This is a genomic window from Heyndrickxia sp. FW510-T9, assembly GCF_058781025.1.
In genome coordinates this window covers 1-57671 of record NZ_JBYSWK010000012.1, presented here as the reverse complement: position 1 = coordinate 57671, position 57671 = coordinate 1, and the positions used below count along the sequence as shown (strand labels likewise).

Sequence of the window (57671 nt, the reverse complement as noted above, 5' to 3'; positions counted from 1 at the left end):
TGGAATAGACATTAGAGATCTTTCACTATTAGAGCTTAGGCGCAAAATAGGAATGGTTCTGCAGGAAACCTTTTTATATACTGGTTCGATCCGAGATAACATTGCATTTGGTAAATCAAATGCTTCCCAGGAAGAGATTGAGGCGGTTGCTAAAATTGCTCAAGCACATGACTTTATCGTAAAATTACCGAACGGTTACGAAACAAAAGTTGGGCAAAAGGGTGTTAATTTGTCTGGTGGACAAAAGCAAAGGATCGCAATTGCCCGTGCTTTATTAATTAAGCCGCCTATTTTAATTTTGGATGATAGTACAAGTGCATTAGATCTTGGTACAGAAAAGCGAATCCGAGATTCCTTAAAAGAAATAATGAAAGAGAGCATTACCTTCTTAATTGCACAGAGAATTTCGTCCGTTGTAACCGCAGAAAAGATTCTTGTAATAGATGATGGTGTGATTATCGGAAGTGGAACCCATCATGAATTAATGAAAACGTGTAGCGTTTATCAAGATATTTACCAGTCCCAGTTTGGTGAGAAGGAGGAATATTATGTCGGGCAATAATAATCATCCCAATGATAAGGTTTCTGCTAATCTCCTTCAATCAGGCTTTCGTCAAGCTCCTCGTCACGGGAGTATTCCTAAAATAAGGTCGAAGAATGCAAAAGCGACCTTGCTAACAATCTGGAGTTACATAAAGCGTCAACGACTTGGCCTAATATTGGTTATCATTAGTACTGCTTTAACGTCCTGTTTATTGCTATTAGGACCTTATATAATTGGAAAATCGATTGATAACTATGTAATTCCACATAAATTTCATGGTTTACTACTAATGTGTACTGTTTTATTAGTTATTTATCTTTTAGGATCTGTCTTCACTTGGTTACAGCAATATGTCGCTTCCAGTTTATCACAAAATACAGTTAGAGAAATGCGCCAAGATTTGTTTGAAAAATATCAAAGTTTGCCGATTCCATTTTTTGATCAAAGGACAACCGGTGATTTGATGAGTCGGACCACAAATGATTTGGAAAATGTATCTAATACCCTAAATCAAACGGTAGTTCAGCTAATTTCAAGTGTTTTTATGTTAGTTGGTAGCGTGATTATGATGCTGAGTCTAAGTCTATGGATGACATTGATTACATTATTAACCGTTCCACTAGTTACTTTTATCACGAAAAAAATTACAAAATACACACGCAAGTATTTTTCAGAACAGCAAAAGTACTTAGGAGAAGTGAACGGATTCGTACAAGAAAGTATTTCGGGATTAAAAGTTACGAAAGTGTTTGGTCGTGAATCAAAGTCTATCGAAGAATTTCGAGAGATTAATGAGAAATTGCGTATCGTTGGTGCGAAAGCCCAAAGCATCTCTGGATCTATGGGACCGATGATGAATGCAATGCGCAATTTAAGTTTTGTTATTATTGCGGTAATTGGCAGTATATTTGCTTACGATCACATGATTACGATTGGAGTCATTGTTAGTTTTCTTACCTATTCTAACCAATTTAGCCAACCTATCAATCAGCTGGCCAACCAATATAATATGCTGCAATCAGCGATTGCGGGAGCGGAACGTGTATTTGAAGTGTTAGATATGGACTCGGAGACATTAGAAAAAATCGATGGAATGCCTTCTAAAAAAATAAACGGTGAAGTCATTTTTGATCATGTTCATTTTAGTTATACACCGGATGTCGCAGTACTGAAAAATCTGTCTCTCCATGCGAAACCAGGTCAAATGATTGCTTTAGTTGGTCCAACTGGTGCTGGAAAAACGACTATTATTAATTTATTGACGAGATTCTATGACATTCAATCTGGAAGAATTTTAATCGACGGGAAAGATATTCGCGATCTTAACAAACATATGTTAAGATCGCAAATCGGATTGGTATTACAGGATGCATATGTTTTTTCTGGAACAATACGTGAAAACATTCGTTATGGACGGCTGAATGCAACAGATGCAGAAGTGGAAAATGCGGCTCGCCATGCCAATGCCGATTCCTTTATTAGAAAATTACCGAATGGATACGATACAGCAATAAATGCAGAAGGAAGTAATTTAAGCCAGGGCCAAAAGCAGTTATTGACCATCGCTAGAGCAGTTCTTGCCAATCCTTCGATACTTATTTTGGATGAAGCAACAAGCAGTGTGGATACACGAACAGAGTTTCATATTCAAGAGGCCATGAAAACCTTAATGAAGGGGAGAACAAGCTTCGTTATTGCACATAGATTAAACACGATTCGGGAAGCGGACACCATTCTTGTTATTAATGATGGAGAAATTATGGAGAGCGGATCACATGAAAAATTAGTAAAAGAGGATGGCTTTTATGCTAATCTATATAAAAATCAATTGGTGCAAGGGATTGTAAGCTAATGATAAAAATTATATGGCATAAAGATGAATATGGATTAATAGGGAAATTTGTTTCGGACATTGAATGAAGTAATATTGAAAAATACAAGGGGTATCTAATATCTTGTCCGAACCTAGGTATAATGGAGATAGCAGGAATATGTTCTGCTATCTCTTTTTAGTAAATAGTTATATAGAAATGAGAGAGTGAATGGAGTTATCCCCCATTTCGTCAGGAATATTTTTTGAAAGGGATTTTATATCGATGCAAAGATTGGATGTTCAATCAACATGCCTTTCTACAATTTTCATCTTTACTCTTATTTAATTTATTCGTATTGTGGACGAAGTTGATCCTGAACGATTTCCTCAGGAGTTTTTGGTTGCATAGTGACAAGTTGTTGGAGAATTTCTGATTGTAGCTGCTCTAACCTTTTTTCTAAATCCCCTACGGTTACGGTCTTTGCATGATCCATTAGCTCATATCCAAACTGCCCGGTAATTTCAATATTTGCCATTTTAACATCGGAGATATTGGATATTCCGTTTTCGTGTAACCTTGCTTCCAACTGATCGATAGAAATGCGAAGCTTTTTTAGATTCTTATAAATAATTTTGCCATCTTGGATAATAGGCGTGGCTTTCCCAATAAATAATTTTTTTGCAAAATTAAATTTAATAGATAAAAACTGAATGAGGATAAGAATTGCTACAAGCGAACACAAAGCAATGATGGTTTTCATTAAGCCTTGCTCGGAAATAGCATGACCAGTTGTGGATGCAATCGCTAAAATAGTGATGATTTCCAATCCTGACATTTGAGCAACTGTTTTTTTACCTGCGATCCGTATTAAGAAAAAACCAGTTAATAAAATTATTACCGATTCCCATATGTAATTCATAGCTACCCTCAATTTAGATGTAATAATAAACGACTTTTTTACTTTCCCCTTTATTCTATTAAATATACAGCTAAACCATTTAGCATAATGTTGGTGGTGCCGCATGCAAAATACTTGTGTGATATAATACGAAGCATCTACTTAAATATGTAAACATTAATAGCGGAGTGATATTTTTGAAAAACGAAAAAGCACTTTTAATAAAAGAAAAACAGCAATTTCCCCTAACTATTAAACGCTTAGGAATTAATGGCGAAGGTGTCGGCTATTTTAAAAAGCAAGTAGTTTTTGTCCCAGGTGCCCTTCCAGGAGAGGAAGTAGTAGTGGAGGTGACGAAAGCTCATCCCAAATATGCGGAAGCTATCGTCAAGAAAGTGCGCAAACGCTCCGAACACAGGGTCAAAGCACCTTGTATCGTTTATGAGCAATGTGGAGGGTGTCAGCTCCAGCATTTAGAATACGGTCAACAGCTAAAAGAAAAACGAGACATTCTTATCCAAGCTTTGGAGCGACATACACGTTTTAATATAGAAGAAATGGATATCAGACCCACAATCGGAATGGACAATCCATGGCATTATCGCAACAAAAGCCAATTTCAGCTAGGCGAGGATCATGGAAAAGTAATCGCTGGAATGTATAGTATGGATTCGCATCGGTTAATTAACATTCCGGAATGTATTGTGCAACAGCCAGTAACAAATAAAGTAACCAATGTCGTGAAACAAATCCTAGCAGATTTCAAAATACCGATTTACAATGAAAAAACAAGAAAAGGAATTGTACGGACAATTGTTACACGCGTTGGCATCGAAACTGGACAAGTTCAAGTCATGCTAGTTACAGCAAAAAAAGATCTTCCACGAAAAGAAGCGATTATCTCAGAAATAAAAAAACGACTACCAGAAGTTGTTTCGATCATGCAAAATATAAACCCTAAAAGGACATCTATTGTTTTAGGGGATGAAACGATTCATTTATCTGGCGAAAAAATTGTAGAGGAACGCTTAGAAGAATTCACTTATGAGCTTTCTGCACGAGCATTCTTTCAACTTAATCCGGTTCAAACAGTTAAGCTTTATAATGAAGTAAAGAAAGCAGCTGAATTAACCGGCAAAGAAAAAATTGTAGATGCTTATTGCGGAGTTGGAACTATTGGCCTTTGGTTAGCAGACGGAGCGGCAGAAATCCGTGGGATGGATGTGATTCCTGAGGGAATTGAAGACGCTAAGAAAAATGCAATGAAACACGGGCTAGAAAATGCGAGCTATTTTACAGGTAAAGCAGAAGAACTCATGCCAAAATGGGTGAAAGAAGGCTGGCGACCAGATGTAGTTGTAGTAGATCCGCCACGGACAGGATGCGATGAGAAGTTTTTAAAAACGATCCTGAATGTAAAGCCGGAGAAGTTTGTATATGCATCTTGTAATCCATCTACTTTGGCGAAGGACTTGCAAGTGTTGAGTTCGAAATATAAGGTGGAGTATTTGCAGCCGGTGGATATGTTTCCTCAGACTGCGCATGTGGAGTGTGTTGCGCAAATAGTATTAAAAGTGTAAAACCAAAATAGAAACTTCTCAGTAAAAATAAACTTTTCTGATTCAGACCCCGATTTCGTGAAAATAAACATTTCCGATTTCCGGGTCTTTTTCGGTACAAGCCCTTGTCCTGTCTCAGTTTTTGGTTTCCTACGGTTCTTTTTCGATCGGAAAACTTCATTTTAACTAGAACGGTGGAATGCGGGTTGGAGGGGGGGATTTTGATAAGAGTTTATTTTTGTTGTACAGAAAAAATATTAGTAAAATTCACAAAAAGAGTTCATTGGTGAACTCTTTTTGTGTTTGGAAATAGAATTAAATGAATACTCTCCTGAATTCATGTTTAACAATCGGACCAGATTGTGAGTACCTTACTATGATATTAAGTTGTAGACTCAAACTGTTCAACAAATAATTACCTGAGAGAGAAAGCCAGAAAGCCATTGAACTTCATCAAAAACATTTGGGGGAAAATAGAATTGATAAGCTGCCAAAAGGACCTGTTACTGAAGGAAGTCTCTTGACTATATCAACATTATAACTAAAAAAGCCTATTCACTGGGGAGGGACAGATCTAAAGCAAGAGGTAAAACTGGAAAATTCAACAAGTTGTACCTTTTTGCGTGGAAAACTTCCGATTATCCTCTACTAAGAACAGTCCCCGTGCTCCCACTTCGTTACTAAATGTCTTGAATGACTTTTTCTAGGAATTCACCCATTCGCTTAACGGCCGGCTCTGAGAAATCAAAGCTGACCCCAGTTTCTTTGTAAATAGCTGCGATGGATTGATTGTAGTCCGTACTTGCACCTTTTTTAAAGGATTCGACAGCTTGCTCTGGGTTGTTCCGATAATTCTCAAGTAATTGTAGAGCACCAAGCATCGAGATGGAGTATTCAATAATATAGAAAGGAACTTGGAAATAATGGAGGGTGCCTGCCCAACTCATCCCAATTGCATCCTCAAGACCGGAAGTATCGACAGGGTTTAAGCCATAACGTTTTGAGATTTCAAAGAATTTTTCATCACGCTCTTTGGCAGTGTGTTTAGGATTCGTATACATCCAATGCTGGAATAGGTCCCCTGCCAATGGGCCGAATAACATTGTAAATGCCCGTCTCAGCTCTTCCCGCTGTGCGCTTTTAAATTCTTCTTCTTCTGGATAAAATTGATCCAGCTTATCCAATAAGAGCAATTCCATCCCATGAGAGTACAGTTCAGCAACTTCACTTCGGTGTTGGTATTCTTCCAAAGGACCGTGCTCCGAAAACTCGAGGTATCCATTTACCGCATGTCCCATTTCATGAATTAATGCGATAAGAGAGAAAAAGGATGGACTAAAGTTCGCAAAAACAAAGGTATCCCCTGAAGCAGGTAAGGGGGTACAGAAACCACCTGGGCTTTTTCCTTTCCGATCTCCAAGATCTAGTAACCCATGCTCTCTCATGTAATCGAAACGGTCTGCAAAATATGGATCGGTCTTTCCTAACATCTCAGAAACGCCATCCATAAGAGTAGAAACCTCAGAGTATGGTGGGTTTTTCATGAATTTAGCGGTGTTATCCCAAGGGCGATAGCTATCGACACCAAGCTTGGACTTAAAAACATCTGCGAGTCGATTCCAAGCTGGGATAATATGTTTCTCTACATTTTCATGAAAGTCATAACAATCTTGGATGCTATACTCACGATTTTTGGCCACAAACATATAGTCACGATAATTTTCAAAGCCTGCATTTAAAGCAATTTGATGGCGTAGTTGAACGAGTTCGTCCATGATGGCATTCATATCGGGCTTAATTTGACGATGGGCTGACATCATTGCATGATAAGCTTTTTCTCGCACGGATCTGTCTAGATGATCGAGTTGGGATTCTATAAACGGAAAAGGTTTTTCCTCCCCCTCCCATTCAACAGTTAGTCCCCCCATAATTTCACTATACTTAGTACAGAGCTCTTGTTCTTTTACAATTAAGGGAATGTTTTCTTCTCTGAACAGTTTAACTTTGGACTCGCGAACGCGTCGCATTAAGCCGAAACGGTTTTCATCTAATTGATTTAAATAAGGGGAATCACAGCATTTCTCATTAAGTTTTGCTTCATATTTCATTAAAAGTGGCTGGATGACTTGCTGATCGTGAAGATAAGTTGACTTGATGTCCGTATCCTCTGTGTTTCGGTAGAAGTCGACTTGGTGACCTGTCATCGCCTCCGTGATTTTAATCATTAAATCCTTTTCATCTTTTAACCACCTTTCTAGGTCAGAAATGGATTCAATCGGAACCTCAAGTAAATTTCGAATTTGAGCTTCGACCCCTTCTACATCTTGTAAATCAATTAATTCTTTATAATAATTATGACCTATATCTTGTGCCATGGATAATTCTCCTTCCTCTTTAAATTATTTTAATTATCCCAATATTTATAATATAATTTTCCGGTTATTAAATCTAGCTTTTTCAAAAGAATCAACAACGGATGCTTTAAAGGAAGATGATAAATCTGCTGTTTTAACGGAATAATGCTTTATAAAACGAGTGTAGACTCACTCTCAACTTATCTTAAAAAAGGCAACTAACCCTTTCTGGACGTTGCCTTCTAACATCTCTTATTTTCTTATATATTAATTTTCATAACCATTCATTCTTTGAAAAGAAAGTGCCAGCTGTTCTTAATAAGTCATACTTTTAGGACAGCATTCCAGTCATCAATAAACAACAACCGGTTCATAAGTGCTGAGATTGTCATACACAATTTTCATAACACTTGGCGGTGTGTTGACACAGCCATGCGATCCAGCTGTCACATAGGTATTACTTCCCCAATTGCCTCGCCAACTGGCATCGTGGAACCCCTGTCCGTCATTTGTAAAAGGAGCCCAATATTTAACGTCTACTTGATAAGTGATTTTTCCGTTTTCTCTGCCCGTTAGCACGGAAGGAGATTGTTTATAGAGGATATACCACACTCCTGGTGATGTATCATGATTGGTACTATGTGTGCCAGTAACAACATTCGTTGAGACGACTAATTTTCCATTTTTGTATATCCAAATTCGTTGCTCGGCAATGGAGACTTCAGCATACGTATTACCTATACCATTATTGGTGATTGTGTCATATCCGTAGCCTTCACCATTCCAGCCGTTTCCGTAAATATTAGAGGCGGAAACCGATTTCTTCCCACTTTCAAAAGCTTTCATAATACGTGGTATTTCTTTTTCAACATCTATGGACCAGCCATAGCCTTTACCTTTAACGGAAATCACCGAACCTGAATGAGTCTTGAATGGGAAATCTTTATTTAATGTGGATTGGGCATTGTTAATGTTGGCTATTCTTTTCTTAAGATCAGCCATATCATCAATCTTAATCTGTAAATCTTTTGAAATAGATGCATTTTTAATTAATTCGCTTGCCTTTAACGTGAAAATTTTACCCTGCACCTTGTAATCAACGGTTTGACCAAGGAATTCTTCAAACATTTTCTGTTCGTTTTTTACAAACTCACTGTCTTCTGTAATTGGCTGTATATAAACTGGATTGAGCCGGATTTCACTATTATATTTGTGCTTTTCGAAGTCCTTCAAAAGACTGGCGACATCATACTGCTCTCCGCTAATACTTTTTGTGACATTAATTTTGCCTTTTTCCAAACGAACCACAGCATCTTTTGGCGCTTTTAAACCTTTATTCATGGCTAGCAGCTTTTCTTCCAACTGTTTTTTCATCGTCTGGTCTCGATATTGATCCTTATCGAGAGGCATTAATGAATAATCTTTTGCTTTTGAAGAAGGAAAAAAAGTCCACTGTTTCTTTAGTAATTTTTTGACATTGGGAAGATCCTTATCCGAAAATACCATCTTTGTTTCTTTTCCTTCTAAAATTTGCTGATTTCCAACATAGATTATATTTTTTAATACACTTGTTTTTATTTTAGTTAGTGCCTGATCAGCGGTTATTCCACCGACTTTGATGCCATTAATCTTAATTTGTGAATTAAAATGGTTTGCCTGATAGTAGCTGCCTGCTGCAATGAAGAGTGCAAAAATAAAGATGATGCTTGCTGTGATAAACTTCCAGTTTGCATACCACTTAGCTTGTTTTTTTCGTTGCATCTCTATTTTTTGTTTATTTACCCTGCTTTCCATAAAGTATCCCCCCATACCCCTAATCTTTAGCTGTTAACATCTTATGGCAATAATTTAATTGATAGTATGTTATTTGTTACATTTTTATAAAAAATAATTCATTTACATTACTATTCTATAAAATATCATATTCGAACATTGTCGGTTTCTGCGTAAGTTTAAAGTTTTATTTAGATCTTCTGCTGAATTCTTCAATTATCCGATTCCAGCCGTTGAAATGTACCATGCTTGACATTCTTTTGTGATATCCATTGAAAACAATATGAAAATTATCCAAATTAGAAAATTAGTTTCTCAGTCTTATAGATAAGAACCCTGGATTTTTCCTGGCAAAAGTATTTTCATAAATTTAGGTAGGGACGTAGGGGCAGGTAAGTGATGAGTTCCCATCTATTGAGAAGAGAGTTTAAACTTAGACAATGTACCTGTACCTCAGTCCCAAATAACCTCATCCTACTCGATTTTCTTTGTACTTTTTATTTGGTAATATTAAAGTGTATAATGATCAAAGTTCACTATAGATTGATAAAAAGTGCTTGAGCATGGTATAAGTGTTAAAGAAGCAAGGACATCTTTGCTTTTTATTTTGGGGACAAGGGTTTGACCAGGTGTCCCGTAGTGAGAGGGATTGAATATGATAGATAATTTTTGGCGTGATTTACCACGACCATTTTTTATACTGGCACCAATGGAAGATGTAACAGATGTTGTTTTTCGTCATGTAGTGAGTAAAGCAGCTAGACCTGATGTGTTTTTCACGGAGTTTACAAACACGGTAAGTTATTGTCATCCAGAAGGGATCCAGAGTGTTCGTGGGCGTTTGACTTTTACAGAAGATGAACAACCAATGGTGGCACATATATGGGGAGATCAGCCCGAATATTTTCGGCAAACGAGTATTGGTGTGGCGGAAATGGGGTTTCGGGGTGTGGATATCAATATGGGCTGTCCAGTGCATAATGTGGCAGCGAAGGGTAAGGGAAGCGGCCTTATCCTCCGTCCAGAAGTCGCTGCGGATATAATACAAGCAGCAAAAGCAGGGGGATTGCCTGTAAGTGTGAAGACAAGGCTTGGTTATACGAATGTAGATGAATGGCGGGACTGGCTAACACATATATTGAAACAAGACATCGCTAATCTTTCTATACATCTGCGTACAAGAAAGGAAATGAGCAAAGTCGATGCTCATTGGGAGCTGATTCCGGAGATTAAAAAACTTCGTGATCAGGTAGCACCAGATACCCTTTTGACGATCAATGGGGATATTCCTGACCGTCAAACTGGCCTGAAGCTCGTTCATGAATATGGTGTTGATGGGGTTATGATTGGGCGTGGTATTTTTACAAATCCATTTGCCTTTGAAAAAGAGCCGAAAGAACATAGTAGTGAGGAATTGCTGGATCTCTTAAGATTGCAGCTTGATCTTCATGATAAATATTCAACAGAATTTGAGCCGCGTCCATTCAAACACCTTCTTCGCTTTTTTAAGATATATGTCAAAGGGTTTCGAGGGGCGAGTGAATTAAGAAATCAATTGATGAGCACAAAGTCAACAGATGAAGTGCGTGCAATGCTTGATAATATTGCTATAGAAGAATATTGATGGGTCATTGTTGGCTCTATTTTTTCATGTTTCTTATAACGAAATAAACAAACGGTAAATATTCCAACTATACTAACCCATCAACCTTTTCTTTGAATTAAGTATTATATGAAAGAGGATGTTCCAAAAAATCGTTAAATTAAGATTTTTTGGAACATCCTCTTTTTGTGTATATTTTACCACTTAAAATTGGGATAATTCCTATTCCTCCTTCGGATTTTGTCGTAAAAAGCGGTTTAGATATATTTCGGGAGGTGGTAGTGTTCTCCTTTATCTATAAATGTAATTTTCTGTTCACGTTCCATTCACATAGCTAATTTAAACTAAGGGTATTGAAACGAGAGTGGAGGAATGAAGATGAAAATTGCATGGAAGGAAATGAAGAAAAATAAATCCAGGTTTTTAATTTTAGGAGCAATTGTTTTTCTCATTAGTTTATTAACGTTTATTATATCCGGCTTGGCAAATGGTTTATCACATGATAATGCAGGATTGATAAAAGATTTGCCGGACGGGCAATTTTATATGACGAAAGAAGCAACAAAAACCTACAACCTTTCGAGAATAGATAACAGTCTCCAGGACAAAATTTTAAACAAACAAAAAAACGCCACCGCATTTTCAATTCAAATGGGATTTTTGAATAATTATGATGGTAAGCAGCAAAGCGTTGCTTTTGTAACATCGACCGATTCAAAGTTGTTTATAAATGTTAAAAAAGGGGAAATCGTACTGGATCGTTCGATGAAAGATGATGGTATAAAAGTCGGAGATTCTTTAACCAACAATCAATACAATGGCAAGTTTATTGTTAAAGGGTTTGTAGATCATAGCAAATTCAGCCATGCACCAGTCGCATATATCAGTATGGAAGACTACAAAGAAATTTACCGGGTCAACAATATGCAATTGGTTTTCATCCCAGGAGGGAATTCAGCGCAAACATTCACGGGTCTGCAATCGTTTTCGAAAAATCAGTTTCTTAATACGATTTCGAGTTATAAAGCGGAGCAAATGTCTCTAAATATGATTATTTGGTTTTTAGTTGTCATCAGCGGAATGTTGTTTGCGATCTTTTTCTACATGATGAACGTTCAAAAAATGGGCTTATATGGAATTCTTAAAGCGATTGGGGTAAAATCCAGTACTTTGTTTAAAATGATGTGGACGCAAATGGTTTCGATTACGGTCGTTGCACTTAGCATTTCAATTGTAATTAGTCAGGTTTTTAATAGGATAGCACCTAAAGGAATGCCTTTTAGTTTGACCCCTGAAACAACCGTACAATTGTCTATAGTTTTCCTTATGATTGGATTTATTGGAGCTACGCTTTCGGGTATTCAAATTAAAAAAGTCGAACCATTACACGCTATTCAACAAGGAGAGGTTTAATATGACGATATTTACAATAGATGAAGTGAGAAAAACCTTTACAAACGGTGAAGTGAAGGAGGAAATCTTAAAAGGGGTTAATCTTTCGCTTAGAGAAGGCGAAATAACAGCATTAGTAGGTGCGTCAGGCTCTGGTAAAAGTACCCTCCTTACAATAGCTGCAGGACTCCAGCCTACTACAGATGGGCAAGTCCTATTCGAAGGGAAAAATATCACAGCGATGAAACCAGAACAAGTCCGAAAAATACGGGCTACTAAATTCGGCTTTATATTCCAATTTGCTCACCTCGTTCCTTTTCTGACAGTAGAAGAGCAGCTGATGCTGATGTTGGATGTATCTGAAACGAAAATAAAGAAAAATGAACAAAAAAAAGAAATTGCTAAAATCCTGAAATTGGTTGAAATGGTTCATCGAAAAAATGCCTATCCCGCTTCATTATCCGGTGGTGAAAAGCAACGGGTTGCCATCGCTCGTGCCATTATCCATAAACCAAAAGTTCTTTTTGCAGATGAACCAACTGCAAGTTTGGATTCAAGACGGTCGAAAGATGTGATGAAGTTAATCCAAAACTTAACAAAAACATTAAACATTGCTACATTAATGGTGACACATGACGAAGAAATGCTTCCATTTGCTGACCATATTATTAAAATGAGTGATGGGCAGATTTTACAAAAAGTGTAGGTGAAAGAAGAAAATATGACAAATATTTTAATTGTGGATGACGATATCAATATTTTAAAACTTGTAGATATTCACTTATCTGAACAAGGTTTCAATGTATTCCAGGCAAAAGACGGGATGGAAGCATTAGAAATACTCAAGAAGGCGGCCTTCGATTTAGCCATTGTGGATGTGATGATGCCATTTATGGATGGCTACACTTTAACGAAGGAGATTCGAACCCAGTATGATATTCCAGTAATCCTTCTAACAGCAAAAAGCGAAATTGAAGATAAGGAGCAAGGATTTCAAGCCGGAACGGATGATTATTTGGTAAAACCATTTGAACCAAAAGAACTAATCTTTCGGATTAAGGCATTGCTGCGGCGATATGACTACCAGCAGAATGAGTCCATACTACAAATTGGAAGTACCACGATAAACAAAAAAAACTATGAAGTTCAGGTAGGGAAGCATACCTTGCTTTTACCATTAAAAGAATTTGAACTTCTATATTATCTAATTTCTAACCCCAGACAGGTGTTTTCCAGGGAACACTTAATTGAACAAATTTGGGGATTGGATTATGAAGGGGATGCGAGGACAGTAGATGTTCATATTAAAAGATTAAGGGAACGTTTTTCGAAATTAACGGATGATTTTCAAATAAAAACAGTGCGCGGTGTTGGATATCACTTGGAGGTCCAACATAGATGAAAACACTTTATGTGAAATTTATTGTCATAACCATTGGAATGATGTTTATAAGCTTTTTCCTGGCTTTTATCATCTCGAATGCTTATTATCAACAAAAACTAAAACCATATAATGACAATAAAAACACAAAGGTCGCATTAGATATTGCTGCCTTTGTTGATAGTCATCCAAATATAAGCTTGAGAGAGTATTTAGAGAGCATTTCCAAAGTTGGCTATCAAATGTGTCTGGTAGAAACCAACGGGAATAGAACTTATTTTGGCGAACCTTTCCGGGACAAAAGTCTTTCTGTTACAACTCAAAAGGAAGTATTAAATGGACAAATTTTTCACGGTATGCTCCATCTTCAACAAGGAACCTTTGTAACAGGTTTTTTTGCTGATGAACTCAAAAATACGATTGGCGTACCATTGAACTACAACGGAAAAACGTTTGCTCTTTTTATCAGGCCGGACATTAATTTCCTTTTCAACGAGATGCATATATTATTTGCATGGATTCTAGGAATCGCCATTACGTTGACAATTGTTATGGTTGTTATTAATACAAAGTATTTAGTAAAACCGATTTCCAACCTGACAAAAGCGACAAAATCACTAGCAAATGGCGATTTTAATGTCAAACTGAATGTGAGCCGTCATGATGAGGTTGGGGAACTTTCCCGCAGCTTTTTGCTGATGGCGAGAAAATTGGAACAAATGGATGACATGAGAAAGGAATTTATTTCGAATATTTCCCATGATATACAGTCGCCACTTTCCAATATAAAAGGATATACAAACCTGTTAGAAAATCATTCTATAAGCATAGAAGAAAGACGACAATATGTATCGATCATTAACGGTGAAATTAGGAGGCTTTCGACCTTAACAAAACAATTGCTGATTCTTGCCTCATTAGACCGAAATGAGGATATTACGAAGAAAAAAACCTTTTGCCTCGGAAAACAATTGAAAGAATTGGTGCGCAATTATCAATGGGCAATAAGTGAAAAGGAGATTATGCTTAGCTACTCATTGCCGGATATAGAGATTGTCGGTGACCCATCCTTGCTTAATACGGTCTGGGATAACCTTTTATCCAATGCCATTAAATACAACAAACCGAATGGCAGCATCGAGATATCGATTGATGAAAAGGAAGAAACAGTCACAGTAACCTTTGAAGATACAGGAATTGGGATGAATGATACAGAACTAGTTAGGATATATGACCGCTTTTACCGGGCAGATAAAGCACGTACCCGAACAGTTGAGGGCACCGGGCTGGGCTTATCAATCGTCAAGACGATTATCGAATTGCATGGCGGTCGAATCCATGTAAGAAGTAAAGAAAATGAAGGGACCACTTTTATGGTGGAATTGCCGATTTGCTAAATTTTTTTATTGCAATATATTACATTTGGAAGATCCCTATCCGAAAATAACGTCTTTGTATCTTTTCCATCTGAAATTTGTGGATTAGAAGTAAAGGGAGGTTTTAAGAAATGCCGATAGCTAATGTAAATGGTATAAATCTATATTATGAAATTCATGGTGAAGGAAAACCTCTTTGTCTTATCCCAGGTCTTAATAATGATGTAACGGATTACAAAAAGATTATTTATTTACTCTCTAAAAATCATAAAGTGATAGCATTTGATAATCGAGGAGTAGGGCGAAGTGATAAACCTGATATACCGTATTCCATTTCAATGATGTCCGAAGATGTTGCAGCACTTCTTAAATATCTTAATATAGAACAGGTTCATGTTCTCGGTATTTCTTTAGGGGGGAGAATTGCCACTGAACTGACATTGCAGCATCCCGATAAAGTAAAGAGTTTAATTCTTGTTTCAACATATGTGCATCGGATTGATAAAAATCTATCAAGCAAAAGATTGGACTTCCTTCTTCGGATTTCGTTGTTAGGAAAAATAGGAAAGAAATTTTCGCAAACCAATCATGCCGTTCTTCGACAACGTGATGCGGCACGTGAATATGATGCAACTGAAAGGTTAGACCAAATCAATGCACCAACTCTCATTTTGCATGGTAAGAAAGACAAATTTGCACCTTACATTCTTGCAGAAGAAATGCACTCCAAAATTCGAAATTCAAAGATGGTTACATTTGGCGGGGGACACCTGTTTTTATTCTTTAAAGTAGAACAGTTTGTGGACACTGTAAATAAATTTTTGAATGGACTTACATTGTAGACGGAATCAATGTATGGAACTAATTTCAAGATTTATATAAAAAAACGGATTTATGGGAAGGAAATCTTAAATCAAATAAAGAATAAAATAATGTTTTACTCAATCTTTGAAAAAAGATTAAAAGGATAAAGCGCTCTATAAGGAATAGACGCGTGGACGGTTCTTTTAGAGGACAATCAGAAGTATTGGGTGCAAAAAGCACAACTAGCGGAAAATAACTAGTTGTGCTTTAAGTGTGTTCTATGCAAAAAAATGTCTTACTCATAATTCTCCTATAGTTGGATAACCATACATGCGGAAACATTCACGCTGAATTGCGTTTGACTTTCATAGTCTACCTTGAATTTGAATGCAGCATTTGTTGGCTGGAAAAATAAAAGGTGACGGGTTTACAGCGATCTCACATTGTTTCCAAGGCATGCAAATCTAGTAAATAGCCGTATCGTGGCACAGAAATGATATATTCTCCATATTTACCTAATTTCTTTCGTAGTCTATAAACAAGGTTATTAATTTCTTCTCGTCCTACATCAGGTATTTCAGTTTCATTAGATAAGCGCTCAGCCCAGACGTTTATTTTTATTTCATCATAACTAACTGCTGTTCCATTTTTTTGATATAACACTCGAAAAAGTTCCATGTCTTTACTTGTAAGATAAATTTGGACTCCATCAATTCGTATTTCTCTTCGTTCAATATTGATCATCAGTCCACTTTCCTCATTTAAATTCTCATTTTGTAATGCAGGTAATTCCATTGTATCACCCAGATTACTCTCAAGATTATTATGGAAGATGAGGATGGCGGCACCTTCAGCCAGGTTAATATTATCCCCATTACGAAGATAGAATGGCTTGTTTTTTTCTAAACGAACATGATTAATTTTTGTTCCATGTTTACTCATTAGATCAACAATAAAATAATTATTGTTATCGAATCCAATTAGGGCATGTTTTCTTGATATATATTGACTTGCAAAAGAAATGTCCGGAAAGATATCGCCCCATTTGCGACCTAATAAAATGTCACTTTCATGCATAGGGATTATATCATTCTGAAAGTCAGTTTCTCCAAGTTTGATAGATAGATACACATTTTGCATTTGCTTGATTGTACTCCTTGAAAATAAATTTCATACAAAAATAGTAAAAGATAAGAAGTGAATTTTATTATAACGATTTATCATCTATTAGACAATGAATCATTGTAGTTATTCCATAATTTAGAAGGTATCCTCTGAATTGTTATTATTTTATTATCGATATGAGATTGAAGTATTACCCCCGAAATTCTAAAATGACAAATAAGAAGGAGGACATGGAAACGAATCGTTAAAAACGATCTATTTACTTCCATTATGGGAAGGTTCATAATCCCATATAAATCTTTTCTTGAAAGGTAATAGTGAAAATGTCGGCAGAAGTAATAAAAACAAGTTATTTAATAGTAGTATTAATATTAATTCATTTACTAGATAGGTAAAAGAAATTGATTAAGAACTTAAATAATAATTAAAAAACACGAGAGAAAAAAATTTTTCCTCGTGTTTCAATTTCCAGCATAAACCGTACTAATCTTAATAGTGCCTATTTCTTTAGCTTCGGATTGATGAATACATCCAGGTAACTTTCGAATATGGCAATTCTCAGTAGATAGGAGGGGAGTCCCCCTCCTATTCGATTATGATTAAAATTTAAACTGCTGGATTAGATTGTTTAAATTAGTCGCTTGCTCTTCCAGAATCTTTGCGCTTTTTGCTACTACTTCCATTGAGCTGCTGGATTGCTCTGTAGTAGCAGTTATTTCCTCAACACCAGCTGCTGTCTCCTCTGAAACGGAAGCGATTGCATCGATTGCTTCATTGATTTCTTTTGTATTATCCAACACATTAAACATTGCGGCAGCCATGTTGTCTACTTGAGTTCCAGCGTTTTCAATCGAGTCTTTAAGGTTTTTTAAGGTTTTACCGGTTATATTAATTTGTTTTGTTCCGTCCGCTACCAACTGATAGCCATCCTCAAGAGTATCAACTACTTGCTTGGATTCATTTTGAATATCGGTAACAACGAAGGTAATATTTGTTAGCGATTGTGTTACTTGATCAGCTAATTTTCTTACCTCATCTGCAACTACAGAAAAACCTTTTCCATGCTCTCCCGCTCGTGCCGCTTCAATTGCAGCATTTAACGATAATAGATTTGTTTGCTCAGAAATATCTTTTATCACTTTTACTAGATTGGTAATTTGACCTGTCTTATGATCCAAACTTTTCACCATATGTAATGAATTCTTAATTCTTTCATCAATCACATGCATTTGCTGAACAGAATGCAACATATATTGTCCGCCTTCTTCCGTCATTTTTAGCATTTGATTCGAGCTTTCCTTGACACTTTCACCTTGAATGGCTGCTTGCATGATCGTTTGAGAGAAGTCATTCATTTTTTCTGCCAGTGTAGTTGCTGAATTAGCTTGTTCTTCCGCACCATTTGATAGTTCTTGCATCGTTGTTGCAATCTGTGTAATACCAATTCCCACTTCTTCGGCATATTGCGTCAGTTCTCCACTTTGGCTTGTAACATGATCAGAAACCTTTGTAATATCAAGAATCATGTTGCGAAGCTTTTCCTTCATATAGTTCATCGAGTTTATTAATTGACCGATTTCATCTTTTCTTTTTGAATTTGTGGCTTCCATTGTAAGGTTTCCACCAGCCATTTCTCCCATTCGTAGGGTAAGTTTCTTAATTGGGAAAGCCAGATGATTTGAAAATAGGAAAGTAATAATACTACCAATTATTAAAGCGATAGCTAGTGTAATAAGTAAAATATAAAGGATGGAATTTGCAGATTTGTTGAATTCCATTGAATAAGTGCCTGCCGAAATGACCCATCCCCAATTTGGATCCACTTCACTATAAGTGGTTTTTTGAGCAATTTGCTTTTCATTATTTGGCAGCGGCCAATAATAGGTAGTAAAACCTCCGCCAGCTTTTGCCTTCTTAACTAGGTCATGAATATAGTAATAACCATTTTGATCTTTTGAGTTCCAAACATTCTTTCCTTCCAAGGAAGGATGCGCAAGCTCAGTACCTTTTTCATCTAAAACAAAAAAATAACCGTTTTTTCCAAGATCTATTTTGTTTGCAATAGTTCTGGTTCCATCTGAACTTTTAGGACCGATGAGAGCGGTTTTTACTTTTTCCTGTGCTTCATCGATCGATAAATGGCCTTTTAAAACTTCGTCACTTAAACCATTTATCATTTGAATGGCCATTCTTACACCATTTTTCATATTTGTTTGGCTTAATTCAGTAAGTTGTAGTCTTGCTTGATAAAAGCCTACAAGTCCAATAATTAATGTAGGAATAGCTAACATAAGCAACGTATTGCTAATAATTTTTGATTTAATAGATTTCATCTAAGATCCCTTCCTAGTCATTTGAAAATAGTTGATGTTAAACGCAAACGCGGGGGCGGCTCCATTGTTTCTTTTTAAGAGCCGTTTCCGTTGTTTTCTTCCTTAATCCAAAGTTCGGACCAGTTCTCAATTGTTCTTAATATGGGTTCCATGGAACGTCCTTTTTCTGTTAATGTATACTCAATGATGACTGGCGTTTCAGGTATCACCTTACGTTTTACCAGCCCTTGGTACTCCAATTCTTTTAAACGATCGGATAATACTTTTCCACTTATACCAATAGATTGAATTTCATTAAACCTTTGTGATCCTAATAATAATTGATAGATAACTAATGCTGTCCATCTTTGACTTAATAGCGAAATGGCCTTTTCAAATTTTGGGCAGATGGTATGCTGTTTCATTTTTTAATGCACCTCACTTATTCTCTATAGTATCACAAATTAGATACTAAATTACAAATATAAATTTAGTTACTTGACATAATTTAATTAATTAAATATACTAACTTACATAAAGTTACTAAAGTAAAGTGTATTTTCATCATAAGAAATGTACTTTAGGAGGGTTATCAATGGGATTTCATACGAAACCAACAACATTTGTAGGGCATGTAAAAGTTAAAGTGGCAAATTTACAGCGTTCAAAAGAATTTTATAAAGATGTTCTGGGATTCGATATATTAGAACAAACAACTTCAACAGTAAAACTAACAACGGATGGGAAAACAAGTTTTTTATCACTGGAACAACCTGATGATGTTATACAAAAACAGGGAAGAACTACTGGCTTATATCATTTTGCGATTCTATTACCAGATCAATCGGCTTTAGCCAATATTGTCGTTCATTTAAGAGAAAAAGGAATTCGCTTTGGAGCTTCTGATCATCTTGTCAGTGAAGCATTATACCTACACGATCCAGATGGTAATGAGATTGAAATTTATCGAGATCGGGTTCCTTCTGAATGGAATTGGGATGGCGATGAAGTGGGAATGGCTGTTGATCCATTAAATTTTGATAACTTGTTAAAACATGCAACTCTGGGTAAGCCTTGGGAAAGAATGCCTGCTGAAACGGTAATGGGTCACATTCATTTACATGTGTCAGAACTAAATAAGACAGAAGAATTCTATGTAAAAGGACTGGGGATGGACGTAGTTAATCGATTTGGAGAACAAGCTTTGTTTCTTTCTTACGGAAAATATCACCATCATGTAGGGGTTAACACTTGGAATGGTGTAGGGGCTCCTGCTCCAGCCAAAAATAGTGTAGGTCTCGAATCGTTTACGCTCATTTTTGATAATGAAGGGGCTCGTAATCAAGTGGTTACGAATTTGAAGTGGATAGGTGCAGAGGTATTAGAAGAAAACAATCATTTTATCACTTTTGATCCTTCCGGAAACGCAATAGAGTTAGCTATATAAGATGGGAGGTATCCAATTGGCTACTAAAAAAAGTGCTGGTCTTGAAATTGGTATTTATACACTTGCAGATATTGGTCCGGACCCCTTAACCTCCAAGAAGATAACGGCAAAGGAAAGAATAAAAGAAATCATTCAAGCCGCAAAACTTGCGGATGAGGCAGGATTAGATGTATTTGGCGTAGGAGAACATCATCGACTGGATTATGCTTCTTCTTCTCCTGCGGTTCTATTGGCTGCTATTGCACAAATTACCAATCAAATTAGATTAACAAGTACTACAAGTGTTTTAAGTACACTTGATCCAGTTCGTCTATTTGAAGATTTTGCTACATTGGATGTACTATCGGATGGTCGAGCAGAAATACTGGCTGGGAGAGGAGCATTTATAGAATCATTTCCTCTTTTCGGTTATAGTACAAACGATTATGACGAATTGTTTGAAGAACATATGCAGCTCCTATTAAAACTAACCGAAAATGAGACTGTCACATGGTCGGGAAAGTTTCGTTCTTCTTTAAGAAATGCTGAAATTTCCCCAAGACCGGTACAAGAAAAATTACCAATTTGGATTGGAGTTGGAGGTACACCCGAGAGTGCCGTTCGTGCTGGAAGATTTGGGGTAGGAATGGCTTTAGCTATCTTGGGTGGTAATGCAAGACGTTTTAAGCCGCTTGTCGATATTTATCGTCAAGCCGGACTGGATGCGGGACACTCACTAGAATCATTGAAGGTTGGTGTAACCGGACATGCTTATATAGCTCAGACAACACAGCAAGCGAAGGACGAGTTTTATCCTTATTACGCTAATTATTGGGAATATGTAAACCGTCAGCGTGGAATGGGGACAAGAATGTCAAGAAATGACTTCGAACAAATGGCAGGTCCTGATACTGCATTGTTTGTAGGGAGTCCGCAACAAATCGTCGAGAAGATCCTTCAACAACATGAGCTCTTTGGTCACCATCGTTTCTTGGCACAGTTAGATATAGGTGGTCAATCGTTTAAGAATGTAGCTGAAGGCATTGAATTGTTAGCAACGAAAATTGCTCCAATCGTTCAAAGAGAAATAAGCAAATAAACTTTTTATAGTCGGTGTGAAATAATATAAATGCTATGCTTGATGAAGTTGTTGTTTGGAGCGGAGCATGAAAAATGTATTAAGTAAATTGGATTCTGACATTAGAATGGCATTTGAAACATTAATGGCCAGTTTAATAGAGGTATTAATTTAATTTTGAATATAAAGAAGCCAAAACTATGTAAGCAATGTATAAAAGGCTTTCATAGTTTTGGCTGTTTAGATTTATTAAAGTACTAGTTTTTTTATATAAAATATATAACTATGTTAAGATCCAATGTAACCTTCCTGTAAAACGTTTTGTAAAAAAGGGCTTGGATTGCCTACACTGTATAGCTGTAAATAATGCATAGCCCTAGTGCAAGCGGTGTAGAAAACTCTACGAAGGCTCTCATCATCGTATGCTTGTTCTGAAGCATCATAAATGATGACGGCGTCGAATTCAATGCCTTTGGACAAATAAGCTGGTGTGACAACTACTCCTTGTTCATATTCAATCGAGTTGTACTTCAAGAGCTTAATATCCTCAATGCTAGAAAGAGCTTCATATGCACTTTTACTTTCTTTAGCTGATTTACAAATAATCGCAATACTACTATATCCATCCTTTCGCAAATCAGCGACTTTGGTTGTAATGCATTGGTGCAGATCGGTGTGATTGGACAATTGTGTCAACACAGGTAGCTCACCTTCGCGTTCGAAAGGAATGATCCGTTTGCCGCCAGGCACGAGTCTGCGTGTGAATTCGATGATCGGTTTTGTGGATCGGTAGCTCCGTGCCATGTTGATCACTTCTGTATCCTCCGGTCCATATAAGCTCGTAAGTGTGTGAAAATCAACCATTTCACTGGCATGGGCGAATATTGCCTGATTAAAGTCGCCGAGAACAGTCATCCTTGCTGAAGGAAACAAGCGCTTTAAGAACTCGAATTGAAAAGGGGAATAGTCCTGTGCTTCGTCAACAACTATGTGTTTAATGGAACTGTTCGTCTGAAAGTCTAGAAGTAACTCTTTCATAAATAAAAACGGAGTAGCATCTTCATAAAATAGTTTGCCTTCGTCTAGCATTTTCAGTGTTGATTGACAAATATCAGTCCATTCCGCGGGTACATCCTCTTTCATCCACTGTTTGATTTTTTCAGGATCGGCAAAAAGCTGCTTGTACAACCCCTTAATGTCGATAAAACGATATGCGCGGATTCGTTTCCGCAAAGGTTTCAACTTCTGGCGGACAATTAATCTTGCAAGTGCCTTAGGCTCCATCTCATAATCAGCAATCGATTCTCCATTAAAACCGCGTTTTTTGGCTAAGTAGGTATAGGCTTTATGGTATTCCTCGTTACTAAGAAGCTCGATTTCCTCCTGTACCCATGGCTTAGTTCGTTCGGCTTTTTCGGCTTGGTCTATTTGTTTCAATAACCAATCCTTCAATTTTTCAAGTCTGTTATGGAAGCGGAGTGAGTTGTCGCTATTATAAAACCTTTTTGCAATTTCCTCCGCGGGAACAATTGGTTTCCCTCTGAAGATAATTCCTTTGAATAGCATTCCGGATAACTCCAACGACTGTCTGTATGATTTGATAGCGTCAAAAAAACGGGTAGATGCCTTGAATCGTATACTTGCAAGCCTTGAATTGTACAAAGTGGTTTCCATTTCAGTTAATACATATTCCAATTGCTCATAGGGATTTTCAACTTCAAATTCTTTACTCAGCCGATGGTCCAAGTATTCCTGAAACGTGACCTGCTGCATATTTTCTTCGCCAAGTTCCGGTAACACATTGGACACATAACTATTAAACAGCGAATTAGGCGAAAAAAGAATAATTTGATCAGCATTCAGACTATCTCGATATTTGTAAAGTAAATAAGCAATCCGTTGTAGAGCGGCCGATGTCTTCCCGCTGCCAGCTGCACCGTGTACAATGAGGAGCCTCTTGCGATCATGACGGATAATCCTATTTTGTTCTTGTTGAATGGTAGCTACGATATTGTGCATATGTTTATCAGTACTTTTGCCTAGTACCTGCTGCAAAATCTCGTCTCCAATGGTGAGACTTGTATCAAACATGGATTGGAGAATGCCGCCATGGATAAGATATTGCCACTTTTTCTCCAAAATACCGTTTATTACGCCTCCTGGTGTTACATACCTAGCAGGACCAGGTTGGTAATCGTAGTAGACACTCGAAACCGGTGCCCTCCAGTCATAGATTAAGAAATTATCGCCACTTGTATCCGTAAGTGTTGAGATTCCAATATATATTTGTTCCTGAGTTGCAGCCCCTTCTTCAGTGAAATCGATTCGTCCGAAGTAAGGAACTTCCTGCATACGACGAAGGGTGGCTAATCTTTTGGATGCATGTCTATGGGTGCTTTGGCTTACGGATAGAGCTTGTGCCTCTTGTCTCAAGCCGATAATGGTCTCTAGAAAATCATCGAAGGTATCGATATTCACCTTGATTTCGTCCCAAAAGTGTTTGCGTATATTAATCACTTCGTTTTTACGTTCAGTAGTTTCAGCCTCCAATCTGCTGATTTGCTCCTTAATAGTTTCCATTACATTGTCCACTCGTTTTTGTTCCTGCTGAAATTCTAAATTCAAGGCAAACACTCCTTTTAAAAATATAGGGGTTGACTATCGAAAAGTTATGTTATATAATTAAAATAGGGATAATATATTGTTTTATTAAATGAAAGATATATATCTATATAAATTTACCACGGATACTCATTTTTTTCAATAACAAATTAATGAACATACTGCCCTTACATACATAAATTAAATGCCAGAAATATGTGGCTTTTTCAAATAAGAACCCTTCAAACGCTTTGTTTTGAAGGGTTTCTTTTTTTTAGGGATTCAACTTCTACAATATCTTTGCTCAATAAGCATTTTGAAAAAAATGACACCAAAACAGTTTGGCTTTCGTAGAAATAGTGGAGCATTTTTTGCTTATCCTTAATAAATTGGATGTGTTTCATATGATAAAAAATAAAAAAATGTTTTTTCTTGCTATTATTCTTTTGATTGGATCTATGGTTTTAAATTTTCCTTTTCCAGACGATAATCCTTATGGTGAGACGATTGCAACGGTATTGAATATACCTGTAAAATCAGTAAATGGACTTCAATACGTTGGACTTACATCCTTAATTTTATTAATTGCAAGTTTAATTATCCTTTCCAAATCAGTAAAAAGATCTCATGGACGTATCGTCTTACTTGCTCTTGTAGTCGCTATGTTCGCACCACCATTAATCGTAAGTTCATTTCAAAAAACATTTGCAAGGGGCATTTATGCTGTTTCGTATGATCGTGATCATAGTAAGTGTCATTTTGACATGATTAATAAAACAACATTACATGGGGAATGTGAGTTACCTTTTGAAAATTATAGCAAACACGATGTTCAATTTACGGTTGAATTTTATGATAAATACGATGATGAAGATTATGTTCAAATGTTATCCTTAATGAACAACAATGCACCTTATAAGGTGAAGTTGGAAGGAAATAGGCGAAAAACTGTGAAATTAGAGACGAATATTGATGTGTCAAATATTAGGAATCACGTTGAAAATGGTGGTTCCCAAGGTATGGATATAATTATTAAATCAGGAGGGAAAATGAGGAAACTTTAAGGCAGGAATTAAGGGGACATGGACTTATTATGAAATTTTCATTTTTTGTTCAGGAGTCAGTCTTTTATTGTGTAGACTAAGTTCAAGATGGAATTATTCGAGATTCGTAAAATGAGAGCAAAGCAAGTTGCTGTTACAGATGGACTGATATTATCCGCCAACATAATCTTTATTCTATTTAAAGTATCATTAGCACAATTTTTTGGGATTCTAGGGATATTAGGGTTGAGAAAAAGTGACTCTGCGAGGTCAATTTTTAAAATAAGTTATCCCAGATGTGTATTACCGTAGATGTATCTCGCATTAAATACAATGAACGCCTGAACGATAGTAAATCTTCTTCCGTTTTTTTTTTGCGCTCTTTTTACAACTGCTTTACTTCCAATTTCTTCTTTATCTATTCCTTTTCTTTCTTACTAATCTTTACCCCCTATTAACTATAAATCTTTCATGGCATTATTACATTAAGTCCAAATAATTTGAAATAGGGTTTAACCATTGTTAATTTGCAAAGAGTTAGGTATTCTCTTCATTATACAAATTACCACACAAGAGCTAGTAAGAATTAATGAAGGACACTTTAAATGGAAAAAGAAGAAGAAATGTCCTTCACAAAGCAAATGAAGGACACCTTCCATGCAAAAAGAAGAAGAAATGTCCTTCACAAAGCAGATGAAGGACACTTTCGATGCAAAAAGAAGAAGAAATGTCCTTCATAAAGTAGTTGAAGGACATCTTCCATACAAAATGAAGATAAAATGTCTTTCGTCTAGCTGATGGATGCTACTTTTCGTGCATCATATAATATGTCCTTCATATAACCTAGTTACAACTGCAAATATGGATGATGAATACCGAACTGCTATTCCTTTTAAAAGACATAAACTTATTGATATCCATTCAATTTGGCAAAACACAACAAAACGGACCAGCATTGAAACAATCTTTTATAAAGTAAAGGACAATGAAAGCAAATGACAACAACCGTAACGTATATCAAAGAATGGCAGCATGCTCTGCAACAAGAAATAAATCACTTAAAAAAGTTTGGTGGAAGCCGCTATTCTGTAACAAATGGAAGGCTGTTATCAAACGACGGACCCTATAGCTATTATTTTGATACAGCCATCGCATTAAGGATACCAGTTGGATCCTCCATAAAATTGGAATGGGGAACAATGAAAAGTAATGGAAAGGTGCTTTCCTCTGAAGGTAGGGGAATTATTATTGCCTTAGAACAGAACTTTGGTGACCTTATCTCAGATGCTTTTCTGCTGCATGACCCATGGGAACTGCTTGAACAATTAATAGAGCGTTTGGATGAAATCAAAAAAAGCAAACAAAAGCGGATGCGAGTGAAGAGATTAATGAATCCTTCAATGGAAACTAAACATCCCAAGGAGAAGATCAAGAGCAATGTCCATGAATTGATTTTGAGGTCTAAATACAATCCTGTAACATTTGTCTGGGGTCCCCCGGGTACCGGAAAGACATATACCTTGGCCAGAACCGCAGCTAATAAATATTTTCAGAAGAAAAAAGTGTTAATTTTGTCGCATAGCAATCAAGCTGTCGATGTATTGATGGGGGAACTGACGGATTTTATTAAAAAGAAAAAAAGATTTCGAGAAGGGGATGTGCTCCGCTACGGTGGGAACAGCGGGGAAGCACTATCTGCGAATCACGAAATTACCACAAATTTGCTTATTGAAAAGCAAGATCCACTTCTTGCCCAAGATAGAGAGAGACTAGTGGAAGAAAGACGTCACTTAAAGCAAGACTTGGCCCAATCTTTCAGTAAACGAGATTCGGATCATCTGCTGGAACTAGAAACAAAGATTGCCAGACTACTGGAAAAGGTCCGGAAGCAAGAAGTGCAATTAGTAAAAGATGCGTTCATTGTCGGCACTACGCTGGCAAAGGCGGCAAGTGACAGCGCTGTTTATGAACCGGAATATGACATCGTCATCCTTGATGAAGCAAGTATGGCCTATGTACCACAGGCGGCTTTTGCTGCAAGTCTAGGAAAGAGAGTCATTATTTGCGGTGACTTCAAGCAATTGCCTCCGATCGCTTCAAGCCGAAACCAGCTTGTGGCCAAATGGTTAAAAGAAGATGTGTTTCATAAGGCTGGAGTGGTGGAATGGTTGAATAAAGAGAAACTTCATCCTCAGCTCTTTTTATTAAAAGAGCAGCGCAGAATGCACCCTGATATTTCAGCTTTTACCAATCGGTACATCTATCATTCACTGGTTGGAGATCACGAAAGTGTTTATAAAAGCAGAAATAGCATCACTTGCCTTGCTCCTTTTAAAGAGCAAGCTGCTGTGCTTCTGGATACGAGTTTCACAGGCATGCATTGTGTTAGTGATAGAACAACCAATTCCAGATTTAATCTATGGCAGCTACTTCTGTCTTTTCAATTGATTCATGAAGCATATTCAGCTGGAGTTAAATCAATCGGGTATGTGACACCATACCGTGCCCAGGCGAATCTTATGGAATTTCTTCTTGAAGAAATATATGAGAAAGAGCGCAACGGGGCCGATATTATTGCAGCCACTGTTCACCGCTTTCAGGGGAGTGAACGCGATGTAATGATTTTTGATACGGTTGATAGTGCCCCGCAAGCCCGTGCTGGTATGCTAGTAACTGGACAGGACAGTGAACGTTTAATTAACGTAGCTGTTACGAGAACAAAAGGAAAGTTTCTTCACGTCAGCGACAGAAATTTTATCGAAAGGCATATTTATAAAGGAAAAACGCTGCGACAACTTGTTGACCATCAGGTACGACATAATCAAACGGTCACAACAAAAGAAATTGGTTCCTGGATTCAAAACCAACACCAAAAATTAAGATGGATTCATGCAAGAAAAGTGGAAGCTGCATTTCGGGACTTGAGATCGGCAAAATCATCGATTATTATTTCCTTACCAGAAGGAACAAAGTTATCTGAGGAATGGAATAAGCAGTTAATAAATAGAGAAAAGCGATTAAAATTGACTGTTGTTTCCAAGCAAAAGTGGAGCAACTGCGATGTCTGGCTGGACGAAAGCTTTCCATATCCGTTTGTGATGATTGACGAAAAAGTTTTGTGGTTAGGAATTCCGCTCGAAGGCGCCAGAGGAGTCCAGCCTCCTTATGTAGCAGCCAGACTTAGTTCTAGGAAAGTATGTGAATATTTGTTAAAGCAGATTTAGTTTAGCTGTTTTTTGAGCACACTCATGTGGAGAGACCTAAAACTATCTTTCTAGTTGTAATCTCTAAAAAATATATCTCTTTGGTTGAAAAGTAATGATTCGATTTTAAAAATTTTTAAAATGGTTTAGAGACATGGAGTCTACCTAGCATCTAAGAATTTAACATTAAACAAAACTATGCTCCTTATTAACTTGCAAATATGATTGTATTCGTCATAAATAATAACTGCCCCCAATGCGGTAATGCTTTTACAGCAGAATGGGCAGTTATTTTATTTATTCAACATCTTTAAAGATATTCGATAAAACAATTGAGAATTTTTCAAAATGGTTACCAGCATGTTAAAAGGCTCAATTTTCGTACAAATAAACGTAAATAGTCTAATGGGAAGTGTCAACAATCCAAAAGTACAAATCTTTTACTCTGTTGTACCAGGACTAACAATCGCGGAAAATTTCTGTTTTGAGATCTTTAAGGTTGTATTGTTAAGGGTTATGTCGATTAATTGTAAAACGTATGTGAAGGAGTCATCACATTGATTACCAAGACATTCGCAATAAGTAAGCACCAGCGGTTCAATTGTAACGTTTTCCGTAACCGGGGTTGGAATGATTTCAGAAGCGCTTAAGTTCCATTCTTCTAATACTCTCAATTCACCTGTATGGTTATTTTTACGAATGAGTCTATAAACAACATTTAAGATGGGATTAGCGTTAAAAACCGAGGTTTCAAGGTTGGAGTAGTAATTTAGTAGAATACAGGGCATTTCTGTCATTCTTGTATTTATTTTTACTTTTGCAAGAATGATTGATTCATTTACTTCATTTGGCAAATTAACGTTAAAAACTTTACCGCATTTTAGAAAAGAAATGCTTTCAACACTCATTTTTTCATCTCCCTTCTTCAAACACTTGGGCAGTCATGATTTTTTGCGTAATATCATAGGAAGATTGATCCGATATATTTACTTTTACTAGTTCAAAAATATAAGTGCAATTCTCACCATGTTCTGTATCTAAACAATCAGCATAAACAACAGGTTCTTTCACATTTATGTCCATTGGGAAAACCCTTCTAAACGGCCATTCTCTAAGGACTTCCGCAGTGGAGTGGTCACATTTTCTTACCAGCCTAAATACAAGCTCCACAAATCTTTCCTTTCTTAAAATGGAAGTAATAAAGCCGGAAAAAGAAAGTAAAATATGTGATCTGCTTATTTTATTTGTATTTATAGTTAGCTCTGCCAATTTAACAGGGGGATTATTTCTATTTAATTGAAGCGGTAAAATAGGATGAAATATTTTTCCGCATACAACAAAAGGGGCATTATTTTGCTCAGGTTGCTTTGAATCTCTGCTTTTATAATAGTGTTTCAAGCTAATACCTCCCTTTTTTTACATAGGAATTATTCGGCTTTTTCATATGGCTGGATCCTTCCCTTAAAAGGGTGGCAGAGAAGGTTTTATTTGTAATACCAAAGTTCCTTACATTATTAGTTTGGATTTGAGCAATTTCTAGTTTATATGTTAATTTTTTATCTTCATCGTGATCTAAGCGGTCACAAAAATTAAGTACAGTGGGCTGATTTGTGCTTAAATTACCTACTTCTGTTACCCCTGGAGTTTCAAGCTCAAACTCCCATTCCTGTAAAATTTGCGCATAATTTTCTTTACAATTTTCCCTTACTAGACGGTAAACGATAAATATTTTTGGATGAAGTCCGAACAATGAAAACTGAATGAACTCCGAATATTGCAGAAGTACACAGGGCCTTTTGACCAAGCCAGTGTTGACACTGACCTCAGCTAAAACAATAGGTGGATCACTAACATTAAGATTTGGTGGCAAATTAATGTTGAAAGTCTTGCCACATTTTAGAATGGATGAATATCTATATTTGCTCATTTATACTCTCCTTAGCGATAAGTATCCCGAATCTATAAATTCAGTTGTATTTCCTACATCATATTCAAATAAAAAAATTAGGAAACATGGGGAAACATGGGGACGGTTCTCTTGTTTCGGTCGAGATTATATCCGATGGATGAGAAAAAGGTAATATCGAGCTGCTTGATTCTTGTCTGCTCTTCAATCAATTGAAACATGGGTGAAACACGGGGACGGTTCTCTTGTTTCGGTTGAGATTATATCCAATGGATGAAAAAAGGTAATATCGTGCTGCTTGATTCTTGTCTGTTCTTCAACCGTCTTAGAAATAGTTACGACCATCAATTTGGCACAACCTAGTTACCCAACTTTGAAACAATTTTATATCTAGTTATTTCTTGTATAAGCTACACTACTAATATTGTAAAAAACTTCCTCTCAATATATCATTAATGAAGAGAATGATATAAGGGGGAAACACATTTATGATTCCAACAAAAATAGAACCCATTTCAATCACTATGAAAAGTGACAAGGGCATGGAACCCATCGTTGATTGGTTCCTTCAACATATACATACCTTCTATTCTCTTGGATGGTCATATCTTAGGAATCAGGAGCAAATGGAAGAGCTTTTTTTTCGTTCCATTATTAAAGTCCATAAGGAATTGCCTCGATTCAAGAATGAAACATCATTCGAGATGAGAGTTACATCCATTTTTATAGATACATGCCGGGAGCTTACAAACGATAAAAGTTTACAAGTTTCCGAGGAAAGTAAATCTCGTCATGATTTATTTAAAGCACTCGATGAGTTGAAAGAGTTTGAGAAAGAGGCATTGGTTTTTACATATATAAAAGGAATTTCTAAGGAGGAAACAGCAGATCTTCTTCAAGTGTCAGTGGAAGAGTTGAAAGAGCATTTGTTTTTCGGAATCCAGTCACTTAAAAATGGCAAGGGTTATGGGGCAAGCTTTAATGGCTGTAAAGAGTATAATAAGCATTATATCGATTATTTAGAAGGAACCATGGATCGGTCGAAAAAGGTTGATTTCGAGACACATATTTTTCATTGTCAAGACTGTCAGGAGGAGTTGGCCTCTTTTCAGGATGACATGTTAACCCTTGTAAATTTTACGGAAAAGATGGAGGATTTCCATGTGCCATCTGATTTCATGGAGAACGTCAAGGCAAGGCTTGCTGAAATGGAAAAGCATAGACAACGAAAGATTAAGAAACGTAAAAGAATCGGGATTGTTTTAGCAAGTGTTATCGCTTTATTAATGGTTATAGAAGCTTTTACAGGGACTTTTACAAACCTCTACTATACGTGGACTGAAGAGGACCAGCAATTGAGAGCCTTTCTGCAACATGGCCTGGGTGAAAGACTGAACCTTGAAGCGGAAAATAATGGGGTGAAGATTAGAATCAAGAGCGCGATTGCTGATGATGTGCAGACGCTTGTTTGTTATGAAATAGAAGGTACTGCCAAGGATAATCAATATGTGATGGATTATGAAGGTGTCTCTGTGGAGAACGAGCATGAAATAATGAACGATGAAACATTTCAAAGATATTATCATTATCCTCTCGACCTTAAATCGAAAGTAAATAATAAAAAAAAGAACGTGTTTCACGGAAAGTTGAGTCTGCAGCCACTGATAAAGGATAACGGAACAATCAAGCTTAAAATTACAAAACTTCTGAAATTAAGTCGTGATTCCTCTAACACGAATTCTTACGAGAACATGGAATATGAAAATGGGGAGTGGAACTTCGAGATTCCTGTAACAAAACATCCCTCTATCGAATACGCATTGAATAAAGAAACAAAAGTCGAAGGGATCCCAGTTCGATTCGATAAACTAACGATTGCTCCTACGACAACAATCTTGGAATTTTCAATTAATAACGAAATATCAGGGAAGCGGATAGAATTTCTTAATGTTGACAATCTTGAAATGAACAATAAAAAAGTGAAAGCTGATATTTATGGCAGCTCTTTTACAGAAGATTACATGAATTGGAATACTTTTCAGGCACGCTTAGACCCACTTTTTGGAGAAAAGTCAAAAGAGGTTAATGTTCAATTCAAATCTGTTTTTATAGCAGTAAAAGATCCAAAAACCATCAAACTGGATGCTTCTAGAGGATATCCTCAAACCTTTGAATATGCTGGCAGCACCATTTCGATTGATAAGGTGGAAGTTGGAAAGCCTACCAATGTTGTGATAAGCAATCATGAAATCAAGAATCGAGCATATGGGTCTCTTGAATTCGATATTGTCGGTGCGCATGAAAAGGAAATTAATTCAATGGGGATGGAGTCTGAAGGAGTGATTGTTGATAAAAATGGGGTTGAATATGATATGAATGATATCCCTGCAGCATATGAAGAAATCAAGCAGCCACGGTATTTCACTACAGTTCAAAACATAACCTTACAAAATGAAGATTCTGAAGAAAGTGTGATTCCAAAAGAGCTGCGGATTCAAGGATATAATACGACAAAATACTTAGATGATGTTGTGAAGCTTTCGTTGAAATAACATGTATCGCTTATTCTGTTGTCCTACGAATTCTTAATATAGGTAAGACAACTCAGTAAGCGAAGGATTAATTTTATCCTTATTAATATAGTTATTGTGATATGTACAATTAGATCTAGATGGTCAACTATTTAAAATGTATGAGAAGGCATTGAATTGTTAGCAACTGAAAATGAAGATTTAACAAAAACGGGCAACCAAAACAATTTGGCTGCCCGTTATTAAAATAGTAAATAAGGTGCAAGTATAACTATCGAATATGTTAATTAGAAGCTATTAATAGCCAACTTCAGCAGATTCAACAACAATATATACATCTTATCATTTAAATCACCTTTTTCTTCAATGACGATTCCGCTTGTTGTCAGCATGCCACCATCCATTACTTCCACCGATACTTTTCCAAATGGAATAGCTTCTTTTACAGTATCAATATCCAGTTTTTCCTTATCACAAGGGACGGCCAGTTATTACATTTACGACCATATTGTCTAAGCTATTCCCTGGCAGTACAGATTTGATGCCTGGCATCAAATTAAAGTGAGTGGCATTTTTTATAGCACGGACAGATGCTTTCGTAATATCTTGCCTATGAACATCAATCCCCATCCCGGTTTCAATAAACATTAGTTTTTCCATCATTTATTCACTTCTTAGTTGATATTGATTCTATTTTATCAAAAATACCACTTCTTAACTCGATTATTAGTTATTACAGTTAGTAACTATAACATTTCTATTAAAGATTTATCCCGTTAGACCGAATAACCTCTTGGTACCAATAAAAACTATCCTTTTTGATTCTTCGTAAATCTTTTAGATCATCGTCTTTTCTGTTAACGTATACAAATCCATACCTTTTTCGAAATCCACTTGTTGTACTTAATAAATCCATGAAGGACCAGGGGCAATAACCAAATAATTGGACACCATCGCCAATTGCTAATTGACACTGTTCAAGATGCATTTTCAGATAATCAATCCGATACTGATCATGTACTTCTTCATCCTCTGTTAATATATCTACTCCACCTATACCATTTTCCGTTATGATTATTGGTATTTGATAACGGTCATTTAATTCATTCAACAAAGTACGAAGCCCGATTGAATCAATTTCCCAATCCCAATCCGTTTTTTCTAAATAAGGATTAGAGCTTCCTTGGTAAATACCTGGAACAACTTCAAACTCTGTTTCCCCTTTTTTACCGTGTACATTGATTGTCATATCCTTCGTTTCCATCGTTTCCGGAGCATATTTTACTACCCGGCTTTGGTAATAGTTTATTCCTAAAAAGTCAGGCTTTGCCGATTGAAGCAATTCCATGTCTCCTTCCTCAATAGTTGGAGTTACACCGTTTTCCTCCATGTAGCGCCAAATATTGTCCCGGTATCTTCCGAACATATATAAATCAGTAAATAAATAGGTTCGAAAATCATTTGCTTCACGGGCAGCCTGGATGTCTTCAGGCCGACAAGTCTCCGGATAATTTGGCGAAAGTCCGATGGCTGGTCCAATTTTGGCATCAGTAATCATTTCTCGGCAAATTTGAATGGCTTTTGCATGAGCAAGTGTCATGATATGATTCATCTCATATTTTTGTTTTTCCAAAGATATTTCTTTATTAAATTCCATCAAATAAGGGAGAAGAAACATATTACTTTGTTCGTTAATCGTGAACCAGTACTTAACCTGTCCGCCTAAATGCTCAAACAATACTTTACAAAAGTATGCAAAATCATCAATAATCTGGCGAGAAGACCATCCGCCGTATTCTTCTTGTAGACAAGCTGGTAAATCAAAGTGATAAATGGTTGCCAATGGCTCTATACCATTTGCTTTCAACTCATTGACGAGCTTTTTATAAAAATCAATACCCTTCTGGTTCACTTCTCCTCGGCCATTTGGCAGAACACGCGGCCAAGAAATGGAAAAACGATAGGCTTTCATTCCAAGCTCTTTCATGAGTGCGATATCCTCTTTGAATCGATGGTAGTGATCGGATGCCACACTTGTATCCGCATAATTAGGATTGATATTTTTATCTACAATAGATAAAGTTTTACCATCTTCCAAATGGGCCCCTTCGAATTGATAGGCAGCGGTAGCTGCAGCCCAGAAAAAATCTTTTGGAAATGCTATCGAACTTTTATAATTCACGTTTGACCCCTCCTGAAAAGATAAATGCCAGATGATGTTCTATCTGGCATTTACTGAATTATTTTTCTTCAAGCTTTTTTAAGCGCTGATCAAACGCTTCGAATAAGTGAATTAATTGGCTTGCAGTGTTCCACTCGCTCATAATAGTCATTAAAGTATCTTGAGCATGGGCAAATAATAGGGAGAATGGAATCTTTTCACCGCGAGCTTCACCTTGAATAGTCTCCGTCTGAGCAGCATGAGCGGCAGTGATTTTCTTTTTTGCCTCGGCAAGCTTGGTCTCTGCTTCTTGAAAATTACAAGCAGCAATACAATTCAATGCTTCTTTAATAATCATTCTTGCATCACCAGCGTTAAGAATGATTTTCATGGATACTTCTATAAGTTCGTTTTCCTTCAAATTGTTGTCATCCATTGAGTATACCTCCAAACTCTTTTTCTACTATTCTTGTTCTTGTTTATACTGTTGCATATCATATACTTTAAAAAATGGGAACCAAATTAACCATGAGATAATCACTATTACAATTAATAAAATCAATCCTCTTAAATCGGAGTTAACTAGATAAGTGGAAATTCCCACGGGCATATACCATAGCTGGAATAGCTTGGCCGGGATTGTAACCCATCCAAGATTCAAAACAATGTATGTTATAGCCGGTATGATCAGACCATTTAACCACATTGGAACCATTAATATCGGGTTAAATGCCACTGGGGCACCAAAAATGACAGGTTCGTTAATATTGAATATGCCAGGGATGATGGTAACTTTCCCGATTGCTTTTAATTGATTGGACTTTGAAAAAAATAACATCATGAGTACCAATGGTAATGTGGTCCCCATACCTCCAACCCATACCCATCCCATAAGGGTTTCAAATGTATGGATATTATGAGGCTGTAGGCCATGAGCTAAAGCTTTCGTATTTGCCTGAATACCTGCCAGCCAAACTGGATACAGAATCGGATACAATACCCAAGCACTGATTCCAAAGGAATAAAGGAAAATACCAATAAACGTGATTAATACAAACCCGACAAAAGTTTGAGAAATTAATGAAAGCGGTTGAAAAACTTTTAAAATTAAATCATACAAATCAAGATGCATTGGGAAAGTAAATAACCAGCCGCAAAGCAATAAGAGCGTTATTGGGATGATGGTGTCAAACCATACAATAATAAAATCCGGTAAAGAACTTGAATTTTTAAATAATGAGATTTTTGAAAACAGGAACATAACTACGCCTACAACAAGACCAACAATGAGAGCAACAAACATACCATTGCCGCCAAAGCGTTCCAATTTGAAAGTAATGCCGCCATCGTCTGTAAGTTTTGGCATAAGAAGCATAAAAAACAGAGAGACTCCTGTTAATCCAGAGATGATTTTTCGATCGTTCTTTTTCTTTTTTTCCATAATGAAATAAGGAGTTAATAACGCAACAAATACACTGATAAGTCCAAATGAATAAGTGCTGATTGGTGAAAAATCGGGCATTTTTGAAAAATAGTTATTCAAAATTGAAATCAATGTAATCAGCGATCCAACAAGAATCAATGGCAAAATTGCCATGATGGCATCCTGAATCGATGAAACCCAAACATTTCTAGTGATTTTATTCATTTTAGGGGTAAAGTTTTGGTTCATCCAATTAATGAATGTGTTCATGAAGTAACCTCCATTCTATTTTATTTTTCGCCAAGAAGTTCTAAAATGAGATCCAAACCTTTGTTTCCATCCATGAGACCGTATATGTTTTGCGGAATCACTGCAGATGGAATGTTATAAGGTTGTACCTTTGTTTTTAAATCTTCTTCCATATATTGGAGATGCGGACCGATAAGCAGCACATGAATTTCATTTATATATTCGTCTACTTCAGACTCACTGCGAGCGATTACATTTAATTCTATATTTCTTTTTTTGGCTGCCTTCCGAATGTTTTGAGCCATGAATCCGCTGGAAGCACCACCGCCGCAAACCAAAAGAATTGTTTTTTCTGTCATATTAAATTCCTCCTAAGAAGTAAATTTGAATTATACTTTCTGAGGTCATTGTCCTACTTATTGATAATTTCCCTCAAGTAGAAAAAGTTCCGGGGGGGAGGAACTTTTTCTACTTTAAATTTATTATGTGTTTTTTTACACTATATAAGTGGGAAACTAACGATAATTACAGGTTTGGGGGTTTTATAGCATGAAAAAGGAGAGAGAAGAAGCAATTATTCAATTTTTGTTAAACAAAAGTGATTGGGTAAAAGCAGATATTTTGGCTAAACAATTTTCTGTGTCTAGCAGAAGTATCCGAAAATATGTAAATGAAATAAATGAAATCTCTCCATCCGCATTAATCATGTCCTCTAACCTTGGTTATAAACTAAATGAAAACGTTTACTATGAAATGCAACGAGAGGAACAGAAAGAAACTTCCGAAACACAGACACCTCTTGAGCGTCTTTATTACCTATTAAAGCAATCAATTACCCACTCAGAAGGTATGGATATATTTGATCTAAGTGAAAAGATTTATGTAAGTACATCCACAATCGAAGGTGATTTAAAAAAAGCAAAAAGTCTTTTGGAAAAATTCAATTTATCCTTCAAACGAGATGGCGATTTAATCATATTAAATGGACAAGAACGAGATAAGCGAAAACTGATGAGCCATATTTTCTATGAAGAAACAAAAGACCAGTTTTTGCATTTGGAAAACATACAAGCAGCTTTTGGTTATGATTTAAAAGATTTTAAAGGTGAGCTTGTCAAAGTGTTGGCATCCTATAATCTTTATGTAAATGAATATACCATCGGGAACATCCTGCTTCACATTGTGATTGCAACCGAGCGGATAAGCCTACATCGAACCATTTCGGAAGAAAACATAAAGACTTTGACGAAAACGAAGGAATATAAGGCAGCATCGGATATAGCAAAGTTAATAAAAATGGAGTTCGGGGTAACCTTTGAAGGGGCAGAGCTTTATTACTTAACGATTCTTTTAATTAGTAAAACAACTATTTTGAGTTATGACAGACTTAACAAAGAAAATCTAAGCGAATATATTGAAAAACAATATATTCAACTAGTGAACGAAATCATCCAAAAGGTAAAAGAGTATTATCTGGTGGATATTTACGATGAGGAATTTCTAATAAAATTCACTCTGCACATTCGGAATTTAATTAACCGGGCAAGGCATAATTATCTATCGAAAAATCCTTTAACTAAGCAGATTAAATCTTCATATCCACTAATTTATGATTTGGCTGTTTTTATTTCGAATGAGATACAGAAAAAGGAAAATATTCAAATCAATGAAGATGAGATCGCTTATATAGCCTTTCACATCGGTGCCTTTCTCGAACGTCAAAAAGTGCTTGAAAATAAAATAACATGCACCGTGATCTGTCCTGAATACTACAATATGCATCTTTCATTATTAAAAAGATTAGAAGAATCTTTTGGGGAGCAAATGGAAATTAGCCGAGTTATTACGACAGCAGATTTTGATTTGGAACATATAGACTCCGACATCATCATCACAACAATTCAGATTTCCCCAATAATGGGTCGTGAAGTGATTTATTTAAATCCATTTATATTGGAAGAGGACATTCTTAAAATCCAAAATAGTATCACCAAAATTAAAAAGGAAAGAAGACATAACAAACTAAAAAATCATTTAATCAGTCTATTTGACCCACATCTATTTCAACAAAATATATACTTACAAGATGAATTTGAAATGATAAGATTCATTGGTGAGAAAATGGTTCAGCTTGGATTTTTCGATACGGGAGGTATTAACGATATAATTGAAAGGGAGAAAATGTCATCCACTTCATTTATTAATAATGTTGCCGTACCTCATTCGATGCATATGGATGCGTTAAAGTCTGCTATTTCGATTGTCTTAAATGACAAACCCGTTAAATGGGGAAACAATTCTGTACAAATTATTGCGCTCATTGCCCTTAATAGAGAAGAACGAAGAATTTTTCGGGATATTTATGATAGTTTTATTAAAATATTATCAGAACCAGAAAATGTTTATTTGTTATTAAAGTCTAAAAATTATGATGGTTTTATCAATAATCTTTTATCATTAATGGAAGAGTGAGTGAAAAAATTCTTTCACTATTTGGAGACATAGGGGATTGAATAAAAAGAGAATGGGTAACCAAAAGATGTTTGGCTACCCATTTATTAAATAGTAATTATGTTGTTAGTACTACCTACACCTATTAATAAAGTTTTGCTAGAAGCTATTAATACCCAACCTCAACAGATGCGACAACGATATACATCTTATCATTTATATCGCCTTTTTCCTCGATGACAATTCCACTAGTTGTCAGCATGCCTCCATCCATTACTTCCACTGATACTTTTCCAAATGGAATCGCTTCTTTTACAGTATCAATATCTAGTTTTTCCTTATCACAAGGGACGGCCAATTTAACATTTACGACCATATTGTCTAAACTATTACCCGGCAGTACAGATTTGATGCCCGGCATCGAATTATAGTGAATGGCATTCTTTATAGCACGAACGGCTGCTTTCGTAATATTTTGTCCGTGAACATCAATTCCCATCCCTGTTTCAATAAACATTAGTTTTTCCATTATATATACACCTCACAATTGATTTTAATTCTATTCTATCAAAAAAAGGCTGACTATAAAAAGTCAGCACTAACTCTCAAACTTTAACACTTATCCTGCCATTTAAGCAATACTACCTATTTAAAGAAGATAATTGAAAACGTTGGGACGGTTCTCTTGTTTCATTTAGTAAACAAGAGAATCGGCCACAGTGTTTAAATAAGAAAAACGTGGGGACGATTCCCTTATTTAAGTTGAGATTATATCCAATTGGAATGAAAAAAGTTTACTATCGTTTGGATAGTGTGATAGGCAGTGACTGAAATACAAGACATTTAATGTGTAAATGCTTCTTTCTGCTTCTAAGAGAGGATTTTGATGTCCTATGAAATTGTGTATTCTATAATCATTTACCCTATACTTATATAACGGGATATTTTTCGAGAAAAAGTATGGATTATTAGGTAGAAAAAAGGTGAGAAAATGGATAAGGAATTTATAATAGCTAGCGAGCTTTTAACATTGCTCGATACTGAACAAAGATGGTTTACTTTAGCCGAGGTTGAAAAAAAATTAGGTGTTTCTGATAAAACAATAAGTAAGATATCTGAAGGGATAAGTATGCAACTACCATCTGGATTAAAAATTGAAGTTTCCAGAGGAAAGGGAATCCTTCTCGGGCGTGATAGGCGAAGTAAAACAGTTAGTGAAGTGATTTCTAATATGTTTAGACAAACCACTTTTTATCGACTGATGAATGTATTGTTTACTGATGGTGGTCAATTCACAATAGAGGAACTAGCTGAAGAAATGTTCATGAGTTCTTCGTCTTTGAAAAAACTTATTGTGCAATTAAATAACAATGAACTTAAACCTTATAACATACGCATAACTTATTCTTCACCTACCATGAAAGGAAATGAAATTAACATTCGATATTTTTATTGGAAGTTATATTGCGATGCGTATGAGTTTACAGGATGGCCTTTTGCTAAAATCAATTTTGATGATATCAATCAATTAATTACAAATATAGAGGATGAAAAAAATATTGTTTATTTTATCAACTCTAAAAGAAGGTTGTCTTTTTTAATTGCTATTGTATTAGAAAGAGTTAATAAAGGAGAATGTGTAACAATTACTGAAAGAAATTACCCTTGGGAACAAGGAATGTTTTATTTACCAATGACAAATTTGGCGAAAAAGCTTCAACGAATGTTTTCAATTGAATTACCAAATAGTGAAATATTCTTTATACAGTCACTATTTAGTACTAGCCAATATAATTATTATGATGATGAAGAAATGGCATTTGTTAAGGAAGTTGAACTTCGCAAAAATAAAGAAGAATATGAAATGGCTAATTCCTTTTTAACGTTATTGTTAAAGGTTTATCCCAATATTAATATGAATGAACGTTTTATTTGGGAAATATATGATTTTTTTAGCAAGCTATTAATTGATAATGCAATTCCTGAATTGATGTTGATTTCAAAAAAGAATTTAAATACATATGTTCAAAAAGAGTGTCAGCAAAATTATCAAAAACTGCAAGTTTGCATGCAAAAGTGGAATACTCTATACCCTGCTGTATCGTATAATGACTTTCATTTAACAAAACTAACGCTACTAGTTAGTTCAAGCTTACGTTATAAAAGTAAAAAAGCTTTCCTAGTTATCGGAGAAGAATTTTCAATTCGTCATTACGTAGCGCAACTGATTAAAAAAGAAATTGGAGACGAGTTGATCATTAATACTTCCATAATGAAAGGTCTGACTGACGAAATTGTTCAGCAAAATAATATTGATTTCATCATTAGTAATTTCCCCGTTACATTAAAGACAGTGCCTGTTGTCATTATTTCTACCATTCCAACTAAAAGGGATTTAGATAATATTCGTAAAGAATTGCTTTTATAATTTGGTCAATTATTTTCCGTACCATCCGTAAAATTTTGGTCTAGTTTGTTATTTTAAAAAAACTTATGCTTTGAGTAGCTTCTTGATTTATTTTAAAGGAAATCTTGAGCATTTATTTTCTTTGTAAGAAATGTAAACGATTTCCTTAGTATTCAGGTGTAAAAATAAAGCTTAAGGAGGAAAAAAGCATGAGTATACATTTGGCAGCAAAAGAAGGAGAAATAGCTGAACGCGTTTTACTTCCGGGTGATCCTATGCGCGCAAAATTTGTAGCAGAACAATTTTTAGATAATGCTTTTTGTTATAACGAAGTGAGAGGTATGTATGGTTACACTGGATTTTACAAAGGTGTACCGATTTCGGTTCAGGGGACTGGGATGGGAAATCCATCAATGAGTATATATGCAACTGAATTGATAAATGATTATGGAGTTAAAAAATTGATTCGAATCGGTACATGTGGTGCGATGCAAAAAGAGCTTAACATCCGTGATATTGTATTAGCCCAAGCAGTTTCTTCAGATAGTAATATGACAGAGAAAATTTTTTACGGTTGTAATTATGCACCAACGGCAGATTATTCATTGTTAATGAAAGCATATCAACAGGCACAAAGTAAAAACGTAAATGTCTTTGTTGGTAACATTTATAATTCAGATGAATTCTACCGTGAAACATTAGATCGACTTCACAAGTTTATGGATTTCGGTGTATTAGCGGTAGAAATGGAAAGCACATCCCTTTATACTTTAGCTGCTAAATATGGTGTAAAAGCATTATCTATTTTGACAGTAGGTAGTCAATTATTAACAAATGAACGCTCATCCCATAAAGATAGTGAACAATCTTTTAACGAAATGGTAGAAATAGCTCTTAATACAATAATTGATAACTAATCTATGATTTTAATATAAAGATATCGAAAAATGGAACAATCTTTTTAATCGATATTTGGGGGAATAAAAAAATGCATTATATAATTTCTGTTATTGGTCTAATTATTGTTCTCTTACTGGCATGGCTTGCAAGTAATAATAAGAAAAAGATTAAATATCGTCCAATCATCGTAATGATTGTTATTCAAATTATTTTAGGGTTACTTCTACTAAAAACGGGTGTTGGTGAATTTTTAGTTAAAGGTTTTGCTGATAGTTTCGCAAAATTACTTGAATACGCCAATGAAGGTACCGATTTTGTTTTTGGTGGAATTGCAAATAAAGGTGCATATACATTTTTCCTTTATGTTCTGATGCCGATTGTTTTTATGTCAGCAATAATAGGAATCTTGCAGCATTTTAAAATATTGCCGTTTATTATTCGGTATATTGGTGTAGTGCTTAGTAAAGTAAACGGAATGGGAAAATTAGAATCTTATAACGCAGTTGCTGCGGCAATTGTAGGACAAAATGAAGTATTTATTTCAGTTAAAAATCAACTTGGATTATTGTCTAAAAATCGCTTGTACACATTATGCGCGTCTGCGATGTCAACTGTATCCATGTCCATTGTTGGTTCCTATATGACCATGCTAGAACCTAGGTATGTAGTGGCTGCATTAATATTAAACCTATTTGGTGGTTTTATCATTGCATCCATCATTAATCCGTATGAAGTTAAACCAGAAGAAGATATAGTTTATGTTAAGGAAGAAGAAAAGCAAACATTTTTTGAAATGCTTGGCGAATATATTATGGATGGCTTTAAAGTCGCTATCGTAGTTGGGGTAATGTTAGTTGGTTTTGTTGGGTTAATTGCTTTAATTAACGGAATCTTCAATGGTATATTTGGCATCTCGTTCCAAGGAGTTTTAGGATATGTCTTTGCACCAGTTGCTTTCCTTATGGGTGTACCATGGCATGAAGCTGTTAAAGCAGGTAGTATCATGGCAACAAAACTTGTTTCGAATGAATTTGTTGCAATGCTTGACTTTGTTAAGATACAAAAAGGTATGAGTGAGCGTACAACAGCCATTGTTTCCGTATTTCTAATTTCATTTGCAAACTTTGGATCTATTGGTACCATCGTAGGTGCGGTAAAAGGCTTGAATGAAAAACAAGGTAACATTGTTGCGCGTTTCGGGCTAAAATTGTTATATGGTGCTACTCTTGTAAGCGTTTTATCTTCCATAATCGTCAGCATCATATTTTGATTATATCAAAGAAGGTGAAAGAGGTCATTAATTCAGAGCAACGTGCCTGTTTTGGATTATAAAAACAAAAAATCAATAACATAAAAATAAGTTGGTAGAAATGCTACTATTTTCAAGGTGGATTTCTTCGATATATAGCATATCTTTATAAAATTAGTGCAGGACTCTACATTTTTTTCTTTGTAAAGTTCTGCACTTTAATTTTCCCATACACTATGCACTTTTTCTGTAGTATCTACTCCGGAAAGTAATTATCCCTCACCATTAATTCGATTAAACGATCAATAAATTCATCTCTGGAATTTGTTCCAACAAGATAATTAATGTTGTACGGTTCAGCAGCCAATTCAATAATTCGTGGGAAAATCTTGTTAAACATATGTGAATCGTCCTTGTTGACGGTAAGCCCAATAATAAGTTTAACCTTAATATTATCCCAATCAACTTGGTTGACAGGTTTTAAAATCATTAACCCTGTTTTTTTTCCTTCAAACTTCATTGTGTGTGGAATTGCTACACCACTTGGATAAGCAGTAGAAGAAATCTTTTCTCGTTCATTCAATTTCTTCATGTAGTCATCTTCTACATAACCATTTTGTTGAAAACCTTCAGCAATAGTCTTCATTATTTGCTCTGTTGATGACTCATCATTAATGTTGATGAAAAACTTCTCTTTAATTAATTCAGGAATCTTTTCTTTGAGAAAGTCTAAGTAATTATGATGTTTGATGTTTTCAACAGTACGGCTGATCAAAGCAATATCGTGTTTGGTTATAAATTCATGAATACATACTATTTCCGTATTAATGGTTGCAAAATGATTTCTTAAATGTTCAGGGTTTTGTGTTGTTATAACTAATTCATTGGAAGTTAGCGAATTCAAGTCACTAACGTCTTCATAAATCCCTCTAATAATCAAATCATCAGCAAAATGTTTTTGAATACATTTTTCAATTTCAGTTTGTTGACCTAGATATGCGGGAGTAATAATAACCGTATTAATTTTATTATTTTCATCATGTTGACTATTTAAGAATGAACCAATGTGTAAAGCAATAAAGGCAATTTCATCATCATTAATTTCAACGTTCAAATCATTTGACAGCACCGAGGCCAAATATACGGCAATATCAAAAATGATTGGGTATTTAATTCGAATGTTTAATACACTCATATTTCTTGTATATTTATTTTGGATGAGGCGATTGTACAAGTTTTGTACATGGACTAATAGACGAGTGTTAAAGCTATGATCATCAAAATTAAGCATGTAGACTTCCGCTATTTCTTGAATGGCATGTTCTAATGCTTTCGAAACTTTGCTGTTTGCATAATCATCCATTGAAATCTCTTCATCTTTTAGTTGGCCAATAAATAAGATTGACAACTCGTCTTTATCTGCCTGAGAAAACTGAATATGGTACATTTTATAAAGATTATCTGTTATTTCATTAACGATTTTAAAACTAGTTGTATTACGATTTTGGATTGGAGAAGAGCTTTGTTCAAGTTGTTCATTATCCGTTGCACGTTCAATAGCAATTGCTAAATGTAAGACGAAATTTTTGAAGAAGTAAGTGTTTGGATGAACATGGTACTTTTCAAAGATTGTCCTACTTAATTTCATCAACTCATACAGGGATATATTTCCTAAGAATCTTTGAACTTCTTCTTCAAGGGATGTTTTGCTTGGTTTCGAAAAGTCAATTAAATCAATCATCAATTTTCTACGGCTCTTCTCATTCCCAGTAAGAACGTAACGATTATGTTGTTGAATGATTTGTAAGCCCTGTTTGGTCACGAATCGATTAAGGTATATCATATCAGAACGGATTGTAGCGTCTGAGACATATAAAGTATCTGCTAAATCGAACACATCCAAGCCTCGGTCAGAACTCTTGATCAGTCGTCTGAGAATATAAAAACGGCGATTGTCAATATGATCATTATTTTCTGGATATTTAACAACTTTGGAAGTATTGTTACTTAACTTGTAACCTACTCTGCTCGACTCAATAAGATTAGGTTGACTTTCATTAATCGACTTAACGTAATGGCGAATAGTTCGGTCGGTTACGCCTAATGAATCAGCTAATGTTTTAGCAGATATAAAGGCTTTTCCTGAATGCTTTTTAAGATAATCGAGTAACATATCGGTTTTGTTCATTAAATCAGTCCTTGTATAGTAAAAAGAGGAAGGTCATTTACAATCTTCCCCTAAATAGTGTATTAAATTTCTGAACCATTAGTTGTGATGACTTGTTTATACCAATAGAAACTATCTTTCTTCAATCGTTCTCCAGATCCTTGACCTTCGTCATCTAAATCAACATATATAAAACCGTAACGTTTTGTCATTTGTTGGGAAGAACAACTAACAATATCAATTGGTCCCCATGCACAGTACGCAATAACATTAGCGCCATCATGAATTGCACGACCAACCTGTTCAATATGATCACTTAAGTAGGATATACGATAATCATCATGAACCTTTCCATCTTCAACTGTATCGTACATACCGAACCCATTTTCGGCAATAATGATTGGTTTCTGATAACGATCCCAATATTGGGAAAGCGTATTATATAATCCTTGTGGATCCACAGCCCAGCCCCAAGGATTAGCCTCTAAATTTGGATTTACCGTAGTTGAATCAGCTTTATTCACATTTATTGTTGAATCAACCATTTGTGAGAAATAATAGGAAATACCAAGATAATCCATCGTATTTTCGCTTAACAGCTTTATTTCTTCCTCTGTAATATCAAGATGAATATTGTTTTCCTTGAAGTAATTTACAGCATACTTTGGATACTCACCACGAAATTGAACATCTGTAAAGAAATATTGCATGCGATTATGTTGCATTGCCAACACAACGTCATCCGGCTTACATGAAAATGGATATACGGTCATGTCAGCAACCATTGTCCCAATTTCTAAGTCATGATTTAATGTTTTAGCATATTTTTGGATTTTAGCGGAGGCTACCATTTGATTGTGAACGGCCTGATATTCAGCCTCTTCAATATTGTCATATTGATCACTGCATATACCTAAAGACAAGAAAGGCTCGATCTGAACCATGTTAATTTGGTTAACAACAATCCAATACTTCACACGATTTCCGAAGCGGTCCAATAGCACTTTACCGTAGCGTTCAAACATATCAATGACCGCTTTATTTTTCCAGCCACCATACTGCAATGTGATATTAATCGGTGTTTCATAATGCAACATGGTGATGATTGGTTCGATTCCGAGTGACTTCATTTTATCAATCATCTTGTCGTAGTGCTTTAATGCTGCTTCGTTAGGTTCGGTTTCATCCCCGTTAGGAAAGACTCTTGACCAGTCAATGGAAGTTCTAAAAGTTTTAAAGCCCATTTCTGCAAGTAATTCTAAATCACTTTCATAGGTATGATAGAAATCAATACCATGACGTTTAGGAAAATAATGAGTTGTATCAATAAGATTCTTTTTCACTTCATCCAATGTCATCCCTTGCTTTTCCAATTCTTGAATTTCTTCATTGGACATTCCTTTAAGGTATGGTTGAACATCAGATGAATTAGGTTGTTTACCATCTTCATTGTAGGCGCCGTCTGCTTGACTTGCGGCAATTGCACCGCCCCACAAGAAGTCTGTTGGAAAACTTGCATATTTATTTTGTCTCATCAATATCATTCCCCTTCTTCTGCTAATTCAGCATCTTGTTTAGTTGCTTGTTTGTCGTAAATCTTAAAGAACGGATAGTATACAATCCAAGTAATGGCAAATAATATACAGAAGAAAATTAACCCACGAATTGATTCAGTAATAATCCAGCTTTGGATCGGTAAAGGTAAGTACCAAAGTTGAAATGGCTTGTGTGGAATTGGCAATAATCCAATTTTCATTACAATCCAAGTTAAAATAGGTCCTAATAAACCATTAATCCACATTGGTACCATCAAAATTGGGTTGAAGGCGATTGGCGCACCAAACACGATTGGTTCATTAATATTAAATATAGAAGGAATAAGAGATGCTTTTCCTATCATTCTTAATCTTTGTGATTTGGCCATAAAGGATAACATGATACATAGTGCTAATGTTGCACCACCGCCGCCGATAAGAAACAATGACGCTGACTCGACTGTAAAAATATTCGTAACAGCTCTACCCGCCTCAAAGTTTGCTTGGTTTTGTGCAATAGCTGGTAAAGCAATAGCACTTGAAACTGGGTATAAAACCCAACTTGAAAGACCAAAAGTATACAAAAAGGCAAAACCAAGAAAGTTAATCAACACAAATCCCCAAAAACCTTGTCCGAGATTAATTAATGGAGAAAAAATGGAATTTACAACATTATATAAGTTGATATGAAGTTCAAAAGTAAAAATCCAACCTATTAATAAGATTATGATAATTGGGATTAACGTGTTAAACCAAGTAGCAACAAAGTCAGGAATAGGTGAATCTTCCCCAATAAATTTCCATTTTGAGAAAAGGTTCATTACAAACCCAACAAACAACCCGGCAAGTAAAGCAGCAATCATACCACCAGTACCGAATGTATTAAGGTCAAATTTTATATGACCATCTGCAGTAATTTGTGGATATACCAATATTAAGAAAAACGCTAAGCCAGCAAGACCTGCTTGTTTTGAAACATCCTTATGGCCTTTACGGTTCATTATTGATTCTGGTATTAAATAAGCTAAAAATAACGAGAACAAACCGAATGAAAAAGTGCTGAGTAAAGAAAAATCAGGAAAGCCCTTCCAATAATCCATAACGATTGATAAAATGGTTGCAAATGAACCGATAAAAATCATTGGCATAGCAGTTAAGATTGCGTCTTGAATGGATGCAACCCATGAGTTTTTCGCTATCTTATTAACCTTCGGAGCAAAGCTATCCGTCATCCATGACATAAATTTCTCCATCTTTTTTACCCCCTTTAGATCCTTTTGTAAAGTTTTATAATCTCCTTCATAATGTTCATTTCTGATTTAACGGTCATTAATGTATCTTGTGCATGTCCAAATAATGGTGAATAAGGTATCTCAATACCTTCCGCTTCTTTTTGCAGAGTACTAGTTTGAGCTTTATGAGCGGTAACGATTTCTTCATTTGCATTATTCATTAGTTCGTCTGCTTGATCGAAATCTCCATTTGAAGCTTTGTCTACCGCTTGAAAAACATATTCACGTGCGTTACCAGCATGTAAGATTACATTCATTGAAATTAATGCGAGTTCTTCTTTATTTATTTGTTCCATTATTGATCTCCACCTTGTAGAAGTTCTTCTGCCACCTTAACTAAACCTTGACCGTCCAGTGATCCATACACTTTTTGAGGAATAATACCGTATTTAACTCCTACAGTATCACATGCGTTTTTCACATCCTCAATCATGTATTTCAAATGTGGTGCCACTAATAATAAATCAATATCATTTAAATGCTCACCAATTTCTGATTCACTTTTCGCTTTAAATTCTATATCTACACCTAATTTTTTAGTAGCTTTACGAGCGGCTGCCGCCATAAAACCAGATGATGCTCCTGCTCCACAAACTAATAAAACTTTTTTAGCCATTGTGATTACCTCCTTTTGTTTGATTAAATCGTAACAACAATTTAAAACGCTTACATTTATTTTTCTTTCCTACTACTAGGAAATTAGTCTGTTCTAAAAGAAGCATAGTCAACATTAGGTCTATACAAACATCTTGCCAAAAATGGGTGAAAGAGATATTGCAGCCGGATGGTGTTGTGGTAGATTTGACTTGTATAGGGTGTGATGCAAAATTTTTAGAAACGATATTGATGGTGAAGCAAAAAAAACTGTCTAAAAAAAGACAGCTTGGGAAGTGGTATTTTTCAAAGGGAATTTTTAATATAATGCTTTCATCTAGCCCTGTATTGATTGTGTTTTTTTCTTTTTAAATTCTTGAGAAAATGGAATGACGAGAAATGCACCTGACAGTAACACTATTAATCCAGAGACGATAAATATCAACTCTACCGAATAAACATTAATAATATATGAACCTACTAATACACCAATTGGTACGATGAATGTTGAGATGGAAGAAAGGATACTACCAACTCTACCCATCATATTCTCAGGAACTAACAGTTGAAACATTGTCGAAATACCGATACTTGCCATGCTAACACCTAGACCAAGTAGGATTGCAAATATAATTAAGGAAGCAAATGAAAGGAACACACCACCTATCAACAAGGCTATTCCTTCCAAAACTAATCCTATTATGCCCAACACTATTTGATTTTTGATGATATTAAAAAATGAAATAATACTTCCAACAAGTGCACCTATTGAAATACATGCCTCAACAATTCCAAAGCCTTTAGAGCCTACTTCTAATATTTGATTGCAAATAATAGTAATAAACACAGACAATGGAGCTAAGAAAAAATTAATGATTACCCCTCCTACAAAAATGAGGGCAAGTAATTTCTTTGCTCTTAGTACATATTTCATTCCTTCTGTAAACTGCGCTTTAATATTTTTCTTATTTCTATTAGTCTCAACAGTAGGTATTTGAATCCAGCAATTTACGATAGCTGAAATAATAAATGAAATGCCATTTAAAAGTAATAAAAGCCAAATGTCAGTTACTGCAATTAATACTCCCGCTAAAGTAGGTCCTAGGATATTAGCCATTCTACTTGTAAACTGATTAAGTGATTTTGCCTTAGAAAGCTCCTCTTTACCAGTAATAATTGGTATTGCCGCAGAAATAGCAGGAGTAAAAAATGCTGATGAAGCTGTGATTATTATAATCATTGAATAAAGCATAAGCATTGATAATGAATGTAAGTAAAGCATTATTGCCATGATAATAACGACAATTCCATTCACTAAATCAGAAGTAATAAGAATACTTTTTTTATAGTTATGGTCAGCCATAATACCTGCAATTGGCATGATCAGAACAGCAGGGAGTGTGAAGCAGAGTACAGTGAGTCCTAAATTCATAGATGAACCAGTCTTTTCAATCACGTACCACATAATTGCTATTGAATAAAATCTGTTACCGAGTTCAGACACACTTTGCCCAAGCCATAATAGAAGGAAATTCTTATCTTTCAGTAGTTTAAAATTATTCTTCATTCTACATCTTCCTTTCATTTGTATTGAAATTGATATTTCATATAAATCGAATGTTGTTTTATAAAAAGGTGGAAAAGTTATACTTTTCCACTTAATCAACTAATGCTGAAGTCATCGCAAGCATCATTTCTTTAAGACGTTCTTTATTCACCTCGTAATAAACCCTGTTTTCTTTCCTCGTTGATTTGACGATTCCTAATGATGCCAAAGTAGATAGATGGTGTGAAACGGTTGAATTAGAGAGTCCAAGCTTTTGTGCTAATTCGTATCCATAGGCTGGTGAAACGCTTAAAATTTGTATCATTTTAATTCTCTTCTCATCTGCAAGTGCCTTAAAGGAATCCATTAATTTCTCATCGCTTAAAGACGATCTGTGAATATAATTTGGTAGGTGAATACCACTAAGGTGCAGATAAATGTTATCTGATTCTGAATAAGAACTTAAAGAGCTAATGTTGTAAAAGACAGATGGAGCGGAAATAATTACTACATCTTCTGGAATTGCATAGTCACGCTCTAAATAAGGGAAAATGTCAAAGTAACTAGCTCTATCTTTTAAACCGTACTCTTCATTTAACTGCTGGATGCACTCTTCCTGTAAAATCATTATCTCGTCGACTTCATCCGCATAATAAAGATTCCAACACTTTTTAACTAAACTGATAAAACGGGTCTTCGTGTTCTCGGAATCAAAGAAAAGATAAGTAAGTTTCCACTTTTCGGTTTCTGGAAAATTACTACTTTTTATATAATCTAGAACCTCTTTTTCATTTTTGATATTAGCGATGCTTTTTGGAGTAAATCCAGTTTGTAAAAAGCATTGGATTAAATCATATGGAGGTAATGCTTCTAATAAGTCTATAAAATCTTTATAACTTTTATATGCCTTTTCCATATATGTTTTACGTATAAGGCTCATTCCGATGAAACTTTCATGATTAAAAAAGACTTCTAGTTCTTCCTTTACAGATGGCGGAAGAATATTACGTGTTTTATTTACCCAGGTATCCATCTTTACTTTAGTTGGATCTGAATATTCGAACCGTTCGACAAGCCTCTCATGTACATTCAACCGAAACATTGAAGCCAATAAATCAAAAACAGGGGAAGTAATAAGTTCAACATTACCTGGAATCAACATCTTGACACCTCATTTTATCTGAATCGAATTCGACTTTCTATTTTAATAATATTATGTATGTTCATTAAAGTCAAATGTCAATTTTGATTTTCATCAAATCAGATTGGATAATCATATTAATGAGTGATAAACCTATTAAAAGAAAATAGGCTAAATAATTTATTGACTTAGCAATCTTATTAAAGATATTATAGATTCATCAAGTCTTTAATTAAGGTGGTGAGAAAGTGAAATATTCCAAAGCAACTAATTATGCCCTTCATACCATTGTTTATTTGGCTCTTTTACCAGCAGGAAAAACAATTGGTGTAAAGCCATTGGCTGAAGTTCAGAAAGTGTCGCCTACGTATCTTTCTAAAGTATTAACAACTTTAGTAAAAGCTGGTTTTATCGAATCCGTTACGGGAGTTAATGGAGGATATAAATTAATTAAAGATGTAAAAGAAATTACATTCCTAGATATAATACATGCAATAGAAGGGACCACTTCATTGTTTAATTGCGGTTTAGAAAACAATATCCACGATAGACAAAATTGTTTCATTGAACAAGTAATGAATGAAGCTGAGCTTAAAATGGAAGATTATCTAAGGTCTCAAACGATTGACCATGTAGTTCAAAAAGTTAATGAAAATATGGTAAATCATATAAATTCAATTGCTAATTAATTTTTTTAAAATAATTACAGACTATAAATATCTTTAATATCTATAATGAGGTGGAAATATGATTTTAGATTGCGTAATTATAGGTGGGGGTCCAGCTGGACTGAATGCTGCTCTTGTATTAGGCAGGGCTAAGAGAAATGTTATCCTTTTTGACGATGCACGACCTAGAAATGCTGTTACTCATGAGTCGCACGGATTTATTACGAGAGATGGTGTTGCACCAAGTGAGTTCAGAAACTTGGCACATCAAGATATAATTAAATATCCGTCTGTAAAAATAATTCAATCCAAGATTCAAGAGGTAAAAAGGGAAAGCTCTCTATTTAAACTAATAACTCATGAAGGTAACTCATACTTAAGTAGGAATATTATTATTGCAACTGGACTTAAAGAAAGTTTACCAAATGTAAATAGTATTAAGGAATATTATGGGAAAAGTATTTTCAGCTGTCCTTATTGCGACGGTTGGGAATTAAGAGAACAACCTTTGGTCTTAATCTCTGAAAACCAACATGCTTCACATTTGGCAAAAATGGTCTATCAATGGAGTAAGGACTTACTTGTTTGTACGAATGGGAATAAGATACTTTCTGAAACAGAGGAGATGTTATTTAAGAAAAAAGGTATTAGGATTAAGGAAGAAAGAATCGTAGATTTAATTGGTTCAGATGGGAAATTAGAAAAAGTAGTGTTTGAGGACGGAACTGAAATGAACCGAACTGGTGGATTTGTTACGACTGATCTTGTGCAACCAAATGAGTTTGCTATTTCACTGGGGTGTGGATTGAATAAAAGTGGTGGGATTATTGTTGATGTTTTAGGCAAAACGAATGTTGAAGGTGTATATGCTGCAGGAGATACAACTTCAAATGGTCCTTCACAATTAATAATTTCTGCTGCTGAGGGTTCACGTGCTGCAATGGGGGTAAATTATGAATTAACAATGGAAGAATTTATATAATTTCGGAGCATTTATATAGTTAGCCTTAGTGCGCACAGTTTCAATGTTATCCTGGCCGTTATTAAATGTATGAGAATGTTAAAAATTGTACTATGATAAAGTTAATTCCTCAATGTGAGTTGAGCAAGCGTATAGGATAGTGATTTTTATACAATTGAGTAGAACTTTTTAACGAAGGAGTCTTTATTATGGCACGTGTTTTATTTATTAACGCTGGATCAGAAGGACATGTCAATCCAACCATTGGGGTTGTGCAAGAGCTTATTTCGCGTGGAGAAGAGGTAGTGTACTTTACTATTGAAGAATTTCGAGAGCGTATTGAACAGACAGGTGCAACAGTAAAAACTTTTGATGGACGAAAATTTTTAAAAGCGTTTATTTCTGGGGGGAGAAATAATTCACTTGAGAGAATAAACGGTCTGCTACGTACGGCTGATATCATGATTCCTAGTGTTCTGGAACAGATCGAAGGAGAGCATTTTGATTACATTATTCACGATTCGATGTTTGGCTGCGGTAGTTTACTTGCCAAAATTCTTAAGCTTCCGGCAATCAATTCCTGTACTTCATTTGCGCAGAAAAAAGAATCATTTGATAAAATGTTTGATCGACTTTCTAAAAAGATCCCGCTGGAAACATTTGATGAATTTCAAAGATTGACAGAAATGGTGAAGGAAAAGTTTGGTGTGGAGATTCGTTCCCCTTACGAAGTTTTTTGTAACCTTGCCCCACTTACAATTGTCTATACAACGAAAGAGTTCCAGCCTAATGGAGGAGAGTTCGACCAAACAAACAAATTTGTAGGTCCATCCATTTCTTCACGATTAACAAAAGAAAACTTCGACTTTACTGCAATTGAGGGAAAAAGTCCAATTTACATTTCACTTGGTACTGTCATGAATCAAGCAATTGATTTCTATAAGCTTTGTTTTCATGCATTTGGCAACACGGATCATACCATTGTTATGTCGATTGGGGAAAAAACGCAAATATCTGATTTGGGGGAAATACCTAAAAACTTCATTGTGAAAAATTATGTTCCACAAACCGAAGTGCTAAAATACACTAAATTATTTATTACACATGGTGGAATGAACAGTACTCATGAAGGTCTCTATAACGGAGTTCCGTTAATTGTAATCCCACTAAGTGCGGATCAGCCAGTTATTGCAGAACAAGTTGTCAATATCGGAGCTGGTATTTCATTACAAATGCAAGGCTTGACTGCGAATGATCTAAGTGAAGCCGCAGATCATGTATTAAACAAGCAATCTTTCCATAAAGCTGTTTCGAATATTAGGGAATCTTTTCATAAATCCGGTGGGTATCACCAGGCAGTTGAAGAGATTTTTAAATTTAAAAATAAATATTCATAAAATGCCTTTATTGTTGACTTTTTTAGTGGTTATGGTAATTTTTCTAAAGTAATGAACTGGAATAACTATAAAAGCTAGAATGTGAAGTAGTAATAATTAAAGCAAAATGGTGTTTTAATATAAAAAGTATCAATCCTAAAAGAGAAGAGTATTTACAACAATTTATTTATTAATAATCCACCAACATTTTTTTAGATGCACTTTGGACAAGTTGGGGGCGTTGTAAGGATTGAACTTTGAGAGATGTCGTTTTGGGTGCCGCAAACTCGTTTTAAAAATAGGAGGTAAATAAATGGAGAATAACGATATATTAATTCGTTTGAGATATGCATTGGAAATAAAAAATAAAGAAATGGCAGAAATATTTAAACTTGGAGGAGTGGAAGTAACAGTCCCTGAGGTGATAAAGATTCTTACAAAATTTGACGAAGAAGCTGAATATGACGAGCAATTAAAATGTAATAACAATACGTTAGATTCATTTTTAAATGGACTTATAATTTTTAAAAGAGGAAATCAAGAGCACAAACCAGGTCAGTCGGATACAGCGGAACCGTTATTAAAGAAAAGTGCAAATGTTAATAATCTCTTATTGAAAAAGGTAAAAATTGCGCTGTCATTAACTTCTGAAGATATGCTTGATATTTTCGAAAAAGCAGGGTTAACGGTAACTAAAGGCGAACTAGGTGCATTATTAAGAAAAGAAGGCCATAAGAATTATAAAGAATGCGGAGATAAATTCGCCAGAAACTTCTTAAAAGGACTAGCAGTCAAATACAGGGGATAAGGATCCTACTGGTAATAACAATGATACATACATGATTCTTATGTGTAGAAATAAAAGCATAATGGATAAACATTGAAGCGTTTAGACAAATGAATTGTTAAAAAGCAGATAGTACAACTTACAAAAAATGCGAAAAATTGGTTAAGACTAGTTGAAAAAAAGACTGACTATAAAAAGTCAGCCCAATCTTACGTTTAAACATTTCAAGTATGATGAAAAGCAATATTATATCTCATGTCATATGATATTGGCCTATTCAAAGATTCCAGATAGGTGACCGCTTCAATAATGTGCATCAAGAACATATTGGCCAAATCCATGGAAAATCCATTTCGAACCACAACACGCATAATTATTACATTTTCCATGTTTGGGGGTAAAGGATACGCTGGCACTTGCCATCCAAATGTGCGCAACATACGGGATAGGTCGTAAAGATTCCAGGTGGTGGTGTAACCTTCTTTCAACCGCCACGCAAATACCGGAAGATCCGAGCCGTCTGTTAATAGTTCAAATGTGCCTAATTCACGAATCGAGCTGCTAAGGAATTGCGCCACTGATTGTGAAGTCTTTTGTACCTCATAATATCCATCTTTGCCTAATCGAAGAAAGTTGTAGTATTGCAAGAGTACTTGTGCACTAGGGCGGGAGAAGCTTAAGGCAAACGTCGGCATATTCCCGCCTAAATAGGATACATGAAAGATGAGCTCCTCGGGAAGATCTTCCGCCTCACGCCAAATAATCCATCCGATCCCAGGGTATACTAATCCATATTTATGCCCTGAAACATTGATGGATTTTACTCTAGGTAACTGAAAATCCCAGACCAAGTCTGGCTGAATGAATGGTGCAATAAATCCTCCTGAAGCAGCGTCTACATGTATCGGAATATCAAGACCAGTTCTTGATTCAAGCTCGTCCAAGGCTTTCGCAATGGCTGCGACCGGTTCGTAAAGGCCTGTATAGGTTACCCCAAGAGTTGTCATTACTCCAATTGTGTTTTCGTCTACAGCAGCGATTACACCTTCAGGATCTAAAATGGGCCGATCCTCGCTAATGTTTACATAACGTGGTTCAACCTCCCAATAGTTTGCGAATTTTTTCCAAACGACCTGTACAGCGGAACTAAATACAATGTTTGGCCGATCAATTGGTTTTCCTTGCTTCTTGCGTTCGTTTTGCCAGCGACGCTTTAACGCAAGTCCTCCAAGCATGCACCCTTCTGAAGATCCGGTTGTTGAAACACCAATAGTTTTATGAGGGTGTGGTGAGTGCCAAAGATCAGCTATAATTCGTATACACCGCTCCTCTATCGCCGCTGTTCGTGGATATTCGTCCTTATCAATTAAATTCTTGTTAAATGAATCAGCATATAAGCGATCTGCCGTAGGTTCCATCCATGTTGTAACAAATGATGCAAGATTAAGAAATACATTTCCATCTAGAGCTATTTCATCATTAATAATGTTATAAGCGGATTTAGCTAACATGCCTTGATCAGGTATACGAAAAAGTGGAATGGATTCTTCTACGTTTCGAGGATTGACTGAAAAATTTTGTGACAACATTGTTGGTGCATTGTTGTGGGGAGTCCATTGGTTGCCTGACCTTGCTTGTTCTGGAAAACTATAATAAGGATTGTATAATGGATTCCATAAAGTTCCTGCCATTATTGAAGGATTCGGCTGCAAATATTCCATATAAACATTTGGACGGTAAGGATCAAAAGCTCTTAAATAGGGTTGATTCGTTTTATAATGCCTATTCATTAAGATCCTCCTTATTCAACAATTTAGTTAATAATTATGAGGATCATCCTTAATCTAGAAGTTCTTCTGTATAAATGGATTAACTAGAAAATGAAACTGACTTTGTTGAAAAAGCACTACACCAAGAAATATAACAATATAAATTCACAAAAAAACAAGGCTTTACTTATAATTAGGCTCTTTTCTTAAACTTTGTATAAAATCCAAAAGCCGATTTTAACCTGTTGCTATTTATATATGAGTAAAAATCG

General features: G+C 35.5%; 46 protein-coding genes and 1 pseudogene (1 of these 47 running past the window's edge). 23 read left to right on the top strand and 24 right to left on the bottom strand.

Annotated elements, in window-relative coordinates; all coding sequences use genetic code 11:
• Together AC3WJF_RS08580 and AC3WJF_RS08575 are read left to right on the top strand one after the other, a co-directional pair.
• Positions 1-562 carry the final stretch of an ABC transporter ATP-binding protein gene (locus AC3WJF_RS08580; RefSeq protein ID WP_492451189.1) on the top strand. It extends 1184 nt beyond the left edge of the window, so 562 of the gene's 1746 nt are visible here — the last part of the coding sequence; its start codon lies off the left edge, out of view; it ends in the stop codon at positions 560-562.
• Positions 549-2396: an ABC transporter ATP-binding protein gene (locus AC3WJF_RS08575; protein ID WP_492451187.1), complete on the top strand. Its 1848-nt coding sequence runs from the start codon at positions 549-551 to the stop codon at positions 2394-2396. The genes AC3WJF_RS08580 and AC3WJF_RS08575 overlap by 14 nt, the downstream gene beginning before the upstream one ends.
• Positions 2397-2704: 308 nt before the next feature.
• Here the strand turns inward: AC3WJF_RS08575 and AC3WJF_RS08570 are convergent, their stop codons facing one another.
• Entirely contained in the window at positions 2705-3277 is a 573-nt protein-coding gene (locus tag AC3WJF_RS08570; protein ID WP_492451185.1) for a DUF421 domain-containing protein, read from the bottom strand.
• Positions 3278-3453: 176 nt separating this feature from the next.
• On the opposite strand from AC3WJF_RS08570, the gene rlmD reads away from it, so the two are divergent.
• Positions 3454-4836 (top strand): 23S rRNA (uracil(1939)-C(5))-methyltransferase RlmD, encoded by a 1383-nt coding sequence (gene rlmD, locus AC3WJF_RS08565; protein WP_492451183.1) that lies wholly within the window; start codon positions 3454-3456, stop codon positions 4834-4836.
• A gap of 659 nt (positions 4837-5495) precedes the next feature.
• Here rlmD and AC3WJF_RS08560 read toward each other — a convergent pair.
• Together AC3WJF_RS08560 and AC3WJF_RS08555 are read right to left on the bottom strand one after the other, a co-directional pair.
• Entirely contained in the window at positions 5496-7190 is a 1695-nt protein-coding gene (locus AC3WJF_RS08560; protein WP_492451182.1) for a M3 family oligoendopeptidase, read from the bottom strand.
• Positions 7191-7520: 330 nt separating this feature from the next.
• Entirely contained in the window at positions 7521-8963 is a 1443-nt protein-coding gene (locus AC3WJF_RS08555; protein WP_492451180.1) for a L,D-transpeptidase family protein, read from the bottom strand.
• 634 nt (positions 8964-9597) lie between these two features.
• Here AC3WJF_RS08555 and AC3WJF_RS08550 point away from each other — a divergent pair.
• The 6 genes from AC3WJF_RS08550 to AC3WJF_RS08525 all read left to right on the top strand — a co-directional run bounded on the left by AC3WJF_RS08550 (position 9598) and on the right by AC3WJF_RS08525 (position 15536).
• On the top strand, positions 9598-10566 hold the full coding sequence (locus AC3WJF_RS08550; RefSeq protein WP_492451178.1) for a tRNA dihydrouridine synthase: 969 nt from the start codon (positions 9598-9600) through the stop codon (positions 10564-10566).
• Positions 10567-10923: 357 nt separating this feature from the next.
• Positions 10924-11958, top strand: a complete 1035-nt coding sequence (locus AC3WJF_RS08545; RefSeq protein ID WP_492451176.1) for an ABC transporter permease — start codon at positions 10924-10926, stop codon at positions 11956-11958.
• 1 nt (position 11959) lies between these two features.
• Positions 11960-12643, top strand: coding sequence for an ABC transporter ATP-binding protein (locus AC3WJF_RS08540; RefSeq protein WP_492451174.1), 684 nt, complete (start codon positions 11960-11962; stop codon positions 12641-12643).
• A 15-nt stretch (positions 12644-12658) separates the two neighbouring features.
• A complete protein-coding gene (locus AC3WJF_RS08535) occupies positions 12659-13339 on the top strand; it encodes a response regulator transcription factor (protein WP_492451173.1) in 681 nt (226 codons plus the stop codon).
• Complete coding sequence (locus tag AC3WJF_RS08530; protein WP_492451171.1) at positions 13336-14715, top strand: sensor histidine kinase; 1380 nt, start codon at positions 13336-13338, stop codon at positions 14713-14715. Before AC3WJF_RS08535 ends, AC3WJF_RS08530 begins: the two co-directional genes overlap by 4 nt.
• 110 nt (positions 14716-14825) lie before the next feature.
• The gene (locus AC3WJF_RS08525; protein WP_492451170.1) at positions 14826-15536 is read left to right on the top strand and encodes an alpha/beta fold hydrolase; all 711 of its coding nucleotides are present in this window, start codon (positions 14826-14828) and stop codon (positions 15534-15536) included.
• Positions 15537-15936: 400 nt separating this feature from the next.
• Here AC3WJF_RS08525 and AC3WJF_RS08520 read toward each other — a convergent pair whose 3' ends face one another.
• The 3 genes from AC3WJF_RS08520 to AC3WJF_RS08510 all read right to left on the bottom strand — a co-directional run bounded on the left by AC3WJF_RS08520 (position 15937) and on the right by AC3WJF_RS08510 (position 19360).
• On the bottom strand, positions 15937-16638 hold the full coding sequence (locus AC3WJF_RS08520; protein WP_492451168.1) for an FHA domain-containing protein: 702 nt from the start codon (positions 16636-16638) through the stop codon (positions 15937-15939).
• A gap of 584 nt (positions 16639-17222) precedes the next feature.
• Positions 17223-18956, bottom strand: coding sequence for a methyl-accepting chemotaxis protein (locus tag AC3WJF_RS08515; RefSeq protein WP_492451167.1), 1734 nt, complete (start codon positions 18954-18956; stop codon positions 17223-17225).
• A 74-nt stretch (positions 18957-19030) separates the two neighbouring features.
• Positions 19031-19360: a winged helix-turn-helix transcriptional regulator gene (locus AC3WJF_RS08510; RefSeq protein WP_492451165.1), complete on the bottom strand. Its 330-nt coding sequence runs from the start codon at positions 19358-19360 to the stop codon at positions 19031-19033.
• 170 nt (positions 19361-19530) lie between these two features.
• Between AC3WJF_RS08510 and AC3WJF_RS08505 the strand changes: the two genes are divergently transcribed.
• Complete coding sequence (locus tag AC3WJF_RS08505; RefSeq protein ID WP_492451163.1) at positions 19531-20382, top strand: VOC family protein; 852 nt, start codon at positions 19531-19533, stop codon at positions 20380-20382.
• A gap of 1 nt (position 20383) precedes the next feature.
• Entirely contained in the window at positions 20384-21460 is a 1077-nt protein-coding gene (locus AC3WJF_RS08500) for an LLM class flavin-dependent oxidoreductase (RefSeq protein ID WP_492451162.1), read from the top strand.
• Positions 21461-21727: 267 nt separating this feature from the next.
• On the opposite strand, the gene helD is transcribed toward AC3WJF_RS08500, so the two are convergent.
• Positions 21728-24064 (bottom strand): RNA polymerase recycling motor HelD, encoded by a 2337-nt coding sequence (helD, locus tag AC3WJF_RS08495; protein WP_492451160.1) that lies wholly within the window; start codon positions 24062-24064, stop codon positions 21728-21730.
• A 380-nt stretch (positions 24065-24444) separates the two neighbouring features.
• On the opposite strand from helD, the gene AC3WJF_RS08490 reads away from it, so the two are divergent.
• The 3 genes from AC3WJF_RS08490 (at position 24445) to AC3WJF_RS08480 (ending at position 28307) form a co-directional block, all read left to right on the top strand.
• A complete protein-coding gene (locus AC3WJF_RS08490) occupies positions 24445-25104 on the top strand; it encodes a hypothetical protein (protein WP_492451159.1) in 660 nt (219 codons plus the stop codon).
• Positions 25105-25740: 636 nt separating this feature from the next.
• Positions 25741-25881, top strand: coding sequence for a hypothetical protein (locus tag AC3WJF_RS08485; protein ID WP_492451156.1), 141 nt, complete (start codon positions 25741-25743; stop codon positions 25879-25881).
• A gap of 197 nt (positions 25882-26078) precedes the next feature.
• A complete protein-coding gene (locus tag AC3WJF_RS08480) occupies positions 26079-28307 on the top strand; it encodes an AAA domain-containing protein (RefSeq protein WP_492451155.1) in 2229 nt (742 codons plus the stop codon).
• A gap of 419 nt (positions 28308-28726) precedes the next feature.
• On the opposite strand, the gene AC3WJF_RS08475 is transcribed toward AC3WJF_RS08480, so the two are convergent.
• From AC3WJF_RS08475 to AC3WJF_RS08465, 3 genes are read right to left on the bottom strand one after another with little or no spacing between them, the layout of a single operon-like run.
• On the bottom strand, positions 28727-29194 hold the full coding sequence (locus AC3WJF_RS08475; RefSeq protein WP_492451153.1) for a DUF4489 domain-containing protein: 468 nt from the start codon (positions 29192-29194) through the stop codon (positions 28727-28729).
• 4 nt (positions 29195-29198) lie between these two features.
• Positions 29199-29684, bottom strand: a complete 486-nt coding sequence (locus AC3WJF_RS08470; protein ID WP_492451151.1) for a DUF4489 domain-containing protein — start codon at positions 29682-29684, stop codon at positions 29199-29201.
• A gap of 1 nt (position 29685) precedes the next feature.
• Positions 29686-30213 (bottom strand): DUF4489 domain-containing protein, encoded by a 528-nt coding sequence (locus tag AC3WJF_RS08465; protein WP_492451150.1) that lies wholly within the window; start codon positions 30211-30213, stop codon positions 29686-29688.
• Between the two features lie 467 nt (positions 30214-30680).
• Between AC3WJF_RS08465 and AC3WJF_RS08460 the strand changes: the two genes are divergently transcribed.
• Positions 30681-32744 (top strand): DUF4179 domain-containing protein, encoded by a 2064-nt coding sequence (locus AC3WJF_RS08460; RefSeq protein ID WP_492451148.1) that lies wholly within the window; start codon positions 30681-30683, stop codon positions 32742-32744.
• 276 nt (positions 32745-33020) lie between these two features.
• Here the strand turns inward: AC3WJF_RS08460 and AC3WJF_RS08455 are convergent.
• From AC3WJF_RS08455 to AC3WJF_RS08435, 5 genes and pseudogenes are all read right to left on the bottom strand, one after another.
• Positions 33021-33383, bottom strand: a pseudogene (locus tag AC3WJF_RS08455) (Lin0512 family protein).
• A gap of 100 nt (positions 33384-33483) precedes the next feature.
• Positions 33484-34905: a glycoside hydrolase family 1 protein gene (locus AC3WJF_RS08450; RefSeq protein ID WP_492451146.1), complete on the bottom strand. Its 1422-nt coding sequence runs from the start codon at positions 34903-34905 to the stop codon at positions 33484-33486.
• Between the two features lie 58 nt (positions 34906-34963).
• Complete coding sequence (locus tag AC3WJF_RS08445) at positions 34964-35320, bottom strand: PTS lactose/cellobiose transporter subunit IIA (RefSeq protein WP_492451144.1); 357 nt, start codon at positions 35318-35320, stop codon at positions 34964-34966.
• 27 nt (positions 35321-35347) lie between these two features.
• Positions 35348-36577, bottom strand: a complete 1230-nt coding sequence (locus AC3WJF_RS08440) for a PTS sugar transporter subunit IIC (RefSeq protein ID WP_492451143.1) — start codon at positions 36575-36577, stop codon at positions 35348-35350.
• A 20-nt stretch (positions 36578-36597) separates the two neighbouring features.
• On the bottom strand, positions 36598-36915 hold the full coding sequence (locus AC3WJF_RS08435) for a PTS sugar transporter subunit IIB (protein ID WP_492451141.1): 318 nt from the start codon (positions 36913-36915) through the stop codon (positions 36598-36600).
• Positions 36916-37105: 190 nt separating this feature from the next.
• On the opposite strand from AC3WJF_RS08435, the gene AC3WJF_RS08430 reads away from it, so the two are divergent.
• Positions 37106-39028, top strand: coding sequence for a BglG family transcription antiterminator (locus AC3WJF_RS08430; RefSeq protein ID WP_492451139.1), 1923 nt, complete (start codon positions 37106-37108; stop codon positions 39026-39028).
• A 148-nt stretch (positions 39029-39176) separates the two neighbouring features.
• Here AC3WJF_RS08430 and AC3WJF_RS08425 read toward each other — a convergent pair whose 3' ends face one another.
• Positions 39177-39536 (bottom strand): Lin0512 family protein, encoded by a 360-nt coding sequence (locus AC3WJF_RS08425; protein WP_492451138.1) that lies wholly within the window; start codon positions 39534-39536, stop codon positions 39177-39179.
• Positions 39537-39998: 462 nt separating this feature from the next.
• Here AC3WJF_RS08425 and AC3WJF_RS08420 point away from each other — a divergent pair, with 462 nt between their 5' ends.
• From AC3WJF_RS08420 to AC3WJF_RS08410, 3 genes are all read left to right on the top strand, one after another.
• Positions 39999-41435 carry an AcpB/EbpR/MafR family transcriptional regulator gene (locus AC3WJF_RS08420; RefSeq protein WP_492451137.1) on the top strand — a complete coding sequence of 479 codons (1437 nt, stop codon included), beginning with the start codon at positions 39999-40001 and terminating at the stop codon, positions 41433-41435.
• Between the two features lie 188 nt (positions 41436-41623).
• A complete protein-coding gene (deoD, locus tag AC3WJF_RS08415) occupies positions 41624-42331 on the top strand; it encodes a purine-nucleoside phosphorylase (protein ID WP_492451136.1) in 708 nt (235 codons plus the stop codon).
• A 71-nt stretch (positions 42332-42402) separates the two neighbouring features.
• Complete coding sequence (locus AC3WJF_RS08410) at positions 42403-43584, top strand: NupC/NupG family nucleoside CNT transporter (RefSeq protein ID WP_492451135.1); 1182 nt, start codon at positions 42403-42405, stop codon at positions 43582-43584.
• Between the two features lie 235 nt (positions 43585-43819).
• Here the strand turns inward: AC3WJF_RS08410 and AC3WJF_RS08405 are convergent, their stop codons facing one another.
• The 7 genes from AC3WJF_RS08405 to AC3WJF_RS08375 all read right to left on the bottom strand — a co-directional run bounded on the left by AC3WJF_RS08405 (position 43820) and on the right by AC3WJF_RS08375 (position 51859).
• Complete coding sequence (locus AC3WJF_RS08405; protein WP_492451134.1) at positions 43820-45751, bottom strand: BglG family transcription antiterminator; 1932 nt, start codon at positions 45749-45751, stop codon at positions 43820-43822.
• A gap of 62 nt (positions 45752-45813) precedes the next feature.
• Positions 45814-47265, bottom strand: coding sequence for a glycoside hydrolase family 1 protein (locus AC3WJF_RS08400; protein ID WP_492451133.1), 1452 nt, complete (start codon positions 47263-47265; stop codon positions 45814-45816).
• A 5-nt stretch (positions 47266-47270) separates the two neighbouring features.
• Positions 47271-48518: a PTS sugar transporter subunit IIC gene (locus AC3WJF_RS08395; RefSeq protein WP_492451131.1), complete on the bottom strand. Its 1248-nt coding sequence runs from the start codon at positions 48516-48518 to the stop codon at positions 47271-47273.
• A gap of 14 nt (positions 48519-48532) precedes the next feature.
• A complete protein-coding gene (locus AC3WJF_RS08390; protein ID WP_492451130.1) occupies positions 48533-48853 on the bottom strand; it encodes a PTS lactose/cellobiose transporter subunit IIA in 321 nt (106 codons plus the stop codon).
• Positions 48853-49173 (bottom strand): PTS sugar transporter subunit IIB, encoded by a 321-nt coding sequence (locus tag AC3WJF_RS08385; RefSeq protein ID WP_492451128.1) that lies wholly within the window; start codon positions 49171-49173, stop codon positions 48853-48855. Before AC3WJF_RS08385 ends, AC3WJF_RS08390 begins: the two co-directional genes overlap by 1 nt.
• 315 nt (positions 49174-49488) lie before the next feature.
• Entirely contained in the window at positions 49489-50718 is a 1230-nt protein-coding gene (locus AC3WJF_RS08380; protein ID WP_492451127.1) for an MFS transporter, read from the bottom strand.
• Positions 50719-50809: 91 nt separating this feature from the next.
• Positions 50810-51859 (bottom strand): ArsR/SmtB family transcription factor, encoded by a 1050-nt coding sequence (locus AC3WJF_RS08375; RefSeq protein ID WP_492451125.1) that lies wholly within the window; start codon positions 51857-51859, stop codon positions 50810-50812.
• Between the two features lie 227 nt (positions 51860-52086).
• On the opposite strand from AC3WJF_RS08375, the gene AC3WJF_RS08370 reads away from it, so the two are divergent.
• The 4 genes from AC3WJF_RS08370 to AC3WJF_RS08355 all read left to right on the top strand — a co-directional run bounded on the left by AC3WJF_RS08370 (position 52087) and on the right by AC3WJF_RS08355 (position 55651).
• The gene (locus AC3WJF_RS08370) at positions 52087-52527 is read left to right on the top strand and encodes an Rrf2 family transcriptional regulator (protein ID WP_492451124.1); all 441 of its coding nucleotides are present in this window, start codon (positions 52087-52089) and stop codon (positions 52525-52527) included.
• Between the two features lie 58 nt (positions 52528-52585).
• Positions 52586-53488, top strand: a complete 903-nt coding sequence (locus AC3WJF_RS08365) for an NAD(P)/FAD-dependent oxidoreductase (protein ID WP_492451122.1) — start codon at positions 52586-52588, stop codon at positions 53486-53488.
• 188 nt (positions 53489-53676) lie between these two features.
• On the top strand, positions 53677-54864 hold the full coding sequence (locus tag AC3WJF_RS08360; protein WP_492451120.1) for a macrolide family glycosyltransferase: 1188 nt from the start codon (positions 53677-53679) through the stop codon (positions 54862-54864).
• Positions 54865-55156: 292 nt separating this feature from the next.
• Positions 55157-55651 (top strand): YehS family protein, encoded by a 495-nt coding sequence (locus tag AC3WJF_RS08355; RefSeq protein WP_492451118.1) that lies wholly within the window; start codon positions 55157-55159, stop codon positions 55649-55651.
• A gap of 203 nt (positions 55652-55854) precedes the next feature.
• Here AC3WJF_RS08355 and gad read toward each other — a convergent pair whose 3' ends face one another.
• The gene (gad, locus tag AC3WJF_RS08350) at positions 55855-57321 is read right to left on the bottom strand and encodes a glutamate decarboxylase (RefSeq protein WP_492451264.1); all 1467 of its coding nucleotides are present in this window, start codon (positions 57319-57321) and stop codon (positions 55855-55857) included.
• Positions 57322-57671: the final 350 nt, after the last annotated feature.

Bases quoted from the DNA above. Each gene is read 5' to 3' on its own strand.
- AC3WJF_RS08575 (WP_492451187.1), top strand. From the start codon at position 549: ATGTCGGGCAATAATAATCATCCCAATGATAAGGTTTCTGCTAATCTC.
- AC3WJF_RS08570 (WP_492451185.1), bottom strand. From the start codon at position 3,277: ATGAATTACATATGGGAATCGGTAATAATTTTATTAACTGGTTTTTTC.
- AC3WJF_RS08560 (WP_492451182.1), bottom strand. From the start codon at position 7,190: ATGGCACAAGATATAGGTCATAATTATTATAAAGAATTAATTGATTTA.
- AC3WJF_RS08555 (WP_492451180.1), bottom strand. From the start codon at position 8,963: ATGGAAAGCAGGGTAAATAAACAAAAAATAGAGATGCAACGAAAAAAA.
- AC3WJF_RS08550 (WP_492451178.1), top strand. From the start codon at position 9,598: ATGATAGATAATTTTTGGCGTGATTTACCACGACCATTTTTTATACTG.
- AC3WJF_RS08545 (WP_492451176.1), top strand. From the start codon at position 10,924: ATGAAAATTGCATGGAAGGAAATGAAGAAAAATAAATCCAGGTTTTTA.
- AC3WJF_RS08540 (WP_492451174.1), top strand. From the start codon at position 11,960: ATGACGATATTTACAATAGATGAAGTGAGAAAAACCTTTACAAACGGT.
- AC3WJF_RS08535 (WP_492451173.1), top strand. From the start codon at position 12,659: ATGACAAATATTTTAATTGTGGATGACGATATCAATATTTTAAAACTT.
- AC3WJF_RS08530 (WP_492451171.1), top strand. From the start codon at position 13,336: ATGAAAACACTTTATGTGAAATTTATTGTCATAACCATTGGAATGATG.
- AC3WJF_RS08525 (WP_492451170.1), top strand. From the start codon at position 14,826: ATGCCGATAGCTAATGTAAATGGTATAAATCTATATTATGAAATTCAT.
- AC3WJF_RS08520 (WP_492451168.1), bottom strand. From the start codon at position 16,638: ATGCAAAATGTGTATCTATCTATCAAACTTGGAGAAACTGACTTTCAG.
- AC3WJF_RS08515 (WP_492451167.1), bottom strand. From the start codon at position 18,956: ATGAAATCTATTAAATCAAAAATTATTAGCAATACGTTGCTTATGTTA.
- AC3WJF_RS08510 (WP_492451165.1), bottom strand. From the start codon at position 19,360: ATGAAACAGCATACCATCTGCCCAAAATTTGAAAAGGCCATTTCGCTA.
- AC3WJF_RS08505 (WP_492451163.1), top strand. From the start codon at position 19,531: ATGGGATTTCATACGAAACCAACAACATTTGTAGGGCATGTAAAAGTT.
- AC3WJF_RS08500 (WP_492451162.1), top strand. From the start codon at position 20,384: ATGGGAGGTATCCAATTGGCTACTAAAAAAAGTGCTGGTCTTGAAATT.
- AC3WJF_RS08490 (WP_492451159.1), top strand. From the start codon at position 24,445: ATGATAAAAAATAAAAAAATGTTTTTTCTTGCTATTATTCTTTTGATT.
- AC3WJF_RS08485 (WP_492451156.1), top strand. From the start codon at position 25,741: ATGCAAAAAGAAGAAGAAATGTCCTTCACAAAGCAGATGAAGGACACT.
- AC3WJF_RS08480 (WP_492451155.1), top strand. From the start codon at position 26,079: ATGACAACAACCGTAACGTATATCAAAGAATGGCAGCATGCTCTGCAA.
- AC3WJF_RS08475 (WP_492451153.1), bottom strand. From the start codon at position 29,194: ATGAGTGTTGAAAGCATTTCTTTTCTAAAATGCGGTAAAGTTTTTAAC.
- AC3WJF_RS08465 (WP_492451150.1), bottom strand. From the start codon at position 30,213: ATGAGCAAATATAGATATTCATCCATTCTAAAATGTGGCAAGACTTTC.
- AC3WJF_RS08460 (WP_492451148.1), top strand. From the start codon at position 30,681: ATGATTCCAACAAAAATAGAACCCATTTCAATCACTATGAAAAGTGAC.
- AC3WJF_RS08445 (WP_492451144.1), bottom strand. From the start codon at position 35,320: ATGGATGACAACAATTTGAAGGAAAACGAACTTATAGAAGTATCCATG.
- AC3WJF_RS08440 (WP_492451143.1), bottom strand. From the start codon at position 36,577: ATGAACACATTCATTAATTGGATGAACCAAAACTTTACCCCTAAAATG.
- AC3WJF_RS08435 (WP_492451141.1), bottom strand. From the start codon at position 36,915: ATGACAGAAAAAACAATTCTTTTGGTTTGCGGCGGTGGTGCTTCCAGC.
- AC3WJF_RS08430 (WP_492451139.1), top strand. From the start codon at position 37,106: ATGAAAAAGGAGAGAGAAGAAGCAATTATTCAATTTTTGTTAAACAAA.
- AC3WJF_RS08425 (WP_492451138.1), bottom strand. From the start codon at position 39,536: ATGGAAAAACTAATGTTTATTGAAACAGGGATGGGAATTGATGTTCAC.
- AC3WJF_RS08420 (WP_492451137.1), top strand. From the start codon at position 39,999: ATGGATAAGGAATTTATAATAGCTAGCGAGCTTTTAACATTGCTCGAT.
- deoD (WP_492451136.1), top strand. From the start codon at position 41,624: ATGAGTATACATTTGGCAGCAAAAGAAGGAGAAATAGCTGAACGCGTT.
- AC3WJF_RS08410 (WP_492451135.1), top strand. From the start codon at position 42,403: ATGCATTATATAATTTCTGTTATTGGTCTAATTATTGTTCTCTTACTG.
- AC3WJF_RS08405 (WP_492451134.1), bottom strand. From the start codon at position 45,751: ATGAACAAAACCGATATGTTACTCGATTATCTTAAAAAGCATTCAGGA.
- AC3WJF_RS08400 (WP_492451133.1), bottom strand. From the start codon at position 47,265: ATGAGACAAAATAAATATGCAAGTTTTCCAACAGACTTCTTGTGGGGC.
- AC3WJF_RS08395 (WP_492451131.1), bottom strand. From the start codon at position 48,518: ATGGAGAAATTTATGTCATGGATGACGGATAGCTTTGCTCCGAAGGTT.
- AC3WJF_RS08390 (WP_492451130.1), bottom strand. From the start codon at position 48,853: ATGGAACAAATAAATAAAGAAGAACTCGCATTAATTTCAATGAATGTA.
- AC3WJF_RS08385 (WP_492451128.1), bottom strand. From the start codon at position 49,173: ATGGCTAAAAAAGTTTTATTAGTTTGTGGAGCAGGAGCATCATCTGGT.
- AC3WJF_RS08380 (WP_492451127.1), bottom strand. From the start codon at position 50,718: ATGAAGAATAATTTTAAACTACTGAAAGATAAGAATTTCCTTCTATTA.
- AC3WJF_RS08375 (WP_492451125.1), bottom strand. From the start codon at position 51,859: ATGTTGATTCCAGGTAATGTTGAACTTATTACTTCCCCTGTTTTTGAT.
- AC3WJF_RS08365 (WP_492451122.1), top strand. From the start codon at position 52,586: ATGATTTTAGATTGCGTAATTATAGGTGGGGGTCCAGCTGGACTGAAT.
- AC3WJF_RS08360 (WP_492451120.1), top strand. From the start codon at position 53,677: ATGGCACGTGTTTTATTTATTAACGCTGGATCAGAAGGACATGTCAAT.
- AC3WJF_RS08355 (WP_492451118.1), top strand. From the start codon at position 55,157: ATGGAGAATAACGATATATTAATTCGTTTGAGATATGCATTGGAAATA.
- gad (WP_492451264.1), bottom strand. From the start codon at position 57,321: ATGGCAGGAACTTTATGGAATCCATTATACAATCCTTATTATAGTTTT.